The following is a 56,746-nucleotide window of genomic DNA, read 5'->3' on the forward strand; positions in this document are numbered from 1 at the left end:
CAACTTGTGATGAGGTGGCCAAGTACTCGACGTTCAATGGTTATCAATGCCTAAGTTATGCCGCAAACTCTCTCTTTAGTAAGCCTGCTGCTAAGTTTTGTACAGCAATAGCAAAAGCAACTAAAGATTTTGCGACTTATACTTTTAACTGTCTCGAATTAACGGCAGATAAGAATATCAGTGAAGATGAATTGGCCCCGTGTTACGAAGAATTATTAAAAGACGAAGAATTTGGCCCATATAAAGCAAAGGAATGTCTTTTACAGTTTTAGTAAATTGATTGCTCAGAATATGTTGTGAAAAGCTCTAGTGCTTCAATTCCCGCTAAAGAGTTTCCTGTATCATCTAAGCAAGGTGACCAAGTTGAAATAGACATTTCATTTGGGATCACACCAACGATACCACCACCAACTCCTGACTTTGCCGGGATCCCAACTCGGTAAGCAAAGTCCCCTACAGAGTTATAGAGTCCGCATGTCATCATAATGGCATTCATCCTCTTGTTCTGGCTCTTCGTTAATATCTTCTTTCCATTCCAAGGGTTTTGTCCATTTGAACTAAAGAGTCTAAAAGACCTCGCCAAGTCAACGCATGACATTTCGATGGAACAAATTGTTGTATAAACATCAATAACTTTTGAAACTTCATTATTGATATTGCCAAAACTTTTCATAAAGTATGTCAGGGCGTAGTTTCGATTGGCACACTCTAATTCAGAGGCCCTTACAGAATCATTAATAAAAATATTTTCGTTACCACTTAGCTCGCGAACAAATTTTAAAACCTCAGTAACTGGATCATCATAGAGATCAATCAGTGTATCCACGACAACAATGGCACCGGCATTAATAAATGGATTGCGAGGAATTCCCCCTTCATTTTCAAGGAGTACAAGTGAATCGAAGCGGTTTCCAGAAGGTTCAAGGCCCACACGAGACCAAAGCTTTGAGTCGAGCTTCTGATAGGCCAGAACTAATGAAAAGACTTTAGAGATTGATTGAATTGAGAATGCTTTTTGCGCATTACCGATAATATACTCATGCCCATCATTGGTACAAATGGACATACCAAATTGATTAGGCTCAACCTTACTCAGTTCAGGGATATAGTCAGCAACATTTCCTTTGCCAATAATTGGTAGGATTTCAGCGTAAATCCTTTCTAAAATCTGTGTATAATTCTCTTCCATGGGAATAATATAGCTTTAAACTTCTACTTTTTTAATTCTATTTTTGATTTTAATGAAACTCTTACCTACTACTTTTTGACGGCAGAGAAGTCTGGTGTTTTATGATTCCACTTCTTATAGATTTTTTCGAGATCTTTAGACTTAAGAAGTGTGGCCATATTCTTATCAAAGATCTTAATAAGCTCTTGCGACTTCTTGGTGCGAGAGAATCTCACATAGAGAAATTTTGTAATTACTGGCTTTATCTCATAATCTTTAAGGTCTATTTTAAATTCCTTTAATTTAGGCCTAAGAGTATTATTAGAATCGATAAAGAATTTGATGCGACCCTTTTCTAGAAGTTTTAAGCCTTGATTAGTATCTTGAAGCTCTCTCCAATCTAATTTCGTTTTTATATATTCATGGTAATTATAGCCACGAACCCAATAGACCTCTTTTCCCTTGAGACTCTCCACTCCCTGCCAGTCTTTTAAAGTATTCTTTTTATAGATCACAAGAGTATATTCAACATCGATTGGAAAATTTGGATAGATTGATTCTTCATCACTATTATAAGCACCAAGCATCGCATCTTTGTGATTTTCATTCACATACTTAACGGCCCTTGGCCATGGAACAAAGGTATAATTAACTTTGATATTTGAAAGAGAGTAAGCTTTTTTTACCAGTTCAAAATAAAGCCCTGATCCGTCTTTATTCGTAAAACCATCCCATTTAGGAGTCGAGATTTCGATAGTCTTGATTTCACTTGCGAAGCTTGTATTCAGCAAAGCAACGTGAAAAAGAATAAGCGTGAAAAGGTGTTTTATTTTTAGCATAACAGCTAAAAGGCTATATTAACCAAATAGTATTGACAAGAAGGTACACGCCACCTTTTCGTGATATCAGTGTGTTAGACTAGCTTATAGGCCGGCCTGTTTTAAAAACTTTTCGATCTTCTTTAACTTTGCCTTATCTTCACTAATTCTATCTTTGATAATGGCCTTCTTCTTCTCAAGATTATTTTTGAAGTTTTCACAAGGCCTTCCCCTTTTAATAAAAGAGTCCATTCCTCGTTTAATCTCACTTAGAGTAAAACCCAATTCCTTTGCACTAGAGATAAAACGAATCTCTTGCAAATTCGCCTTGGTATAGATCTTATATCCATTAACATCTCTTTGCGGCGAAGATATTAATGAGATCTTTTCATAATATCGAATCGTATCTCTTGTTAAACCGCTAATATTCTCAAGTTCAGAAATATTCATATTTTCCCTTTACTGTGGAGTTACTCCATACCCTATTATAAATTCAAAGGAGCTAATATGTTAATAACTCAAGTACGAAATGCAACAATTTTAATTAGTTACAAAGAAAATCTAATTTTAGTCGACCCAATGCTTGCCAATAAAGGCATGCTACCGCGCCTACGCTTTATAGGCTCAAACGTACGAAACCCTACTGTTGAGCTTCCAGAAACATTTCATCAGCAAAAGGGACAGATCACACATGCCTTAATTACTCATTGTCAGAAGGGTCATTTTGATCACCTTGATAGTGCCGGTAGGAAATTTCTAAGAAGAAAGAATATCGCTACTTTTGCGACTCAAAAAGATGCAAAATACTTAGAGTCAAAAGGAATCAAGTCATGGCCTCTTGAGAAGGAAGATAAATTCTTTGATGGTTCAATTCGCCAAATTCCGGCCCAACACGTAAGAGGCTTTCTCTATCCTTTCCTTGAACACGGAGTTGGATATTTTATCAAATTACCAAATCAACCTTCACTCTACCTTATGGGAGATACTGTTCTTACACCGCGAATTATCGAGTTTATCAAAAAAGAACAACCAGACTATATCGTGGCACCAACAGGAATTGCCCAATTTGATATTGGCTCTCCACTACTTCTTCCTAAAAAAGACATAAAGAAATTAATCGAGATAAGCACAGGAACAATTATTGCCAACCACATGGATGCCCTTGATCATTGCCGATTATCACGAAGAGAATTAAAGGAATTACTAGGTAATGAAGCAAGTAAGAGATTTATCATTCCTGAAGATGGAGAGAGTATCAAACTAAATTAGGGGGCGCGATGCCCCCTACTTATTTATCAGTTCAATTACTTTTAAAGTTGCCTCTTTGGCCGAGGCAGGATTTTGTCCTGTAACCAATCTTTCATCGACGATAACATTTTCACTCCATGCCTTACCATAAATGTGTTTTCCACCTCTTTGAGCAAGCTTTTCTTCTAATAAGAAAGGAATGATATCAAGCTGCTCAATCAATGCCTCTTCTTCTCTTGTGAAAGCAGCGAACTTCTTCCCATCAATAAGATACTTTCCATTTGATAATTTGATATCTGAAAGCGCGGCCGTTCCATGACAAATTGCTGAGACAACTCCCCCCATTTCATAGAGCTCCTTTGAGATGCGATTTACTTCTTTATTATTGGCGAAGTCCCACATTGCTCCTGACCCACCACTATAAATGACGGCGGCATAATCTTTTGGATTAATCTTTGCTAGTGGAATCGTGCGAATAACCTTGGCCATAAGAGTCGCATCTTTTAAGAAGCGATCATTATAACTATCCTTTTCGGCAAAACTATTCATATCAATCGGTGCACTTCCACCTTGTGGACTGGCGATATCAACTTTAATACCGGCCTTAATTAATTCGTAATAAGGGTGTGTTAATTCCGGTAGCCAAAAACCAGTCTTCTTGCCAGTGTTTCCTAATTTATCATGGCTTGTGACAACAATTAGGACCTTTTGATTTGTTTTGGCCTGAGTATTAGTCCCTAGACCTAGAGTAAGTAGTAAAGCTGAAATTTTAAATAACATACGCATATTTTCTCCTTCATCGTTTGTTGATTATGGAGTTAATATAGCGTGGGTATTTTTTGATTTCCTTTACATAGGTTGAAAAGTTGATTTTTTTTAAGAACGAATATCCTTAACTTCCCATAATTCACCTTTCTGGCGCATTTCTTCGTTACGTGCAGGATGCTCAGGGTAGTAGATCTTGTCATTCTTAGGCGCACACTCCCCTGCACAGAGATAGTAGATGAAGTCGTTAGATTTATTGATAAGAGTGTGGGCAACACCTGAGCCGGCCTTAAAATCAATGCCAGTAAATGGTTTAACAACAGATTCCTGGCCATCTAAGTAGACATGAGGCTCACCTTCAAGAACAAAGACAAATTCCTCTTCCACAGAGTGGGCATGAGGCCATGACGTCCTCTTCCCCACAGGAATTCTTTCAAGCCAAATTGCGATATTCTTCATCCCAAATTTTCGGCTTAAGCAAACACCATTTGAGAACGTTTCAGTATCTCCTGGATAAGAAAAGCTATCATTCGTTAGGTTATCAAATCCATTATAGACCTCAATAGAGTCATCTCTTAAGCTCTCATCAAATAGGCCAGGTAATCCATCATGTCCCCCTAGAATTTGCTTGGGCATGTCGTCCCACCACTTATCCCCGCACTCTACTTTCAGGCTTGGATCTAAGTGAAAGTGGTATTGGTTATCGGACCTAGTTCGATCCCCCGAAACAAATAGCTCACAAGGAGAATCATAATTATTGATAAAGCAGTGACCAACACCTGTCCCTGCAGGAAAGCCGATGCAGTCACCTTTGCTCATTTTTTTTATCTTTCCATTTAACCAAAGATCAATTTCGCCAGAGATCACATAGACAAATTCTTCTTCTAAGCTTTCAGCATGAGGCTCAGATGTTCGATACCCCGGTGGAATTTTAAAGTAATGTGCCGCGACTCTTTTTAATCCAAAGTGCTTTGACATATTTGCATTTGTTCCACCAACCTTTAAATCTTCATTAAAGTGATCATCATTGATCTCTCTAATATCAACAAAGTGGCCTATATCTTTAAAATTTATTTCCAAATTTAATTCCTAGTTAAACTAATCTCTCTTAGTATAACCGAAACTTAAATTTTTAGAAATTAATGCAAGAAAACTTTTGTTCAGCAGTCGCCATTATACTTGGTGATTGGAAGTCAATACGATGATGAAACTTAACGTCGTCATGTAGCCTAAAGTTCTCGCCCCCACAAATATCAACGATAGAATTTAGCGCCATTTCAAATGCTTCAAGCTCAGCATTCTTACTTGCTAGTATATTAGCGACTCGTGAATGAGTGTGAAAGTACAGGGACTTTCCCTTAGCAGTGAAAATATCTTGTGCAAAAGTATTTAATGATAAGACCGCACAGGCCATTATAATGATAGATTTCATTCTTCCCTCCATTTTGTTGATCTAATAATGATCAAAACTTATAGATAAGAAAAATAAGCATTAAGTGATTATGTAATAAGATTATTTTATGCCTAACTATCTCTCAAAATAGATGCAGTATCTTAGATTCCCAGTAAAGTTTCGATACTTAGACACGAGATACTCATCAGCTCCTCTATAAACAGTTTTCTTTCCATCGTTGTGAGAGATACTAAGCTCTGAATCAAGATTAAGCTCATTAAATGAATCCTCATACTTGTCTAGAAGCTCAAACCTTGTCATGGAATCGAGGTAGTTTTCATAATTAGAAACTACTGTTAAGAGCTCATATGATTTACTTTTTTTTATATAGAGAATGCTACCTAATTTCTCATTAACTGAATCTGGCTGATAACAGCGGCCATTCCAAACTCTGCCTTGAATCTCATTAAGTATTTGTGGACTGCTCAGGGAACTTCCCTAGCCTATGAATGAAATTATGAGTCCCCAAAGAATAGGTTCTCTGTCTTTAATGTATTCTAGATAATATAAAACGATAAGCAGCGGAATTGTCGGAGCAACTAGAGCGGCATGTATTTTTCCAATAAAAGTTTGCGTATACTTATATTCCATAGACTCCTCTAGATGAGAAAGCGGATAAAGACAATAATTAGAACTATAACAAGTAGCCACAGCTCCCAAATATTGAAAATTAATTCAAACAGTCTAAGTTTCTGAAATCAAAGCATAATCCAAATTCGATCCTAAGCACTCTTGCCCAATCTCTCATTGAGCACTAACATATTACCTAGGTGATTTTTCACGCCTCCCCCCTTCAAAGGGAAAGCACTAGAGTGCAGAATGAATCGATTTTCTACATCTAACCTTTAATAAGGCTAGGACATAAGAAGGGATTGTTTTTACGGCCAAGTTGGAGGTTTCAGATGAAATTATCATCACCTATTTTCGTTTTAAAAAGTCATGCCAAAAAGTTGAAGAAAGAGCAAGGCATTACCATGTCCGAAGCGCTAGACCAAATTGCACACAAAGAAGGCTTCTCTTCTTGGTCACTACTGATGTCCAAGTCCCAAGAACTCTTTCCACAAAAGTATAGCGACGTCTTAGACTACTTAAACAATGGCGACCTTATTCTCATTGGAGCAAGACCGGGCATGGGAAAAACAAGTTTTGCCCTTGGCCTCTTCGTTCAGGCCATCAATGCCAATCGCACTAAAAGCTTCTGCTTTACACTGGCCCACACTCACAAAGAATATGCTGCCCGTATTGGAACTTATGACCAAAGCATTGGCGAAAATAATGATCGCTTTGAACTCAACTACTCCGATGATATCAGCGCCGACTACATCATCAAGAAAACAAAAGAAAAGATCGCTCCTGGCTCACTTATCATAGTGGACTATCTACAACTCCTCGATGAAAAGCGAACCAATCCACCTCTACAAACTCAGGCGGAGAAGCTTAAAACTTATGCAAAAGAAACTGGTGCAATCATAATCTTCATATCGCAAATCGTTCGTGATGTTGAAAACCGAATCGACAAACGCCCAACTGTGGACGATATACGTCTTCCTAACCCACTCGATCTAAGCTTAATAAATAAGATTATTCTTCTTTATCGACTCAAGCGTGATTCAAAAATTGTTGACGTAACTTTCTCTGGAAAGAAGGATCATAGTTTACAAGTTGGATGGGATGGATCTGAAGTTCGTTTTTTTGATTTGTAATTGAGAAGAAGCTGTGTGCTTTAAATTTGCGTTATGCAAAGATAAAGCACATGGAATATATTTACTGGAATTCACAAATATCATACTTGAGTTGAGTGCATGTCTTACCTCTTGCACGCCTAACCCTTTTAATCTTTGTTCTAATTAAGTCTTTATATATTTCGTTTGTCTCTTCTTTATACAAAATATTCAAATAATCTAGCATCGTCATTTTTCTGCCACGTGTGTCTTCAATGATCCAATTAACGTCATAACCTGCATCGAGTAGTGCTTTAATATCGTCATCATGGCCCTTATATAGAACAAAATAAATAAAGGACCTACCATAACAATTGATACTAGTTCCGTATTCACGAAGAAAATAGTAAGAGCTTTTACTTGGAATTTTACTTGAGTACTTCTTTATAAAACCTAAAGTTGTAGCACCACTATTCATATTCATAACAACTTCACATAAAACTTTAGTTTCATCATAGTCTAAAATAGACTCATTATTTGAACTTACATATTCAAAATCAGAGGCAAACACTCTCGTTGAGCAAAGCGTGAGTAGCGATACTAAAATAAAGAAGTAATTTCTCATATGAACTCCTAACAACTTTAATCTAGTCGGCCTCAAAAGCTACAGGCTTAATTACAACTTTTTCAAACCTTGGAACTACTACAGTGTCTAGTAATAGATCTCTAAGTTCATCATTAGTAAAAGCTTCTGCATCACTTCTTACTTCATGAAAACCAGCTACAGAATTCTCTTCTCTGTTTTTAAAGCAGTTAAGATATGTCTTACCTGATTTGCTTAGATCGATTTTCACACTATATTCTAGGATGTTAAATGAGATTACCATTGTTGAAGTCATTGTATCTTTAAAAACTTCATTAAGTTGTTGCGATACCTTATGAATATTTAGCTTACTTCCTGTGCTTATGACTCTATCTGTTTTGTCATTTTTAGTGTAATGCAATCTACAAAATGTTGAGTTATCTCCTGCGATGACCTTTGAGCTTGTTCCCGCTTTTAACGTAATATTACGCTCAAATGTAAATGCCTTTCCAGTTGGTACGACGTTTTTAAGGGGCTTATATGACGTTCTAGCTACATCATTTGTCCCTGCAAATGCTGAAGTAGACATAAGTAACATAGTAGCTAATAACATTTTTTTCATAAGATACTCCCTTTAGATAGTTTGTTTTTCAGTTCATAAATTCATTTTTCTAAATAAAAAGTATCATAATATCTAAATGTGTTTAGGAATAAGCTGAAATACATGAACTATTTATCTGTAAAACATTTAGACAAAAGCTATTAATTTCAGACACTTAGATTAAAAGAGAGATTTAAAAGTGTTATGAAAAGATAAAGCGCATGAAAGCTTATTTAAGGGAGCTTTTTATCGTGGCGTTGATCCAATCCAGATGCCTTGCAAGCGGAACGGCATAGAATGTCTTTAAAACATCATCACACTGAGGTGCGAGAACAAAGTATCCTCTTAGATTACGATAATTTCTCTCGATGAAGTACTTTAAGTTTTCTGTTCCCCCACTAACGAGAGCATGCAATTGATATTCACCAGAAGCAGTAACTGAAAAGATCGGTGCTCCACTATCCCCAGGACAAACTATATTATCCTCAGCTGGAAGATATGAATTCGCCGGGCGATTTTTGAAATTCTTCTTTAATTTTACTTCAGACAAATGCCATGGGGCCACGCCGCCCTGGCCATTTGAAAGTTGAGAAAGAAGCATCAGGGGTGCATTTGATTCATTCGAAATTAAAAATTTCTTATTCAGCTCTAAGGGAGCTTTTTTGAAATAATCAATAGATTCAGAAGGTACACGTTTTAAGAAAACAAGGGCAAGATCATATGTCTTCTTCTTTTTACTATTGTACTTTGGATGAATGACTATATTCTTAACTGGAATCCAGTCAGCAGATAGATTTCTCCCATCATAGAGCTTCATATGAAATAAGAATTCATTTGCTCCACCGACTACACAATGGGCCGCCGTAATTGCAACATCGTCTTCTAATAAAACGGCCTTACAGCCATTTACTGTACCAACTCGCATGAATTGATAATCATAAACCTCTTCTCCACCAAGAGAGGCATATGTGTTTAGGGATAAAAGAACTAGTCCTAACAATAGCTTTTTCATAATATTTTCCAATTATTTGCGATGAGATAGATTTAACACACTAATAATATTCACACGTCAAACAAATATAATCGTGAAAGATTTATATGTTACACGGCCCCTTGTTTCTCCTATGCCAAAGGAACCATTTTGGTGTATTAAGTGAGCTATGAGTTTTACTGATCACCTGGTCCTCGCCCCCATTCGCGGCGTGACCAACTATGTTTATCGCAATGCCTTGGAGCAGACCTTTTCTGGCGCTGACAGTGCCATCGCTCCCTATATTGTGACGAAAGAATCAAACGAACTCAATCAACGTCAGCTTCATGATGTTCTGCCCGAAAAAAACCTTCTACCTACCACTGCTCAAATCCTCACAAAGGAAATTGATCAATTCCTCTATGTGGCCAATATCTATAAAGAATTTGGCGTTAAGAAGGTTAATTTAAATATGGGCTGCCCTTACCCAATGGTGGCCAATAGAAAGAAAGGCTCAGGTCTACTCCTTCATCCCCAAAAAGTAGAAAAGCTTTTAACGGGAATAAAAGAAAAATGTCCCATCGAATTTACGGTTAAGATTCGCCTTGGGCGTGAGGATGTCTCAGAAATTAAAGAGATCATTCCCATGATTAATAAATTAGAAATTAATGATTTCACAATCCATGCTCGCTACGGAAAACAGATTTATGTAGGCGGCGTGGATCTTGATGCTTTTGAAGAGTGCCTACCTCTTTTAAATACACCTCCCTGCTATAATGGTGACATTAATACAGTTGAAGACTTCAAGGCCTACAAGGCAAGATTCCCCCAGATTAATCGCTGGATGGTGGGACGCGCGGGCCTTTCAAATCCAGCGCTCATGGCCCAAATCAAAGGTTCTAAATTTAACGAACAAACCTATCTGGCAAAATTCATTGAAATGCATAAGCTAATGACTGAAGAATACCTTTCGATGGATAATGCTAAATCAGACTACCTACAAAAGATGCGTGGCCATTGGCTTTACTTCAAAGATATCTTTGAAAACGAGCACAAGGTTTACAAGAAAGTGAAGAAAGCAAAATCCATCGAGCACTACAATGATGTCGTTGAATGGATCTTTGAGCAGGATCTTAATCCTGATTTCCTAGATTAGAATAAGCAGCCAATAGAAATTGTACCTGTAACACCGCCTCTCTCAGAATCTTTAATATTAAAAGCATAACCTGCACTATACTCGAAGGTCATCTGATTAAAGAAGACAAATTGATAGCCTAGAATTGCATTAATAGACTCCTTCTTTTCAATCTCAGTCACATCATAGAATGTTGATGAAAAAAAATCGAAGTCTTTTGAATAATTAACATCCCTTCCCCAACGATACCCAACTTCTGAAAACCATGAATCGTGTGAAGCTTTGTCGGCAAAATAATAACGATAACCGACTAAGTAATCTGACTCACTTGAGTCCGAAGCTTGATTGGTTCGAAATACAATACTGTGCTTATCTTTAAATATCCTCATTGCATCGATTGAATAAAGATACCCCTCTCCGGTTGAGAAACCAAAATTACCTAACGTTAAGCGGTTTAGAAAATCATCATCTGAAGCGACGGACGAAAAAGTAAACAAGATAGAAATAAGTAAAATTATACGATCCACAGATGCCCTTTTCACTTTACGTAAGTGCGAAATTAACTCTAAGTATCTGAAATATCGGTAATTTTTAACCTGTTCTTGAAAACAAATTTATATTTGAGATTGGCCATAGAATTGGACTATTAGTATTGAAAATTACAAGCCTATATATGCCTCTTAAAGTAACGTTTTTAAGGTACGCGAATTAAACAGAGTCTCTCCAATCAATAATTTCGAGACCTGAAGTATCGATCGAACCTTTAACAAAGATGTGCGGTATCTTACCCCATGCAGGTGCACTTCTTTCGCCTCTACTTTTCCAATCTTCAAAGAAGCTCAATACTTCAGGAGGTACAATTTTAATTTCTTCATAAGTATCATGGTTAATAATTTCAAAACATGAATCGGGGTCTGTCTCTAGTCCAAATTCATACTCTGGTCTATTCATATCAAAGATTACCAAGTCTAACTCTTTTAAGCTTGAAACTGGAATCTTAAAGAATTTTACCGACTTATTAATATCAGGAAATACTGACTTTAATGCTTGAAATACTAAAGAAGGGTGTATGGATGAACAATGAAGCACCTCTCCTCTGCGACAGTTCAACTTAGGTATATTCTTAAGTGGAAGGTTTTTACGTTTAGGATGATCATCATATTTTTTTATTTCCGATTCATAAACATGCGGCATTTTCTCTTTTAATTCAAAGAGTGGATGCAGCCACTGACCTTCAAAATCCACTGGTACCCCGTGATATATAAATGATGCCATATAACCCCTCTCTTCTAAACTAAACTCTTAACAAGTAATAAACACGGATTATGCTCATCCCATAGAGTTGGAAAAACTTCGAGTTTCTTAAAACCGAGGGCCTCATAGAAGAGCCTCGTCTTCCTATAGTACTCATCTTCACTTAAACTATCGACAGTCTTCACTTGTAGAAACTCAAATTTCTTTTGTGCCATAACTTTTTCAGCTTCGGCGACAAGCAATTGCCCAATCCCCTTGCGATGATAGTTTGAAAGAATTCCCATGACATAAATTTCACAACTAAATTCACCATGTTCTTTGATACTTAAGAAGCCTATTACCTCATCACTTTCATAAGCAACAAGCATGGCCATTTCTTTAGACTTATTTACATAATCAACAATCGCCTCTTCAATTCCAAACCACTTTGGAAGTGAGCGCAGGATTGTGTTGCAGATTTCAGGGTTTCCGCTTTCTAAGAATTTGATTTCCATAAATAGATTATAACTCAAATCCTATAATTGTCACAATTCAGTCTAGCCCCAGGTTACTAGAAACCTGTTTTAAAGTTTATCAGCTATTAACTTAGCTGTTTCATTTAACTTGTCTCTTGATGACTCATCAGGATCAGTGCCTGAAAAGCCCATTCGATGACCGTCGCCAGTGAACCTTGGTGCTATGTGAAGATGAGAGTGTGGAACTTCTTGGCCAGCAATTTCTCCATCAGAAAGAAAAAGGTTCGCCCCCTCGCAAGGTATGTCAGACTTCTCTATGGCCTTGAGTATATTTTGAGCTACTTTAAACATCTCTCCGACCATATCACTATTTACATAAGAAAATCTCTCATGGTGCTCGTTAGGGATAACCAGTACATGACCTTTATTAATCGGATTAAGGTCCATGAATGCCGTGACCTTGTCACTCTTGTAAACAAAGCTGGCATCAGCCTCACCTTTTAGGATTTTACAAAATATACAATTATTCATTACAACTCCGAAAGATTAATTAACAGCAAAGGCTTTTTTTATATATTCAGATAGAATAATTCTTTCCACCATCAAAACTAGCATCCAGACCGCAAGTATTAAGCCAATAACAAATGCCAAGCGACTACGTCTTCTAAAAAACCTCGAAATTAAATATGCTAATCTGAAAAACAAAAAACCGAAAGAGAAAGTATGCTGATAGTGAAAACGTTGATTGAGAAGCTTTATTACACTTGCTGTTTCTTTATTATAATCCTTTTCATTCTCAGCTTTTAAGTATTCGATTATTGCATTTTTCTGCGTTTCAATTAAGTCACCCGACATTTCACGATGCGCCTGACTTAGAAGATCAAAAGCTACCTTTTCCTCAGGTGTGAACTTCTTATCCATGTGTAGAAGCGATCGCGCTAACTCTAATGTAGCGCCTCGATGATAAAAATTATCAATTGTCTTAAATACTGAAAGATAGCTACGCTTAGGATTTGTTATCTCACCTATTAATTCACGTGCTACTTCTTCACTAAAATGAGACTTGATAAACTTTGTTAGAAAGTGAATTTCGTACGGATGAATGTCGTCATCAACGCTTGCTAGACTTAAAAGGACTTTAATTTGTTTTGCTCTTTCTATCTCATTCATAAGAATATTATCGTGCAAATAAAAAATATTTCAACATTTTTAAATGATGCTAAAATAAGTCATGAATAAAAAAATCGCCTTTCTTCTAATTCTATTCGCTTTAGGGTTATATAGTTTTTACTATTGCCCAAATGACTTAGAAATTATCCATTACAATCGAAAATATAATGATGGTAAGACAACTCTTAAAATAGCACACATTTCTGACCTCCATACTAAGAGCCTAGGGACAATTGAAAATAAAGTAATTTCAGTTCTAACAAAAGAAGCACCTGATATAATTGTTCTTACTGGTGACTTAGCGACGCCTGATGGAACATATGAAGGTTACCTAGAAGTACTAAGAGAAATGAAAGCTCCTAAAGGAGTCTATTTTGTCCAAGGTAATTGGGATATATGGGAAGAACTCCCAAAAAAAGAAGAACTATTCCAAAAAGCAGGTATTATCGGCCTCACCAATTCAATGAAACAAATAGACAAAGATTTAAACTTGATTGGATTTGATGACCTAATTGGAAAACCTGCAACTAAATTATTAAAGAGTGTAGATAGTTCTCTACTAAATATCGCTCTCTTTCATACTCCTGATTTCTTCGACACAATTCCCAACTCAATCCCCCTCTCTCTCGCAGGACATTCACATGGAGGACAAGTAAGAGTTCCATTCTACGGCCCTTTATGGACTCCATATGGTACAGATAACTATGTTTCGGGATGGTATAAAAACGAAAACAAAGAACTCTTTGTCAGTCGAGGTATTGGCAATTCAATTTTACCGATAAGGTTTAACTGTCGTCCAGAGTTAGCATTCATTGAAATTCATTATTAAAATATCTCAATAAAAACTGATCTCAGGTGCTAATTCGTTGTCCTTGCGTAAAGAAAAAGCACCTAAAACTATCCTCATTAAGAAAAAATACATGGAACTATATTTATAGAAATTTAATTTTCCATCAACTTTTTTGAGACCTATCAGATGTGGATGAATTTTCAATTAAATCAGCGATTCTTTCAGCAGGTGTCTTACCTACGCTCTCTGCGCGAAAAAGAGACTCCTTATGATAACTACATAAAGAATCCAAAGTTCCAAACAATGAGTAATCAGTTATTCCCATGGCCTCAAGCTCTGCCATAACAAAGTTACGCTCCTTTACAGAAATACAATATTTCTCTAAGTAATTATAACCCTTCGTTTTCTCCAAGCTTTGAATATGTCCCTCAATATCTTCTATATTTGTCCACGTATAAAAAAAGCCTTGTTGTTTAATTTGTCTAGAATTTCCCAATGATTTCGGTTTTACAATTGACACATGTGGATCAACGTGATTTTGATCATATACCTGAGACCAATCATTTAACCAAAGAGAATGATTAAAGATATAGATTGCAACTTCATCTGACTGAGGATTTGAATCATCTACACCTTTAAATGCAAAAAAAGCTGCAACATAAGGAGACAACGTCCAATCTAATAGTGGCGTCGGAAAACCATGATGTTGTAAATATGCCATAAATGCTCCATTTACATTTGGATTTCCCTCGGTATCTATAACCCTATTTTCGAAAGTCCCAACAACATCTGACAAGTGATGTATATAAGAAAAGTAAGATGGGATATCTAAGCCTGATTTTTTTCTATGAAATGATGTAGTAAGCTTCCAGTTTGAATCAGACTGTCCTCGACATAACCGTGTTCCCATTTTTTTTTCAATATGGTTACTAATTCTTTCTTTAAAGCCTCTCCAGTCTATTTTTTCAATATGCATTACGTATACTCCAATTTAATTAACACTAATTAATTTTTCATGGTATTTTCTCTTAATTCAAAAAAGCTATCTTTGAAGAATTGAAATCTTTTCGAGCAAAATTATTCTGTAAATTTACTTAAGAGTTACTAACATGTATTTGAGTCCTGTTTTTTTTGTTGACCGTTCATTAAGAAAAAGCACCCAGACTTGAGCCTTATTTCAAAAACTTTATTAGACAACTAACTAATTAAGTTTTGGTAGAGCTTGAGCCTTTCTATTGATTGTACGTAAAATAGAAGCACCTAGAACCCTATCTTCTCATTAAAAAAACCTTATCTAGTGCTGATTATTCTTTGTATTTTTCGAGTGCATCTTTATACAAATTTTCACTTTCATCTTTAAAGCGAGTTCTTTGTTCATTCAACTCTGTAAATTTTCCATATAATTTATCATAAATAATCTCATGTGCTTTATTGAGAATAACTTTTTCTTCAGGATTATCCATTTCAAACCCCTCTTCAATTCCAACTGAAATAATATTCAAAATATTATTTTTATCGATATCGTGAATTTCCACCCAATTAACTCCATCTACACTAAAGTGGCCTTTTCCATTTTCAATCTTTAAGAACTGCATATCTTTTCCCTCTTTCATTATATGGTTCACTACCTGCCTCTAAGCAGTCCAGCAATACTCTATGATTTTCTGTCTCTTCTCCATTTGAAGTACGTAAAACTTTATCTCCTGGATGACCTGAAAAGATTTTATAAACAGGTTTCGCATCTATCATTACTTTACTTGTATAAACTATATAATCTGGCTGAATCGATGCCCCGACTGTACTATTATGTGTCACCAGAACTACAGGCATAAATGAAGAAATTTCTTTAATTAACTTATTCACTTTATTATACAGAAATATGTTATCGAAAGATGACTCTGGTTCGTCAATTAACAATATATCATAATCATTTGCATCATTTATTTCTTGCAGAAGTCTATACTCCGACCTTTCTCCACCTGAGACAGGAGACCCCGAGGAGTTTAAGATTTCATAACTTATTTTTGCGAATAATTTATAATAGTTAGTTTCTTCAAGGGCCTCTATCTTGCGTAATTCTTTTAAATATGAATAACCATCAGTATTATACTTGCTAAAAGCATCTGAGAACGAAATCTGTCGACCTAAAACTGCACCTATTTCTCTTGCGTATTGGAAGGGATATCTCTTTGCAACCTTTGAAAAACCTTGAATTTCTTGTCTTTTAAACTCTCGTTCAAGCTTTATTGACTCAAACAACTCGTTAAACTTTTCTATCTTTTTTATCTCAAACATTAAATCATATAAGTCAATCTCTGCTATCGGTGTAGCAGCGGTATTCAACTTAAGATCGTTTTTAACATCTTCTACAATGTCATTAACATACGACTTTTTTAGTTCAATTTCTTTTAAACTGTTATATTTTTGTATCAATTCTACAACTAAAGCTTTTAAACTCTCTTTAGTCACATGCTTACTTATAATTTCCTCAAATTCAGAATTATCTATAAGAAGAACAGTGGCACTAATTAACTTCTTCAATGACTCTAAATTGTTTAAGCCAAATACCGATTCGGAAAAAAGTCTAGAATTAGCAAATGAGTCATGCTTATGAGACTCAGCAGCATTCCTAAGCAATGATTCAACGAAATGCTCAAGCTTTCTTTCAGACCTTTCCTTGTCCACATTTTTCATATGCTCAACAACAATAGAAAATTCTTTTAAGTAGGTTTCAGTAATACTAGCTTGGCTAGTTTTCAACCTCTGAGAAAATTCCCTCTCGTCATCTACATCTTTCTGAAGAAGAGAAAATTGTTTAATGTACTTAACTTTCGTATCCTCATTATTATGCTCATCTGCGATAGCATCCAAGGTAAATGATTTTCCCGTAGATCTTTCTCCCAGCATTATATTCAGCCCTGTAGACAAAGTTAAACGATTATTCAAAACGTTAAAAAACTTATGTCCGTCGTCTGAAGTTAAAAAAACTTTTTGCTTATCTTTCAATGCAAGCTTCAAAGAGCTTATATTCATTTCACCAACATCGACATAAGTCTGTCTAGAAGGAGATATTTTGAGACCCTCTTCAGCTCTCATATCACTAAAGTATAGAGGGACAAGAGAGGATTCTTCCTTTAATGTATGAATAAATTTTTTAGGTCCACTAACTTCTCCAGCTGTAATAAGGTCATTAAATTTGGAAATAGTAGAGTCCGAAATTTGTGGATTTTTTTTATAGTGAGGAATCAATAAATATTTTGTCAAATCCGAAAAAATTTCTTCAAGTTTCTCAACTGTGATGTCACTTGTATCATCTGGAATATTCTCGTGTACAACATCACACTTTAATTTGAAGTCCACTAATTCATCATCATCTGAAATCAATAATAAATGCGTTCCTTCTACGTCTATTTCAATTCCAGGGAAAACCTTAATCTCTAGCTCATTGCGAATTTTAAGAAACTGTTCTTTGTCAAAGAGGTTATGATTCGTTATTGCAATTGCATCTAACTCAGCATCCTTTACATATGATTTTAAAGTATCGATAGAAAAAGTAAATTCTCTATCACATACTGTAGAAACTGTATGAATATGAAAGTCTATTTTTTTCAAGGCTACCTCACTAAACTTACAAACTTGTTCTAAGCTCTTTTTTATTAATCTTGTATTAAACAAAAAGCACACTGAACATTGTCTAAAGAAATTATCATTGCCCCCATCGCCATTCCTCACCCAAAACTTAACCCACGCATACCACCAAAAACTCAACAATTCCAACCACATACACACCATCCCAAACCACCCCAATAACAAAATGAACACCTTACAACTCCAACCTAAACCGCACCTAAAGATAAAAAAATCGAAAAAAATTCAAAATAAATTTCGAAAATGTTAAGCTACTCCTCACACAAAAAAGGATTTTCAAAGTGCCAGAATTACCAGAAGTCGAAACCATCAAATCACAAATCTCACACGTTCTCCCAATGGAGATCGAAGACGTCGTCTACTCTGACGTGAGTGATTCGATTGTCAAAGATAAGGACTTCAACCCGCAAGGCATGACTCTTGAACGAGTGGAGCGCCAAGGAAAAGTTCTGCGCTTCTTCTTCACTGACACCCATGGAAATGAGTGGCGTGCAATTTCAGGTTTAGGAATGTCGGGATCGTGGCGAATTGCCACGCAAGAAATTACAGAAAAGCACACTCATATAAAACTCATTGGAACAAATGCCAAAGGCCCGTTGCACTTGGGCTACATCGACCCGAGACGCTTTGGTGTTTTTCATCTCTACTCTCCACCAAATGAAGCGACTTGGTTAACTCGACTAGGACCAGATGTTTCTAAAGCAGAGTTTACACTTGAGTATCTTTTGATGCTAAAAAAAGAACGTCCTAATAAAGTGTTAAAACCGTTTCTTTTAGAGCAGAACTTTTTTTCTGGTGTTGGAAATTACATGGCCAGTGAAATATGCGCGCGTGCGGGAGTGCGCCCGACTCGTCGTATGAAGACACTTACAAAGCTTGAGCTTGAAAAAGTTTATCTGGCCGTAAAGATTGTTCTTGATGATTCCATTAGCACAGGTGGCACGACTTTTTCAGGGGGCTATCAAGATGCGTTTGGAGAAAAAGGTGAAGGCGTAAAAAACCTCGTTGTCTTCTATCAAAAGATTTGTGGACTCTGCAAAGAAACAGAAGTTAAGAAGATCACACTTGCTCAGCGTGGGACTTACTACTGCCCTCACTGCCAGAAATAACTCCTCCTCTATTCAACCACAAGATAGTCTGCAATCTTATAGTGATTCAATTGATTCACAAGATAGAGTCTTCCCTTCTTTGTGATCACACGAAAGAAGTCATTTCCAATTTCAGGGTCACGAAGTTTTTTTCGAAGACGACTAAGGCTCACATCCATGGTGTTCTCACTTGTTGAACCAAAGAGAATGTCTGAAAGCTTTCCCTTTTCTCCGTTTCCCGCGCGATTGATGAGACGAAAGAGTTCCATATCTGTGCGGCTTACGACGTGAAAGAGCTTATAGATCTCCATTAAGTGAAAGCGGCCAAAGAGGGCCTCTATATATTCATCTTCTCCCATACTTTTAAGTACACAGAGATTGCCCCCCAATGGAAGGAAGCGGTTAAGATTGCGCTGAGTGAAGTCATCGACAACATAGACATACTTAAGAGTTGTGTATTTTATTTCTTCGATGAGTTCATCTGGGATAGTATCGAGTTCAACAATAAGAAGTTCGCCTACTCCAGTTTGAGAAGGTATTTCATCGAGATACTCAATAGGAAGTCCGAATGCTTCTTCAATAGCATCTGCATAAAAGAGTTTTCTCTTATCTGTGGTGTAGGCCAAAATTTTCATTTCTACCTCCAAGTAATTTTACTTGAAACGACTAGGTAGGAATCTTAATTTTTTCTAATAAATATTTTGGTATTTCGTAATTTGTTAAACGACTGACTACATAGAGTCTTCCGCTCTTTGTGATAATACGAAAGAAGTCATCGCCGATATTTGGATCGCGCAGCTTCTTTCTTAAACGACTTAGATTTACATCCATCGTACTTTCACTAGTTGAGCCAAAAATAAGTTCACTTAATTTAGACTTCTCTCCATTACCGGCCCTTAGAATAAAGCGAAATAATTCAACATCGGTATGACTAACTAAGTGAAGTATCTTAAACATCTCCATTTGATGAATACGACTTGTGAGAATTTCCATGAAGTCTTCAAATGGTGTGCCCTTAACAGCAAATAAATTTCCACCAATTGGAAGCAAACGATTTAAGTTGTGTTGCTTGAGAGTATCAACCAGCGTCACGAACTTAACTCTTGTATATTGGGCCATATCAATGAACTCATCAGTGATCTCATCGAGGTCTAAAAGCAGAATTTCTCCAGGGCGAAGATCAAATGGTAATTCATCTAAATACTCAAACTTGGCACCATAGAGGGCCTCTATTTCCGACTCCCTAAAGATTTTCTTATGATTAGACGTGTAAGCTTTTAATTTTATTGACATAGTAAACCTTACGTATTTGTAAGTAAATAATATTGCCTAAACATATTATCATCATGTTGTACCAATAACAATAGTTGGTAAATAATAAAACTGGAGGTTATGGATGAAAGAAAGAAGAGTGTTTGAGAACATCGCTGAATTAATTAGAGTCAAAAGACGTTCTTTATCACCTAAGGTGTCACAACAAGGATTGTCGTACCGCCTAGGTTATAAGAACGGACAATTTATAAGTAATATTGAACGCGGACTATGCTCTGTGCCACTACGTTCACTGAATACAGTTTGTAGTGTTTTAAAAGTATCGAAAGAAGAGCTTAAAGAAGTACTTCTAAAAGATTACGAGCAAACGATTGATAATTATTTCGCGGAAGCGGCCCAACAAGAACAGGCCAGCGCGAGTGTTGAAGCGAGGGACGCTTCAGCATCTAGTGACAAGGAACTGAAGGGAAATTTTGAATTTGCCAGCAGTTTAGTCATCTAATATAGGGTGACTCGATTCCCCTCAGGTGTACTCAACAAGCACTTCGATTCAATATAATCTGAGTGCACCTGAGGAACTTTTTCAAATCAAGAAATTTAGGCCATAATGCTCTCACATAAAAGCACACGCATTCGAGGTCTAAATGGAAAGCCAATCCCCATTACAAAAACTAATTAATCATTTTAAAAATAAGCGCGGCCAAATCTATACCGCCTCATTTTTTTCAGTCTTAAATAAAGTATTCGACATTGCTCCTCCCCTATTAATCGGTCTTGCCGTTGATACCGTTGTTAAACAAGAAGACTCATTTCTTGCGGGTATGGGAGTCTCAGATAAAGTCCAGCAAATCTATATCCTAGGTTTTCTAACTTTTATTATTTGGGCGCTTGAGTCCCTCTTTGAATACCTACTTAAACTATGGTGGCGTGGACTGGCCCAAGAAGTTCAACACGATCTTCGCATGGAGGCCTATGACCATCTTCAAAACCTGCATATTTCTTTTTACCAAGATAATAACTCTGGGAATTTAGCGACCATTCTAAACGACGACATCAACCAGCTAGAGCGCTTCTTAGATGTTGGGGCCAATGATATTATCCAAACCCTGACGACAGTTGTTTCAATCGGTGGAATCTTCTTTTACCTTTCGCCGCAAATTGCCCTACTATCACTAACACCAGTGCCATTTATTCTTTGGGGAAGTTTCTACTTTCAAAAGAAGGTACAACCTCGTTATCAAAACGTAAGAAGTGAAGCAGGACTACTTGCAAGTATGCTTGTGAATAATATTGCAGGGATGATGACGATTAAGTCATACGTTGCTCAAAAGTTTGAGTACGATCGCCTAGAGAAGCAATCAAACCAATATGCTAAGGCCAATAAAGATGCCATTCGTGTCTCTTCTTCTTTTAGCCCAATCATTAGAATGGCCGTTCTGTGTGGATTCCTCTTTACTCTCATCATCGGAGGTATCGACGTTCTTGATGGAAAGCTAGAAGTTGGTTCATACTCTGTTCTAATCTTCTTAGTACAAAGACTACTTTGGCCACTAACAAGACTTGGTGAAACTTTTGATCTCTACCAAAGATCGATGGCCTCAACGAGCCGAGTGATGGAGTTAATTGAAACAGAAGTAAAAGTAACTGATGGCGGAAAAGAACTTGAAGAGTTTAAAGGCGCTGTCGAATTTAGTGGCATTAATTTTAAGTACGATGAAGAAGACAATACAGGCCTTAAAGATATCAATCTAAAAATTGAAGAAGGACAAACCATTGCCCTTGTAGGCCCTACAGGTTCTGGAAAGTCCACAATGCTAAAACTTCTTCAGCGCTTCTATGATCCACAAATCGGGAGCGTTAACTTTGATGGCCACAATATTAGAGATCTAAAACAGAACTCACTTCGCTCACATATTGGATTTGTCTCTCAAGAGACTTACCTCTTTCATGGGACGGTCTTAGAAAATATCATTTATGGCTCGCAAGGTGCATCTGAAGTTGATGCCATGAGAGCGGCCAAGCTTGCGGAGGCACATGACTTTATCGAGCTTCTGCCTAATGGTTATCAGACTATTGTTGGTGAGCGAGGACAAAAACTATCAGGTGGTCAAAGGCAACGTATTGCCATTGCTCGTGCCATCTTAAAAGACCCGAAGCTTTTCATTTTTGATGAGGCCACAAGTGCCATCGATAATGAAACAGAAGCGGCCATTCAGCGCTCTCTTAAGACAATCACGAAAGGGCGAACAACAGTCATGGTTGCCCACAGGCTTTCAACGATTATTCATGCCGATCAAATCTGTGTTTTAAATGATGGAAAGATTGAGCAACGTGGAACGCACGAGGAACTAATCGCTCAAGAAGGCTTATATAAAGCCCTTTGGAGTGTTCAGACAGGAACTGCCTAGAAAGCAAACTTTAATGAAGAATAAATGGTGTCGTTAGCTCGATAAGCTGACCAATAAGAATTCTTATTTGGCGATTTAATCAGCTCGGCACCTAAATTTAAACTAGCAGCACCACGCCAGAAAGCATAAGTCGCTTCGGCCTTTAAGATAATATCATCGCGATCAAAGTCATACTTTAAATCCCCCATCACATTGATGAAGTCATTAAAATAGTAACGCCCACGCACACCAAGAGCATTACTCCACTTGGCCGTATCAGAGAAGAAATCATCTGATCCACGCTCATTATTAGTAAGAAGGTTGATATAGTTTAAAGAAAACATATAGTAACCTTGATTGACGTTAAATGAGAGTGAAGCGTAACTTTCTCTTTCGTAGTTAGGTTCGATATTAAAATACTCTGATTCGAATTTCTTATTTTCTTCACGGCTAAAGTCAACAACCTTAAAGTCATTTCCAAAAGTCGCCGTTGGATCACTCATATCAACACCGGCAACCATTTGTACGTCACCTAATTGCTGCTTATATTGAATCCCATAATAAAGATGGTGGTTAACCACTGGAGAAGCATCAACTGCAATAACGTCGCGATCTTGATCAAAGCGAGCATCAGCATTCATCTGCAGACTATTTTGTGGCTTATAGATAAAGAAGGCCGAAAGCTCAGAGCTCTTCTCTTCATTCGTTCCTGAAAGTCTAAATCCAAGAGACTTATTCTTTACAACATCATTATAGATATTAGGCATATCAATTGTGTAATAAAGAGGAAGAACATTACCTTCAAGTACCGTGTACTTTGGAGGAAGCCTTACCCACTCACTCTTACTCGAAACACTTCCATTTTCAATCTCTAGCCCTGGGTTCATCCCTGGAACAAAGAAATATGAGAAGAATACCGAGAAGTTAAGATTCTTATTAAATTTGTGATCGTATTGGATACCGACTAGACCTTCCTTCTTTTCAGAAAGTAGGTAGAAGCCTTGATTAGGATTAAGCGTACTAAGAAGCCAGTAGTCCTCGTTCTCATTCCACCTAAGAAGTTGGCGTCCAACAGAGATGCGATTATCTTCATCTTTGAACTCGATATAAGCTTCTGGCATTGAGAAGTTAAAGGCCGGCTCTTTTGTTACATAGGCCCTAGCAGCGAATTCACCGTAAACCTTACCATTCCACGCTCTCGTTTCGTAATTCCCTTCAATTTGGGCCCAGTCGTCGTACTCTGACTTCTTAGCTGGGTCATTTAATCGTTGGAATTTTTCGTAAGATACACTTCCGTCAAGCTGTGCGTAGACAGCAAGGCCAGATAGCGACACGCATAATAATGTAATTTTCTTGATGAATTTATTCATTAAAGTTAATTAAATCAGAAAAGATTCGTAAATAGAAGCTTTTAACTCGGATTTGGTAGCTATTACCGTGGGTGTTAACACTTTTGACAGTATACCGTTATGAATTGTGTACACTTTTAACGCAGCTCGTAAAAACATTTCAAAATATTCGGTTATTCCTTTTCATTTAACTAGAAATTTTCTAGAATTTGGGTGAGGGAATTATGATTAAACACACTAAGTTATTGAAATTACGAGATTTCATTGCCTACCTCCTGGTAGCACTACTAGTTTCGTCTTGTGGTTTCGTCAATGATGACCCTGTCGAAGGTGCAGACATCGCTGAGTACGACGGAATTTCAGCTAGTTGCAAAATTGACACGGATCGTATCAAAAAATTATTTGAAGTTAATATCGAAAAGGACCTTAATTGCGTCCAAGATACTCTGAATAAATTCAAATATGTTGAGTCCAGAGATAATCGTTTCTTCTTCCGTGAAGATATCGTGAAATTTGCTCGCAAGTATATGGATAGCCCAGCTGGTTCGGCCGACGATATCATTGAAGGCCTTGATCTTCTTTTCAAGCTGAACACTCTCCTTCAAAGAGATATCCCAGGACAGATGTCTCGTACAAAGATTGATTCTTTCTTTCAAATCCTAAAAGAATTTAACCGCTCAGCTGTTAAGATGGTAGCGACTGTAAAAGAGCTACAGGATGTAAAATCAAAAGAAGATTACTATAAGACCTCTGCTATTTTAAGAGCACAGGCCGATGCCTTTTCTTCAAACCTTAATGAAATCCTTCAACAAATTCCAGGCCCAGCACAGGCCATCGATATTCAAAGTCTAATCCTCGACATTACAAGAGACCTTAAAGACTTCAAACTTGGTAAGGAACTTCTAAACTCACTACTATTTGCTAAGAAGCTATTTCTTGGTGGTTCACGTATCTACGTTGACTCTGATGAGTTTGCCCAACTTTTTACTTTCTTCCCAGTTTTCCTACAAAACACAATTGATATCTTCTTCCTTAAAAAGGAATACTTTGAAGATGGTTCTGAATACTTCAATAAGCTTGCAAATAACCTAGAAGAGCTAAAGCTCTTTGTTTACGAGCACCAGAAAGAAGAAAATATCATTACGATTGCCGATATCAACAATATCATCGATGAATTCTTTAACGAAGATGATGACTTTATCTCAACAATTCTTGGAACAAATAAAGATACTAACGTTAAGCTTAAGTCACTTATTCGTTATGCAAAGAGAGACCTGATTCGTGGAAATCCAGAAGTCTTCTCTTATGCAGATGTTGAGCTTTCACTTGGTGTTGTTAACGTTGCTTTAAGATCTTTTGAGTCAGTAAATATCCTAAATGATCTTGTTAAAGAGATCGAAGATAAGGACTTTAATAGAAAGGTCGAAATCAAGAAGCAATTCCGTGCAGAAGTTGGACGCCTAAGTGAGAATGCGAAGAAGCTTTTAGACGAAGATATCTCAATTCCTCGTAACCACGAGATGAATGTTCTGAAATTCGCTAATGACACAATTAAGCTTTACGATATTGATCTTATCGAAGACGTTGTTAAGTCTTTTATGGCCCTAAAAGTTGTAACGACTGGTGGTAGCCGTGAAACACTTCTTTTCCCAGAGCTAATGACACTTCTATCAAAGACAGATCCTCTTGCGGCCCTATTCTTTGACCTGAAGTACCTTGCTAAGGAATACCTAGAAAAGACTCCACTAGAGAAGAATAATTTCTTCCTAGCTCAAGTTAGATCTGTTCAAGACCTTATTCTAAGTGAGCTTGAAAATGACCAAGTTATTACTGTTACAGATATTAATAAGCTGATTGAACAATTCTTTAATAAGCCAGAAGACCTTGATAAAGGGATTGCTATTAAGAATCTTGTTCTTAACTATAAAGATAATATTCTAAGACTTCCGCCAGAAGTTGATTATCTTTCATTTAAGCAATTTAAGTCGACTGTAAATGTTGTTGCCATCGTTTATCGCTACCTAGCATTCCTTGATATGCATATTGAGAATGTGAAGCTTTTTAAAGATGACGGCTCAAAGACAGCGAGAAAAGTTATCTCAAAAAAGGAATATGTTAACCAATTCCTATCGATTAAGACTGAGTTAGCAAATTACCTTATTGATAAGGACTTCGTTAACCAAGATGGACTTATTAAATCACTTATCGCTCGTCTAAAAGAGTCAGGCGGTATGTTTAAGGAACCATTTAATTGGAAGCTTTACTCAGAGGCCATGGCCCTTAAGGGACTTGTTCTTGGTGGAAATAACCTTATTCTTAATCGTGATGATCTTTACTACTTAACTGAAAAGTCACAAACGCTTGCAGAAGTTCTCTACGATGCATTCTTCACAGACTTCTCAGATGAGACTCAGTCAGTACAGAATACGGCGAAGGTTCTTGAGCTTCTACGTAAGACTCGCTCAATCTTCCACCCTATTACAGAAAAGAAGAATTACTTTACAGCAAAAGAGATTCTTTCATTTGGTGATGAGCTAATTAAAGAACTTAATCGCAGGTCAGATAATCCTAAGGATGAGAGTGAACTACTTAAGCTTTCAAACTTTAAGCGTACATTAATTGACTTCACTCAGCGTATTTTTGATCCAATTCCACGCTCGGAGCTAATGTATCCAATTCCATGTAAACCAAATCCAGCTTACGATGCTGATAAGCAAGGTAGTTCTAAGTGGATTTGTTCGGAGCTAGATCCTCCGGGAAGTGAAAACTTTGATCTTATGATTACAAGTGATGCAGTTAATCGCATCCTTGATATTGCAGATAGTGCGTTTGAGACTCTTCTCTTCTCAGACTCGACTTTCCAATTCTTCAACGAGAGAATGAATACGCCTAAGCCGCTATATATTGATCGTCGTGAGTACCCAACGGAAAGAGAAGTTCCTGAGTACAAACTAATCACGAAGAAATCATATGTGGTTCTTATTGAAGAGTTTACGAAAGTTGCTCGCGACTACCGTTACTTTAGAAATAAAGACGGTTTCCCAACTTACCAAGCGGATATCGTAAGAAACAAGACTGGTTTCAACTCTATCATGCTCTTTAGAAATGTGCTTCCACATATGCTTGAGGGTTATAAGACTGAAGGCGATACAACTCCTCCAAGACAATCGAAAGGTTTATCAGATAACCAACTTAATAATGCTCTAGTTGGACTGAAGGCCGCTCTTGAAGAGATGGGACTGTGGACAGAGGACTTTAAGACTTTTGGTGAAAATATTCTTCTTCTATCAGATCTTTTCCAAGCGACTTCTGGTGGAGACCTTTTCATCAACCTAGATGAAGTGAGTGAGTTCATTGAACTAATCTTTACTGCTGCAAAGATTACAACTCTGATCGAAGAGAACCTCTATGAGGAAAAAGAGTGCGATACTAGAATTGATGAAGCAGGCTTCTCAGTTATGGACTCAAAGTGTATTCGTACAAAATTCTTTGATAAGTTATTTGGTGAGGAAGAGCTAAATCTTTCTAAGTACTTCCCTCGTCTAAAAGAATACGTAAATAATAACAGCAGAGGTCACGTTGTTGAATTCATCAAAGGTGTCGAGATCTTCTCAAGAAGTGTTGAAGATGTTGATAAGATTTGGTGGAGAAAGAAAGACTTCACACTTGTTATTGGAGCAATGTTAAATATCGAATCGACTTATATTCGTTTTGATAGAAACGCAGATAATAAATTGGACCGTGGTGAATTAGATCGCGGTTACAAGGATGCATATAAGAACGCAATCATTAGTATTGCTAAACTAAAAGGTAAATTAAAGACCTTTGGACGTACAGCATTTTTCTACCTATTAAAGTACCACAAGGACCCAGGTGTGGTTAATATCGCTTGGACTCACGTGTGGTTTAAGAAATACTTCAATGATTTTGAGGCCAAGCGTCTTGATATCAGTGAGCTACTAAGATTCTTAGTAGACAAGCGTAAGCCAGAGGATCCTTCAATTATGTTTAAGGAAGAATTGGCAGCTTGTGCTCTAGGTAGATCTGATGTTGATGAAGATGAGCTAAACGAGATTTTCAAGGGAATGAGCATTGAAATGATCGAAGCACAAATCAAGCAATGTCACGCTGACTACGTTCAATCAAACGGAAGTGAAGCATTTTATGGAAATTTTCATTAATCAAACTGTTGCCATCCTAATCGATGGCAACAATATCGAAAGAAGTATTCACAGCGTAACAAATAACTCAAATACGATGGTTAATTTTGATACGCTCATCCCAAAACTCCTAGATAATCGAGGGCTAAACCGCCTGATCTATTTTAGAGAAGGAAAGAATATCTCTTCTAAACTTACTGAGCGATTACACAATCACTACTACGGTTCGGTTATCCCGTGCCACAAGAGTGCCGATATCCCTCTGACAATTAAAGCGACACAACTTGCCTCGAAGGTTGATACAATTATCATCCTTTCTGGGGACTCTGATTATATCGAGCTTGTTCGCCACTTAAGAGCAGAAGGTGTTCGTGTTGAAATCGCCTCGATCCCTGAAACGACTTCTAGCCTACTTGTGGAAGAAGCGGATTACTATCATGAAATTGATGAAAGTGATTGGTTTGAACTACAAGGTCAATCGAGACAGACTAGGCCTAAGAGGTATAGTAAGAACAAGCGCAACTAATTTAAGACTGTAGAAGGTATCGACTTAAACAAAGCTCAGATAAAGAGTGATCGATTTCCTTTAGCTTCTCTTGGAGATCAGCGACAGGAACAAGTTCTAATTCGATATCTTCGTCTTCATCAAAGTTTTGCTTTCCGTCTGGACGACAATTCTTAGCAAGGTAGAAGTGAGCAGTGTTGCTCATAAAAGCAGGGTTTACACTTACTGGACTTAGACTCTCCCACTCATCGCTGATATAGCCAGTCTCTTCTTCTAGCTCTCTCTTCGCCGCAGCAAGTGGATCTTCACCGCGCTCAACTGCGCCGGCCGGAGTTTCAATTGTGATGACGTCTTTACCAAAGCGGTACTGCTTAACAAGAACGACTTTATTATCTTCGGTAATGGCAACGATATTCACCCAGTCCGCAAGACGGATAATATCATAGGGGCCTGCGCCAATTGGTTTCGTTGGATGAGTTGCAACAATGGTTTCATATAAAAAGATATTGCCGCGATAAACGTTCTTTCTCTCTTTAATAATCCACTTTTCCATCTTGCCTCCTAGAATTCCATCAGCATGGCGGCATCATTTGGTTTTGTTGCCTCTAGAATCTTCTCATTTGTGCGATCTCTTAATTCAAGATACTTGATAAAAGCATCCTTTCCGATCTTTTCTAAAAGAAGATCATCATATTTCTTTTGAATTTCGCGATCAAAGGCCATCTCTTCTTCAGTTGGATTATAAGTATAGTTTTCACCGTACTTCTCTTCTAACTGCTCATGCATTTCTTCAAAGGCCGAGACCTTATCATTAAAGAGACCTTCTCTCATATTCAAATAGTCTTTGTATTCTTTCTCAGTAAGCCCTAGTTCAGAAATGAAGAGCTCTTTTACATTTGTCAGCCACTCTTCTTCAAGACGATCAAATTCTTCTTCTTTGGCCTCTAGTCTTCTTTCAAGATCCTCATCGTCCACAACGTCGAGTTCTAATTTAGTCCCATCACCACTTGCTTCAACGGCCTCAGCACTATCATCATTTCCAGCGGCAATCTTATTAGCTGGCGTATCCTCAAACTCCACGACTTGAACTTGAGAAGTCATAACATCCTTGGCCTCATTGCCATTAGCTGTTTTTGATTGTTGAGATGTAAAAAAGTAGAAACCACCGGCAGCGATGGCAAGTATGATTATAGCAATTACGATTTTTTTCATAAATTAACTCAAGGTTTAATATTTTCAAATATAATATTAGCACCTAAACGCTTAGCTGTCCTCATTTGTTCTTTAGTTCTTACTGTCCAAAAGACAATATTATTAAAAGTAAAATGCTTGATGATACTAAGCTGTACCTTTGAGTATGTGTCGATATCTAGGCCAATATAATCTGGCCTGATCACAGGAATGAAAGTCATATTCTCTAAGAGCTTTTGCTTGAGAGGATTAAGAGTCGTGTCACTAAAGTCTCTTGTCACAAGAAGGCCAAGAATCACGGCCGGGTAGTGCTTGCGAAACCACTTAAGGGTAAATGGATTAAAGGATTGAATTGTATAATCCCCTTCATAGCCTTGAAGGATCTTCATCACTTCAGACTCAAGCTCACCAGTGTGCTCATAAACCTTAAGTTCGATAATGAGTGGAACTTGTCCGTCTACCAACTCCAGAACTTCCTTAAGGGTTGGAATCTTCTCTTTTGTTTCTTTGATATAGAGTTGTTTTAGGCTATCAAGAGTGTATTGGGAAACCTTTCCGTTGCTGCCAGTAAGACGCTCAAGAGTCTCATCGTGAAAGACCACCACATGGCCATCACTTGATAAGTGGACATCTAACTCAATAGCGTAATTATGTTTAATGGCCGCCTTGAAAGCGGCCATTGTATTTTCAGGTTTTTTGTCGTCGTGTAAACCACGATGGGCAATATAAGTATCGAGATAGAATGCCATTATAATGTTCTTAAGAACATACGAAGATCTGATTTGTCCTCTTCACTAAGTAGTTCGTTCCCCTCTTTATCCGTAAAGATTCGATTATAGTGACCTGCATTTGAAAGTCCAGGTAACTTTGTATTGTAATATGCTTCTCTAATTCGTCTCTCCTCAGGAATATCCATTCCCACAGGAAAACCATTACAATCAAAATCAAAGTCTAGCATCGGATCAACTGCCGGGATCTGATAGAATTCCTTCACTCGTTTTGATGGTGGAGTCATAAGCTCACAAAGGTTTGGAATTGAGTTATTATGCATATATGGCCAACGGGCCCAGATTCCATTAAGTGGAGGTGGAACATACCCTTTTTGTGGCTCAACCACTGTCTTCATCCACTTAGAGATCGCAAGTTCATTTAAAGCATCAGCAAAGTAGGCCGTCCCTTGATAGCGAAGTGGGTCAGTTCCAACATCCTTAACAGGAGTCTTCTCGTGATAGATAAGCTTTCTTGTTTTAATCTGATCACTCTTAGACATCAGCCCAGAAAATGGAAGGTCCCAATTCTTTTGATACTCTCCGTGACATTTTTGACAACGGTTTTCAAAATGCTTCTGTCCTCTTTTTGCAGCATCAATATCAATTCGTGAAACATCAAAGAAGTCATCAATGCGAGGCGCTTTTGTCGAGAAGGCCGCAGCAGTAAGTTCCTTAATAATTTCAGGATTATCTTGTAGCCATTTTTCTAGCTCATATAAATCAGTTCCACGCCCAAGCTCATTCCATAAGAAATTTGTAAAGATTGGGTTTCCTGCAACGATTGAACCATCTGATAGCCAACGAGTTTTATACTTAAGTGTCCACCAAGGCATTGGCTTTGAATCAGCAACAGTTGACTTTAGTGGGTTAAATCTTGGAAAGACTTCGTTTAGTCTCGACTTCGTTGCATACGCATCTTGCTTTCTGTGGGCAAGCGAAAGTGCAACCTGTGGAAGAGATGTATCAAGTCCTAAAACCATTGGTGAACTAGCACCAACAGAATGAATATTCTTCTTTGTTCTCTTAAGCATTGCTACTTCATCATCTGTAGCATTCGTAACTTTTTGAAAAGTCTTAGTTGGAATAAATGGAAGTAGCTTCTTCGCTTTTACAAAAAGCTCATTGGCCTTAACTGTTTTATTTGTAAGCCCCATTACAGATGTGCCAAAGAGACTTGCAGAGTGGCAAGTGGCACAACTAAAAGTCAGCCCTTTCCCCCACTTCGTATCAACAATACTGGCACCCATATAGTAATCTGGTTTATAACCATCAGGGTAAGGAATACGATAGATCCCGGCCGCATCTTCGTCGTTATACGGGTTAAGGCCAAGCCACTGATAGAAAGACTCAACACTATTAACACCAAATTTCTTTTCACCAAGAGTTGTTAAAACAAAGTTAACAAATTTTTCATCACGAAGTTCAAAGAAATTATTAAAAGCTTCATATGGAATAAGAAGTCCTGTGACACTTACTGGCCAAACCAGTGCATGCTTAAGTCCATCTTGCGTGACTTGCTCATACTCTTCTTGAGAAAGTTGGTAGAGGTTTTCTCGATTCTCACCCTTTTCGATTTTAGCATCACGTCCCCAATTAGGTGCGTATGAAAAGGCCTGTAAACTAATTAACAGTAAAAGTAGTGATCTCATCCTCTCTCCCTCTAAAATTTAAAATAAGATTAGCTTCTTGCGAGTATAATCTTCCATCGCATACGCGATCCCCTCACGGCCAAGTCCAGAATCTTTAATCCCTCCATAAGGCATGGCATCCATGCGAAATCCAGGGACGTTATTGAAGATAATTCCTCCAACATCAATTCGTTGACTTGCTTCCTTCATATTTACTAAGCTGTTCGTAAAAACACCAGCTTGGAGTCCATATTTTGAATCATTTACAAGCTCAATGGCCTCCGAAAATGAGTCATAAGGCTCTAGAATCACGACAGGACCAAAGATCTCCTCTGAAACCACCTTCATATCCAAGTCAGTATTCGTTAGAACCGTTGGTGCATAGATATGATGGTCCTCATCGATAATATGGCCACCACATAGAAGTTCGGCCCCATTTGAGATGGCCTCTTGCACCCACTGATGAATTCTCTCAAGTGCCCCCTCATTAATCACAGGGCCATTAATGACACTCTCATCTTTTGGGTCACCTGAACTAATGGTTTCAACTTGCTCAAGAAATTGCTCCACGAATTCGTCAAAGATCTCACTGGCAATGAAAACTCTTTGAGTCGAGATACAAATTTGTCCTGAGTATAGAAATGAGCCCGTAGCAATTTGAGATGTCACGGCCTCCATGTCTTCAACGTCATTAACAATAACAGCTGCATTCCCACCAAGCTCTAGAAGACACTTCTTCTTTCCACTTAAGGCCTTAAGGGCCCAACCAACTTTTGCACTTCCCGTAAATGAGAAGACATTGATTCTCTCATCTTCTAAGAATCTTTGTGCTAGCTCGTCTTCACAAATCACAATATTCACAACACCTTTTGGAAAGCCAACTCGTGAAAGTAGTTTTGCAAAGGCCAGTAAAGTTATTGGCGTTTGTGGTGAAGGCTTAACGATAATGCTACAGCCGACTGCCAGAGCTGGTGCAATTTTATGAAGAGCGAGATTTAGAGGAAAGTTAAATGGTGAGATACCAAAAATGATTCCCTCTGGTTCGTGTCGAACCATGGCCATCTTATCTGCTCCCGCTCCGTAAGAAAGATCAGGAGTTTCACTACTGTGATGACGTGCCTTCTCTGCTGCAAGTCTAATAGTTTCCACACAACGAGCAATCTCGCCCTTTGCATAGCTAATTGGCTTTCCGGCCTCCAGACAAATTAGATGAGAAAAGAAAGAAACCTCTTCTTCTAAGAAGTCAGCAAGCTTAAAAAGTAATTTACTTCTTTGTGCGCTATCGAAATTTTGAAACTCCTCAAATGCATTAAGTGAAGACTGAATAACTTTTTCATATTGATAAGAAGCTAAGAGATCCACTTCATTTAAAATACTTTGATCGTATTTATTTAAGACTTCTATTGAGTTCTCACCATAAAGAAATTCATCGTCCACAAATGAGGAACGAAATTGTGAAAAATTTTGCATAAAAAAACCACCTTGCTTAAGGTGGTATTGTATCTATTGTGAAAATAATGGGTCAATTAATATTGCTTAAAAATCGAATTCACTACCTGCATGCTGGGTGGTCAATTCATAATTCAAGGATGGATTATCTTTTAAGAAAAGCTCTTCGCCTCCCATAAATAATTTGATGGAACATAAGTAACAAAGTTTAATTTTAACTTCTCTACCATTGAAGCTTGAGTACAATCTTGCTTTAATCATCTTGCTTCTGCGAGGTCCGTTGGCCAATGACCAGTTACGCCCTGCAGCTGAACACGCATCACACATCGCTACCACCCCTTGTTATTTCAAATAGATAAATTGTGTTTAACAACAGTTTCTATAGATTTTATCGTCATTCTAAAATAAAACTTAATAAATTTATAGTTACTGTATTTTCAGATATTTACGTTTTACGGATTCGGCCCAAAGTGCCAAACTATTTGGTCAGTAAATATTCTCTGGCCAGAAAAAATTCCCTCGTGATACCTTTTATAAGTTATTGAAAATCAACGAATTCGGAGAAGTTAATGACTGCAACTATCAGCCCATTAAAAGTAAAAAATCATCTTGCATCGGCACCGACGACGGCCCCAATTTATGCAACTAAAATTCATAACTTAGCGGGAGAAGAAATCACTCTTGCTGACCCAAAAGCGACAAGAGCTCTTGTTGCCCTAATGAATCAACACGCAGTTATTGGTGGAGCAGCTTGCCACTGGGGAGGCCCTGCGGCTTTCGCTGAGATGATGAGTGCCCTACACTCAATTATGTTCTCACAAGGACCAAATTGGTTTGAGAAATTTAACTTTGTAAACGATGCTGGTCACGCAGAAAACGGAATCTATGCTCTTCGTGCAAATCTAGGTTTTGATGGCCTAACATTCGAAAGCCTAAGAGGTTTCCGTTCAATAACTTCTAAACTGACAGGTCACGGTGAAGCTCACTTAAACCCAGAAGGTGTTTTCATTTCTAACGGTCCTCTAGGTTCAGGACTTCCTCAAGCTCAAGGTCTTGCTCTTGCAGATAGAGCAATTGGAAACGATCGTGTAACTGTTTGTACAATCTCAGATGGTGGTTGTATGGAAGGTGAAGCACGTGAGGCCATGGCAGCGATTCCAGGACTTGCACAGAAAGGAAAGATGAATCCATTTGTTATGATCATCAGTGATAATAATACAAAACTTGGTGGACGTATTACTGAAGACAGCTTTGACATGAAAGGAAGCTTTCTAGCTCTAAGAGAAATGGGTTGGGATGTTGTTAGAGTTGAAGAAGGACACGACCTAGAAAGAGTTTATCAAGCAATCGAAGAAAATATTGCAAAAGCAAAATCAAATGAGCTTAAGCCAGTTGCTCTTGTTATCAAGACAATCAAAGGTTACGGCGTGAAGGCAACTGAAGAAGCGAAGTCTGGTGGACACGGTTACCCACTTGGAGCTTACGACGAAAAACTTATTTCTTTCCTTGAAGAAATTTATAGCGGTGAAACTTGTCCAGAAGAATTCAAAAATTGGGCAAATGAGATCCTTGCTTCAAAGCCAGCTCCTAAAGAAGGAGCAAAGAGTTCAGCACCTTCTGACAAAGTTCAGCCAGGTCTTGCCAACGCAATGATTAAAGCAACAAAAGAAGGACTTCCAGTATTTTCTGTAACGTCTGACCTTGCAGGCTCAACTGGTGTAGCAGGATTCCACAAAGAGTTCCCAGGCCACTATGTTGATATTGGAATTGCAGAATCGAATATGGTTTCAACTGCAGTAGGAATGGCAAAACAAGGATTCATTCCAGTTGTTGATACATTTGCACAATTTGGTGTCACAAAAGGAAATCTTCCTTTAATTATGTCTCAACTTTCACAAGGTGCTGTGATTTGTTTATTCTCACACACAGGCTTCCAAGATGCTGCTGACGGTGCTTCACACCAAGCAACAACTTACTTCTCTGCTGTTGCAGGTATTCCAAATACAACAGTAATTGCTCTTTCAACTAAAGAAGAAGCTGAAAGCCTAATGTATCAAGCGATTAAGAGATACGAAGAAGCAGTTAACAAAGGTGAAACACCTGAAACAACAGTATTCTTCTTTGGCCGTGAAAAGCACCCAGTATCATATACTGAGGGTGGAAGCTACGGTTGGGCAAAAGCTCAAGTTCTAAGACAAGGAACAGATGGAATCATCGTAACTCACGGTCCACTTGTTCAACAGGCACTTAAAGCTGCAACTGAACTAGAAGCAAAAGGAAAAAATATTACTGTTATCAATAACCCATTCATTAACAAGATTGATGTTGAAACATTTAAAGATCAACTAGCAAAGAATGGAAATGAAATTGTTACTGTTGAAGATCACCAACTAACAGCTGGTGCTGGTGCGATGTTATGTCACGCACTTAAACAAGAAGGACTTGAATTTAATATGAAGTCCCTTGGAAATGATGGCCACTTCGGTCAGTCTTCATACACTGCACTTGAGCTATACAAGAAATTTGGCTTTGATGCAGATGCAATGATCAATCAATTCTAATAAAACGAAGGGCCTCAGTAATGAGGCCTTTTTTATTACCTTTCTTAGGCCCATAATAACCGACCAAAAGCCGATATCCCCTTTAAGAAATTTTAATAAATAATAAGGAGGAATCGTGTTTCATACCAAGAAAGTATTCTATCTCATTGTCCCCATTCTAATTCTAAGTTCTCTATTAAGTTGTACCCGTGGTTCAAGGTACTCATTTTCAAATGATTCTAAACCGGCTTCTAGATACACTCTTGATGCTCACAAGGCGGTTGCACAAGAGTTAAACTTTGATGATGATCGTGACTTTAAAGACTCTCAAAAAGGCTTTATAGCCAAACTTGAAGGGCCAATTAAATCGAAAAATGGAATGAAAGAAATTTTTGATCCGGCCAAATTCCCTTCACTAACTCAAGGGAAACCACCTGAAACAGTCAATCCGAGCCTCTGGCGTCAATCACAATTAACATCAATTAATGGGCTCTTTCGCGTCTCAGATCATATCTACCAAGTAAGAGGAATTGACCTTGCTAATGTTTCCTTTATTCGAGGAAAGAAAGGTTGGATAATTATTGATCCCCTCATGACAACAGAGACGGCCAAAACAGCACTAGATCTTGTGAGAAAGAATGTTGAAAATCTACCTGTCACCGCAATAATTTTCACCCACTCTCATATCGATCACTTTGGTGGCGTCTATGGAATGGCAAGTAAGCGAGAGTTAGAAAGTGGAAAGATTCAAGTGATTGCACCAAAAGACTTTGTCTATGAATCAGTAAGTGAAAATGTCATTGCTGGTACGGCCATGAGTCGCCGTGCTGAGTATATGTATGCACGAACTTTAGATTTTGGCCCACAAGGCTCAGTTGGAACAGGGCTTGGAAGCTACACTCCTAACGGTGAGTATGCTATTGCAAAGCCTACAACAACCATTGATAAAGACAGAAGCTTGCTAGTGGACGGTGTGACCATCGACTTTATGTTCACTCCAGGTGCCGAGGCCCCGACAGAGATGATGGCCTACTTTCCAAGAGACAATGCCCTTTGCGGTGCTGAGATCCTAGGCCATACGATGCATAATATTCAAACATTAAGAGGTGCTCAAGTTAGAGATAGCCTCATGTGGTCTAAGCATATCCAAAGAGCACTTGAAAAATATAGCAAGGCCGACATTCTCTTTGGCTCACACCATTGGCCAACTTTTGGAAATGATCGAGTCGTCTCTCACATGGCCTCGCAAAGAGATTTGTATAAATTCATTCACGACCAGTCTGTAAATCGTCTAAACAAGGGACTCTCAGGCACTGAGCTTGCAGATAGTATTGAGCTCAATAAGAACCTTGCAAGAAACTTTGCCAATCGTGGCTACTACGGAAGTCTTAGTCATAACACACGAGCGGTCTATGATAAGTATCTAGGCTTCTTTGATGGAAACCCGGCACACCTTAACCCACTTCCCGATGTTGAGTCAGCAAAGAAGACCATTGCCTATATGGGCGGAGCTGGAGATGTTCTGGAGATGGCCATTAAGGATTATAAGGCCGGAGAATATCGCTTTGTTGCTGAAGTTTTAAATAAGCTCGTCTTCGCTCAACCAAAGAATGTAAAGGCCAAGCAATTGCTTGCTGACACTTATGAGCAACTGGCCTATCAATCTGAAAATGCCACTTGGAGAAACTTCTACGTGCAAGGGGCCCAAGAGCTACGCTATGGAGTTGGGATGCCAGCACCACCAACAGCATCCCCTGCAATTCTCTCTCAAATGGATTCTGAATTATTACTCGATTATCTATCTGTAAGAGTTAACTCAGAAAAGGCCAACGGTGCAGACCTAACACTTGAATTAAATATTACAGACAGAAATGAAAAGTATTACTTAACTTTGAGAAATAGTGTTCTTAATTATTCGATGAAAAAACCGCAAGAACAAAATCGTCAACTGGCCTCTGATGACAATGCATCCATCTCATTAAAGCATGGCCAATTTGTTAAGCTTGCCATGGGAGCAGTTTCTTTTGCAGAACTTGACGAAAAAAATATTAACTATAGTGGAGACAAGAAAGTATTTGATGATCTCAATGAAACTCTTGATACCTTCCCTAATACCTTTAATATTGTGACACCTTAAAAAAAGCCTCTGTACTACAGAGGCTTTTTATATTCAACGACCATTTTTTCTTCTAGATCTTTATAACAGAAATTTTCCGGTGGAATCGAAGGAAGAATAACGACTCTAATCTTTCTACGTTTTAGAAAATTCCAGCGAATACCTTTAAAGACACCTTTTCCAGAAAACGAATAGAAACTTCCCCAAAGCCCTTTAATAACAATCGGAACAACTTGCGCGTTAGTTTGCTCAACGACTTTTTTAATTCCCGGCTGATATCTTCTTGGCTCACCATCACGAGTGATCCATCCCTCTGGAAAGAAGCCCACACAACGCTCTTCATTTAGTGTCATATTCAATTTTGAATATGCTTCATCAAGTACTCTAGGGTCTTCTTTTCTCGTTGCAATTGGAATTAAGTGTCCTTGCATAAAGAATTGTTTAAGCCCCGGAATATTATAATAGCGATGATCAATTACCCAGCGAATAGGTCTTGGAGAAAGGCTCATCACAACACCCCAATCAACAAAAGAAGTATGGTTGGCAGCGATCACAAGTCTTCCCTCTTTAGGAATATTCTCTTCACCTTCGATCTGAATATCGTAAAGGAAAGTTGTAAAAAGCTGCACAAGAAAACGCCACATTTCTTCATGAAAGAAGTAGTAGCTAATCCCTGCATAGATAAGATTTAGTCCACCAAGAATAAGTAGATTATCAAGAGCAGTTGAGCCCATCTTATTAAGGACAATAATTGAGACGGCCGCAACAACCATAAAAATAGCATTCCAAATATTATTGGCCGCAATAGTTCTTGCTAGCTTTTCAAGAGGAGCACTATGCTGCATAAAAGTTAATTGTGAAATATAGAAGTTCCCACCAAAGATTGTAATAAGTAGAAGATCAACAATAGCTCTTAGAGCAAGTGGTTGTGCAAAGAACTCGGCAGGAGGCATCAGTGCTCCCGTTACAGACATTGGCCACTGAGTTGAGATATAGTAAAGATCAAAGACAGCAAGAGACATCCCCACTGCTGCAACAGGAACCATCCCTACTTCAATTCTCTTCCCCGATAGCTTTGAACAAATCCAAGACCCTAGTCCCATCCCTACCGTGAATGTTGCCATAAAAATATTCGTTACCATCTCACTACCGTAGAAAACATTTTTAATAATTGCAGGCATAACTGAAAGAACAAATGATCCTAGAAACCAAAACCAAGAAACTCCCATCATGGCACGAAACGAATTCTTCTCTTTCATCGAGTCTCTAAGAAGTTTAAAAGTTGGCTTTACAAAAGTGTAATCGATTTTAACGTCTTCATTGATATCATTAATCTTATTTTGAAAACGCGCTGAAATGATTCCTAAGACAGCAAAGGCCAAGATAGCAAATGCCGCCGTACTAGTTGCATCAGGAGCAGCAGCTGCAAGTCCACCAATAATTGTCCCAATAAGAATCGCAACGAAAGTTCCCCCACCAATTAGTGCTGTTCCCGTCGTTAGCTCATCATCTTTTAAAATTGTTCGAAGCGATGAGAACTTTACTGGAGAAAAGAATGAGGACTGACCACCCATGAGAAATAGTGTCAGCATTAAGACGCCGTAACTTTCTAATAAGAGTCCAATTGCACCAATGATCATGAATGCAAGTTCTGTATATTTCGTAACTTTAATTACCTGCGCTTTGTCATAGTGGTCAGATATTTGACCAGATGTTGCAGAGAACAAAACATATGGAAGAATGAACGCTCCACCAGCAAAGGCAACTAATGATTCTGCACCTAGTCCAAATAATGAGACATTCTTATATGTAATTAAGATAATTAAAGCATTTTTAAATACGTTATCGTTTGCGGCACCTAGGAACATCGTCCAAAATAGAGGCCAAAATTTTCTTTCTTTATAGAGCATTGCTAATGACATTGTTTTTCCTTAAATAATTCTTAACAATATTGTACTATTATTTACTGATACGTAATGACGCATAAACCCGAAAGGAATCTATATGAAACTTTATCACTATATCCACTGTCCATTCTGTGTAAGAGTTCGCATGGCACTTGGTTTTTTTGGAATCGAATATGAATCAGTTGTTCTAGATTACAACGATGAGAAGACACCTGTCGAGCTTACTGGAACAAAGATGTTACCAATAATGGAAATTGATGGCGAGATCATGAACGAGTCTCTTGATATCATTAAGGCGCTTGCAAATCACAGCGATAAGGATCTAAATCTTTCAAAGCTTCATAGCGAGAGCTATAAAATTCTTAGTGACTATCTTGATCAACTTGGAAAAGACGTTCATAACTTATGTATGCCTTATTGGGCGTGGTCAAAAGAATTCACTCCTGAAGCGAGAGAATACTTTATCAATAAGAAGTCGGCCAAGCGTGGGCCATTTCACTTACTTGCACAAAATAAAGCAGAGTACTTACACGGCCTTGACCAAACGCTTTCTCAGCTTCCAGCAAAGCTATTACCATTTTATGAAAGTGATAAGTTTACGATCTTAGATATTCTATTAGCTTCTCATATATGGGGAATGTATATCTTTCCAGAGTATCAATTCCCACCACAAATTCACATCTACCTTCAGAAAGTGAAAGAGCTAACGAATTTTAATTATCACGAAGATTTCTGGCGCAACTAGTGCTAGGACTTCTTGCCAAGAAAAACCCAAATCGGTCCAATAAGAAGGAATTGAAGATCTTCAAAGAATGAAGGCTTCTTTCCTTCAATCTTATGTCCTATAAACTGCCCTATCCAGGCGACAACAAAGATAACAATCCAAGTAATAAGAAAGTACTCTGCGAGAAGTTGCACGAAGAAGAATTGAGTTAAGAGCATGAAGGGAATAACCAGCCCTAGAGCAATGCTGATGGCCTTTAAATTTTTTAGTGAAAGATAAAAGATACTTGCAACAATAACAAAGGCCCAGGCCCAATTAAAATAACCAAAGAAAGCAGGCCTTGGAATACACCAAAGCATTCCTAAGAGAGACCAAGTGATGAGAGGAACACATACTTCATGAATACGTTGATTGGTTTTATTCTGGTGAGATTCACCATACATCTCAAGCCACGTGTCTAATGATTTCATTTGATCGCTCCAAAATAACAAAGGGAGACCATATGGCCTCCCCTCATTATAACATAATCATTTTTTAAAAATTATGAAGCTGCTTCTTCTTTCTTCTCTGCCGCTTCAGCGTCAGCGTGAGTTTCAACAACCATTTCAGTTTCTTCAACTTCTGGCTCAACAACTACTTTTGGTAGGTGACAAGAAACAACTGATGCAGTTGGCTCATGTGCCCAAGTAAGACCTGTTGGTAGAGTGAAGTGCTCTAGAGACCAGTGTCCATCAAGCTCAAGACCAGTGATATCGAATTCTAGTGATTCTGGCATATCTTTTGGTAGACCTTCTACTTCAACTTCATGCATATTGAAGTTAACTAGACCACCAGCTTTTGTTCCAACTGCTTCACCAACAAAGTGGATTGGAAGAGAAATAACAACTTTCTCTTTTGCTGATACTTTGTGGAATGAGCAATGAACAAAGTCCGTTCCTAGGTGCCCTCTTTGTACATCTGCTAGAGTTACAAGGTGTTTCTTACCTTCGAACTCTACTTCAAATACTTTTCCTGAAGTGTGTAGAAACTTTGAAAGCCCTTGCTTTGGAACCATGAATTGAGCTCCTGCAAAACCTTTGCCGTAGATAGTTCCTGGAATATATCCGTCTTTTCTCATTTGAGTTGTTGATCTTCCCGGTTTTCTTGTTTCAACTTTTAAAATACTAGTTGTTGACACATTTTCCTCCTGTGTTCCGTGGATTCAATAGATAGTATTCTATCGACCGTTCATAAAAAAAATTTAGATAAAACTTGAATAAAAACACACAATCACATATTTTTTCCCTATGAAAACCGACTTAAAAACACAGCTACTCGACTCATTCTATCTACCCGCAAGTGATATCACTCCAACGAGTTCACAAAAGGTTATGATTATCCTTCACGGCCTAGGTGATAGCCTAGAATCGTATAAAGTATTTACTCAAGAAATTAATGTCACAGGCCTTAGCTACCTACTACTTAATGCTCCAAAGAAGTATTATTTTGGTTACAGTTGGTACGATATTCCACCTAATAATCCAGTTCCAGGAATAGAAAATAGTGTCAGAGTTTTAACAAAGATCATTGATGAGATCGTGGCCAATAATGAGCATATTGATTATAGCGATATATTTATCGGAGGCTTCTCACAAGGTGGTTGTGTTAGCCTTGAAACGGCCTACCAGCTTGATCACAAGCTTGGGGGAATTATTCTCATGTCACCAAGAATCTACCCAGAAAGACGCCCAAGAGAGCTGTCAACTTGCCTAAGAGATACAGATATTTTCTGTGCCCACGGAAGTCTTGATCCCGTTATTGATATTAATCAAACGAAAGCAGGAATTGAGCATCTGGTGGCCCTGGGAGCTAATGCGCAATTCCATGCCTATGAAATGGAGCATGAAATTGATATCGATGAAGTGATTCAGCTGCGTAACTGGTTGAATGAGCGTCTTTAATTTCCGACACTTACCCTAAGCTATTTCCAAAACTGCCATTATTAGGTAAGATAGAAGAAATTGAAACTCAGGAAATAAAGGAATCAATATGAGCGATAATCCATTCAACATTCTTGGTAAAGAATCAACTCCTATTAATCAAGGAGAAGCAGTTTCTGGTGCTGATAAGTCACAAGAACTAAATATTCAAATCGAAACACTAATTAAGTCAGCTGATCTTTTCTTATTCATGAAAGGAACTCCTGATATGCCAATGTGTGGTTTTTCTGCAAATACAATTGCAATGTTAAACTCTGTAGGTAAACCATATAAGACATTTAATATTTTAGAAGATATGGATATTAGAGAAGGTCTAAAAGCTTACTCTAACTGGCCAACTTACCCACAACTTTATTTCAAGGGTGAGCTTGTAGGTGGTAACGATATTATCACTGAAATGTTCCAATCAGGACAATTACAAGAAGTTCTAAATAGCTAATTAGTTTTTTAAGAATCGACGCTAGGCCTTACAACGTTTTGGCCTAGCGATATTGAGAACGTTGTAAATTCAAAGTCTTTTTCAAAATCAAGAATCATATTATTTTCAAGCGCTAATTTTTTCGAAATACTTAAACCGAGCCCAGTTCCCTCGCCCACATCTTTTGTTGTAAAGAAAGGCGTAAAAATATCCTTAACGTCTTTATCCTTGATTCCATCACCACCATCTTGAATATAAATGGTATAGTGATCAAGCATTGACTCTTCTACCCAAATTTTAATCCAACATTTTTCGAGACTATCGAATTTATGAACTGCCTGATACGAATTTGTGAGAAGACTTAGAACTACTTGATAGAATTCATTCTTCTTACACGCAACCTCAAGTTCACTAAATGGATTTTTAAAATCGATATATATCTCACGCCCAGTTTGCGCCTGGAAAAGTCCTAAAGAATCTTGAATTAGTTTATCAAGATTATGAACTTCTTTTGAGATGGAGTTTGACGAGCGAGAATAGATTTTTAAACTATTTGCTATATTCTCAATGCGATCGACTTGCTTAATAATACTTTCTAATTTCTTTAGGTAGCCAGGATCAGAATCTTTGATCTTACCTGCATAGCGATCTTTTAGCTGTTCGGCCTGAATGCGAATAATACATAATGGATTATTTATTTCATGAGCAATACCAGCAGACATTTGTCCAAGAGAGCGCCATCTTTCAAATTCTTCAAATTGCTTTTCTTGCATCTTTAGGGTGACACGATTGGTATGTTCTTGATGAACATCACGAATCTGAACCATATAACGGCCAACACCTTGAATAACAATATAGGTAACACTAATGCGACAAAAGCGCTTCTTTGAACGACGCTTTCGATAAATAGGATGAGTTACTTTAAGAGCAACACCATCAAGACGTTTTGCCTGTTCAAAAGTATTTAAAAAGAAGAGATATTCTTCATCATCAAAAATAACTTCAGAAAATTTGGCACCCACAAGGCCTTGCTTTGTCACCTTATTAATATCTAAGATAACAAGCTGATTATTTAAAATAAATAAGTCATCATCAGTTGCGGTATAGAAATTTTTAAATAAAGTAGAGATGAAATTCTCAGGGCCAGCATTTGTATTTCTACTATAAACCTCAATATAAGAGGGTTCGCTACCCGTTGCAGAGTAACCTGGCTGAAGCCAAATTTCCCACAGGTCTCTCTCCCCTAGTAAATTTATGCACTCAGAAAAGAAGTGGCATGCTTCTCCTTTCTTTGCTTTTTCAACTTGCTTAAGGAAGAACTCCATTTTGTCGTCAGGAGTATACTTAAAGAGGTTGGTTCCAATATTTAGGCCATAACCAAGATAGAGATCATTGACGTAAGTACACACCCCATCAAAATCGATGTGACAATAATGGATATTCGAATTTAATAGCTCCTTATTGAAGCTACTATTCGGTTTATTCACTTGGCGTCTCGTCTCAATCATATTGACTATAATTGGTTTAAATCAACTTCTTCTAAATATAAAATCGCCTCTATTAGTGGTAGAGGCGATTTATAATATTAAAAATTATAATGAATTTTCTGATACTGAGTTTTCACTATCTTTACTACTAGATGAAACATTTGATTCATCTGTACTTGCAGCTTTTTCATACGTATCAGGAATGAGTGACCACTTACCGCCACCTTCTGAACGAATAATATAACCATAGTCATGTAGTTTTCTTCTTAGGTTATATAAGTGAACATCGACAGTTTTTGGGTGAACAGTTGTGTCGCCCCAAACATTATCTAAGATATCATCGCGACTTACGATGCGATGTGGAGAATTAATAAATAATCCCAGAAGTTGTTTTTGCTTACTAGTTAAGTGCTCAACTTCTTTTCCATCAAGAAGCATCGACTTGTGAGCAATTGGTTGTACCATTCTTCTTGGGCTACCATTAAATACATTCTCGATCTTAACGATTAATTCATTTTTCTTAAATGGTTTCGTTAAGTAATCAAGTGCACCTTCCATAAAACAGAATCTCAGAGCATCGATATCATCAATACTAGAAACAATGATAAATGGAATTACCATTAAGCGACGATCTTTTGAGTGATTTAGGTACGTCATAAAGTTACCATCATCAAGCATAAGATCTGCAATTATTAGTGCAGGATTCTTTTCTGTATTAGAAAGAGCCTTTTGAAACTCTTCAATTGAAGTAAAAAATCTTAAGTTGTTGTAGCGGTGAACGAGAGTTTGTTCGTAAACAAAACGACATCCCTCATCATCCTCTAAAATCCAAATTTCCTTGTCCGTTGCCATTGTCATAATTCAAACCTCACCGATAAATTGTTGTCCCCATCAAGAATTTCGTAATCCTTTCCCTTCCCTAAGAAGTTATGAATTCCGATATATCTTCTTAATGATTTTTCGTTTTCGTCACCTAAGTTTAAGATGGAATCTAACTCTTGTCTTAAGTATTTGTTTAATTCTGACTTAATAAAAATTAATTTTCTTAACTCGTCTTTAATTTCTAAGGTGATATGAAATGTTTCGCGACCTTCTTTTTTTGCTAAAGTCGAAAATAAGTGGGCAAAAGAGAACAAGATCTCACATAAATCATTGGCCTCACAACCTTTTACGGTTGAGTCGTTTTCAATATTCCATGTTAAATCTGCATAATGTTTCTTTAAGTAGATACGTGCTTGACCGAAGGCCCTTGCAGCAATTTTACTTAAAGGAACTTCTTCATCTAAGAAATATGGCGTCGATTGCTTAAGAAGATTTAGATCATTCTCAAAGCGTTCAAGACCTTGGTTTAATTTTTTCACAAAAGGGTTTTCTTGATCCTGATCCTGCATTAACTCATCAATACAAAATCTAATCAAATGCATATGCCCCGAGTAATCATGGGATAAAACTCTTAGCGTTTCGTTAAAAGCTTCCCCTCTATCCAATTCGTTATTCATAGAACCTGCGCTGTTATTTCAATATATATTTTGTTTACATACCAATAAATATTGCTTATTCAAAGGAAAAAATCACGCATATCAGTAAACTATTGAAATTAAAGAGGAAAGAAGGAGTATTTTTTATACTAGATTGGACAATATCCAAAAGATATTCTAGTTTCGCCACATGGAAAATAAATTTTTAAACGCTGGTAAAGACCAAGTCTTTGCAAAGAAAATTGAAAAAATCTCAGATTTTGAATTCAATCAAGATGTGGCCTCAGTATTTGACGACATGGTGTCACGTAGTATTCCAAATTATCACGAGATTCATAAAATTATCATCGACCTGACAAGACGCTTTTACGAATCAGGTACTGTCTATGACTTTGGTTGTTCAACAGGAACAACAATGCTTTTAATGGCCGACTACTTTCGCCAAAATGATAAAGAGCTACCTCAATTTGTTGGAATTGATACTTCAAGGCCAATGCTTGAAAAAGCAGCACAAAAGCTTAAGTCTCACGGACTACAGGAAAATGTTAAGTTACTAGAAGAGTCGATTACTGATGTAAAGATTGAAAAGGCTGGTATGGCCATCATGAACTATACGCTTCAATTCCTACCTGTCGAAGAACGCCTAGATGTTCTTAAAAATATCTACAATGGCCTAAATGATAATGGCTGCTTTATCTTAGCAGAAAAGATCATCTGCCAAGACGAGCAAATTGATAACCTACTCATTGATCTTTATTACGATTTTAAACGTAGAAATGGTTATAGTGAGATGGAAATTGCTCAAAAGCGAGAGGCCCTCGAAAATGTTCTTAGACCTCTTACTCCACAACAACAACTTAAAATGCTTGATGAAGCAGGATTTAAGAAATCTGAAATGATTTTTAGATGGTATAATTTTGCTTGTTACCTATGTATCAAATAGGAAGAGAATGGATAATTTAGAATACTTAGAAAAATTTGGTAATCGAGTTGATATTGAGTCTTTAAAACAGCTTAAGGCCGAAAAGATTCAAATGTTTCGTACAAAGTACCAAAAAGAATACAAAGAGATTTTTGATATCATTCCTTCTCTTGAAGAGGATTCAAAAGAAACTCTAGAGACTGCAACGAAACTTATTCCTTGGCGAAAGGGACCTTTTCAAGTTGGCGAGCTCGATATCGATGCGGAATGGCGCTCTGATAAGAAGTGGCAAAGATTAAAAGAATCTCTACCAAACTTGAAAGATAAGGTTGTCTTAGATGTAGGCTGTAATAACGGCTACTATATGTTTGAGATGGCCAAGCAAGATCCAAAGCTAGTGCTTGGAATTGATCCTGTGCTACACAATCAGGCCCAGTTTGAATTTATCAATCACTTTAAAAAATACGATAATTTAAAATTTGAATTATTTGGAATTGAAGACCTTCCAAATTTTAGATCATTCTTTGATGTCGTCTTCTCAATGGGAGTTCTCTACCATCACCGTCATCCTCTTGAGCAGCTAATCTCAATTAGAGAGTCTCTTGTTCCTGGCGGAGAAATGATTATGGAGACAATTGGTATTCCTGGAGAAGAAACGATCTGTCTCTTCCCTGAAGACCGTTATTCAAAGATGAGAAATGTATGGTTTCTACCAACTCTTAGTTGTCTAAAGAATTGGATTAATCGTACTGGCTTTATTGATATGGAAGTTGTTTCTGTTTCAACGACTAATTTTGAAGAACAGAGACAAACAAAGTGGTGTCCACCTCCACATCAATCACTTGAAGACTTCTTAGACCCTGATGATAAAACGAAAACAGTTGAAGGCTATCCTGCTCCGGTAAGGTTTTGTATTAGAGCAAAGAAAAAGCCTAATTCACCAATAAAGACTTTTTAATGATCAATAAGAGCAGAAAGGCCATTTACCTAAGCTTTGGAATTGCATTTGTGATTCTTGCCTTTATTGGTATCTTTCTTCCTCTTATTCCAACAACTCCTTTTCTCCTGCTAAGTGCATACTTCTTTTCTCAAAGTAATGAGAAGTACTACCAGTGGCTCCTTGACCACAAGATTTTTGGGCCAATAATCACAGATTGGAATAAGTATGGTGTCGTCAGTGTGAAGTCAAAAATCATTGCCATCTCAATGATCGTGGCCCTCTTTTCGTACACACTGATTTACGTAGAAGTTGATCCAACGATAAAAGTTATCGTTTCATTAATAGGAATTGGGGTTATTGTTTTCTTACTGACAAGACCGAGTAAGAGAAAGCTATAATTTATACTTCTGACCTTTTTCAAAAATATAACACTCTCCGTGAACAACAATTTCTTCATCAGTAACTACAAGTCCACTACCATCGGGACATGCATAAATTGGATAGCGAGATAGAATCGAATGTCTCTTCAATTCGTCATCGTAACGCTTTGATTTGCGATAATGTGGAAAGAATTCAAAGTCGATAATATTCATGGCCTCAAAATCAGTTACATTATCTTCATTATCATCGCGATCCCAAGGCGGGAAAGATGCCGTTAAAATATTAGGAGTTGTGATAATAGCGCCAGCAGAGAGTCCTGTTAGAATTCCTCCTCGCCCTACATACTCAATCAATTCCTCAAACATCCCACTTTCTTTGAGATGCTTTAAAAAGTAAAAGGTATTCCCTCCCCCAAGATGAATCACATCACTTTGAAGGGCCTCTTCTTTTAGTGTTCGATCAAACTCATGATCAACAGGAAGATGAATAAACCTTTTAAAGCCTATTTTCTTATAGGCCATGATTAGGTCAATGAATTCTAATTCAGATTCATAAGAACCTGCAGGTATATAAGTTATGCTTGGTGAATCGCTCTTACAAAGCTCAAGGATATGCTCGTCAATTTCGACATTGTCACAAAAGTCGCCACCACCATATAGTCCAATTTTCATTTGCTAGATGCCTTCTCTGTAATCTCTTACAATTTTTAGAAGCTCTTTTACGATAGGCTTTAGATGCTTCTTCTCATTCGCAACTCGCTCACTCTTCGGACTGATATTATCGGGGTCGAATGTTTGATGTTCCCTAAAGTCATGAACCACATTGAAAATCGTTTGTGGATCAAACTTCTTATACTTCTTCATCATTGATTCAACGATGCGTGCGATACTATCCCCTGTTACTCTTTCATACTTATTAATGATTGAAGAGCGCATAACAACTTCTAATAACACTTCATCAAATTTCTTCTTTGATTTCTTTGAAACCAAGTGAAGTAACTTAATATAAGAATCTTGAAAAGAATCAATTTTATTCGCACGATATGAATTGATCTCTAAGTCGGCCTTACTTGCATAACTAGATTTAGCGATATTAATAAACTCCTCACGAGTAATCCACTCTCCTCGACTCAATATCATTTGGGGGTACTCTCGGAGAATATCGCGCATACTAAAGATTGCATCCCAACAAATTCCATCACTAACTTCATAGAGGCCAAAGCTTGATTTCGCTTTTTCGAAATAATAGAAGGATCTTTGTAGCTCTTCAATTTCTTGAGATTTTTTTTGAATTAACCAATCATGATATTTCGGAGAAATCCCTATTTTTGAAATGAGATTATATTTCTTTTGAGTCTCAAAAATTTCATCAAATTGTTCGAGATACTCACTTGCCGCAAATTCAGCGATAGGTTTCTTTTCTTTCGTTTCTAAAAAATCCACAATCTGTACAAAGGATTGAACAATATACTTGGCCTTATCCTTTTGTTCTTTAATTGTTGTGGAATAGCGTTGAACATCGTCAAAGCGATACTCATGGTGGTAGAGCCCGAACTGCCTAATTGAGCCATAGTCGATAATTCCCCCATTCATAAGGATATTATCTCCATCCCAATCCAGCCAACAAAAGATATAGTCATCTTCAAAATTTGCCGCAAGCTTTGCAAAGACCTCAACTTGCTTCTTTAAGAAGTAGCGGTATCTCGCCTTAGTTGTCTTAGGTACCTTCTGCCAATCATGATTCATTTTTTGGCGATCAATATAATAATTAACGATATCTTTTAAGGCATTATAATTGGCCTGCTTTAGATGATTGAACATATGTGAAGGCCTAATTAAGTTACTATTGGCCCTAACATTGATTGAGATATTGTCTTTAAACTTAATAATGGCAAGACACCTCTCCGTCTCATAGTTATTCTTTTGCATAACTTCTGAAAACATAAGAGTTGCAAGTCCTTCATCAAACTCAGAGTAGCCACAACCGTATGAAATCGAAGGGTCTCCAGTTTTAAAGTACTTATTTTGTATATGAGTTGCAGGTGAAAGTTTCGTTGCCCCAGTTCCCTGACTTGAGATATCCCAAGTAAGGCCATTGTGATTGACTGTTCCGTTCCAAATAGAACGCCCATCACCAGAGGTCTTCCCCTGCTTATTCGGGTGTTGTAGCTGAAGATAGCGTGTTGCCATATAGCGATTTGGTAAGATTTCATCTTTTGGGTATTCAACACCATTTTCAATATCATATTCATTAATGATCACGATAGAGAATGTATCGAGGATTTTTTGAGCAAGATCTTTAGTAAGGGTATTTTCATGCTCTTCAGGGATTAGTCCCATCTCCTTTGCTAGCTCAAAGTTAAAGTAAGCAACACTTCCCCCATGCCTCTTTCGTACCTGGTATGTAATAAAAGAATCTTGGCAGCTATCCTGGAGCGGATGTTTGCCATTAATTTGACTAAATTTAGAATAACTTAAATTCGATTTACTAGATAATTTATTATTTGTTTTGCTACTTATCTTTAATGAGCCCATACTCAGATTATATCTTAACTAAAATAGCAAATTCTTCCGTACGAAGAATTTGCTATTTGTGAGCTATATACTTGAGTGTTTCTGTAAAGTTTCAGAATTAAGGAAGGACGTAAACCTTCTTAATTTCGATATTTGATACCGGAAGATTTTGAAATGGGCCATTTCTTCCAGTTTTTGATTTTTTGATTCGATTAACAACGGCCATGCCACTAATAACTTTTCCGAATACAGCATAACCATATTGAGATGGCGTTGGCCCTGAATGATCGAGAAAAGTATTATCTTTTACGTTCACAAAGAATTGTGACGTTGCTGAATTAATAACAGAAGTTCTTGCCATCGCAATTGTTCCAAGAACATTACTTAGGCCATTTGTCGCCTCGTTCTTAATTGGCTTTTCTGTTTTCTTCTTCTTAAGGCTTGTATCGTATCCCCCACCTTGAATCATGAATCCATCAATTACACGGTGAAAAATAGTTCCATTATAGAAACCAGAGTTAACATAGCTTAAAAAGTTTTTTACTGTCTCAGGTGCCTTTTTATCATAAAGTTTAATTGTGATGTCACCATAATTAGTTTTCATCATTACCTTAGTGTTTGCATGTACGCTAAGACCAATTAATAGAATAAAAAGTAGTTTTAATTTCAATTTCATTTTTCTTCCTCGAAGAATTTTTTAAAGTTAATAAATTCTTCGTGTTCATTATAATCTAAAAATTTATTTTTTGCGAGAAAGTCAATATTGTGATTGCCCCAATAAAAATCATCGTCAACTTCAAATGTTGGAACTCCGAAGACTCCTTTATCAAAGGCACGATTAATATCAAGCTTTAACTCTTTCTTTAAATTACGATCACTATCTAAACGTTCGTACTCCTCTGGTGTCAAACATTTTTTCGTAATAAACTCTTTAAACTGATTATAGTCATTAAAATCGTGACCATACTTCCAACCATAATGAAATGTTTCAAGAATAAATGCTGCTTGCTTCAATTTATCATTCTTAAGACCGAGGGCCATTCTTAAGTAAGGTAAAGAATTAAAAGGAAGCATCTTTGGTGAAGTTAGTTTTACTCCCAAGTGCTCAGCACTTCTCAAGGCTTCTTTAAATAAGTACAAGGCCTTGTTCTTTACTTGCGCAGGTGCGCTCATTTCATTCAAGGCAAAAAGCCTTCCCACCATCACTGGGCAATAATTAATCTCATACTTCTCGGCCAGAAGCCCTGCGTCTATTTGCATCATACTTAGGTATGAATAAGGAGACGTGAAGTCAAAATAGAAATTCAAGTTTTTTTTCATCTATCTACACAATTGTTATTTAAAGTTTGTTTAATTAAAATTATACTTTCTTAGTGATTAATTTTATTTTTCGATTCTTATTATTACTTCTTCTTTTCATTCCAGCAAAAGAAATTCTCGCAACGCAGACAATTGTACAGATTAATAATAAGACTTTCAAAGATCAAAATCATAATATTTCAAGGTATGTCGAATACAAGCTTACTGATGAGAAGCACTACACACCAGACGGCTTTAAAAGCAACGGCAAGACTGTTGTAAATCTTGATTATACAAATAAAAATATTTACCTACGTTTTAACTTTAGAAATACATTAGACCACTCTGTTCACAAAGAGCTTTATTTTAATACCCATACTTTTAAATTACATGAAGTCTATCTTGTGGATTTAGCATCACAAAAGGTCTCTGAATTTCCTGTCGAAAAAATAAATGCAAATACAATTCTGCACAAGTCATTGAGGATAGACCTAGGGCCGGGAGAGCAACAAACGATTGTTCTAAAAACTCATAGTCTACACAAATTTGATACTAAGGCCTTACTGGCAGACACTAAGTATATTCAAAAAGAGGAACAGACTAGAATCATAAGCCTTTCTATTTATCTAGGCTTTATGTGTACTCTTCTCATCTATAACCTAATTCTTGGCCTCATTAATAGAGCGTCGATCTATATCGTCTACTCAGTCTTTATTTTCTTTATGGTTAACTCTGTTCTGGCCTTATCTGGTTACACACAGGGTATCCTTTCCTTAAGTAATCATGTGAAATATCTAGGTGTCTTTGCGATGATCTCGTGTAACTACCTATATAAGTTTACCAAGGACCTCTTGAGTATCGACTTCTTTGAGAGTCCAGTTATAAAGAGACTAGAAAAGATTTATGCAGTCGTATCAATTGCTCTAATCATCTCAATTGTCGTCCCATTCTTTGATTCGTTTAATTTTATCATAGGGCCACTCGTCGATATTTATATCTTAAGTCTAGTTATCTTTATCATTTATATTTCAATCTATACGAACGTAAAACAGCCGACGATTGAATCAAAAGTCTATCTACTTTCATGGCTTATCATGAACATTGGTATATTCGCCTATTTTGCGACAATCTACGGCCACTTTACAGACAATGACTTTACACAAAACTCGATTCTCTTAGGAAATATGGTAGAGTCATTCACCCTATCAATTGCCCTAAGTCTAAAGATCAATAGACTTCAAAAAGAAAATGAAATTAACTTCATTAAAAACCTGGATCAGCAAAAGTATATTCGCCTCCTAAGAGTACTCTCTCATGATATTGCAAACTCTCTCTTTGTTATTGTCGGTTACTCAAGTCGCTATCTTCGTCGAGGGTATGTTGAAGAAACGAAGGCATGGCCTAAGGTTTACTCGGCCTGTATGCATATCAAAGACATCTTAGATAATGTTAAGGCAGAACAAGAGTTAATCAATAATGAGCCGCACCTCGAATATGTGAAGGTTAAAAGCTTACTTGATAATATTGTAACGATCTTCTCTCCTCAGTGTGAAAGAAAGAAAATAGAAATTGAAATCCCTCAGACTTCTGAGGACTTACAGGTCTACTCTAACCTTGCAATCCTCACTCACCAGATTCTGGGTAATATCATCTCAAACTCAATAAAATTTACTCCAAACCAAGGACTAATCAAGATCTCTTGCACACAGGTGGATCAAGCGCTTAAGCTCGAAGTTTATGATAATGGTATTGGGATTACGAAAAAGAAGTTAGAACAAATCTATAATAAGATCGATACAGGAATCAGCTTTGGTACCTTAGGAGAAAAAGGTTCCGGTTTTGGCTATTTTATTATTCGCTCTTATTGCGAATTACTTAAGATAAAGTTCACAATTGAGCGAAAACCCGTTGGAACTCTTGTGGCACTTTATATTCCTCTCAATAAACATAAATAGTGTTAAGTCTCTATAGTTGTGTAAATTCTAAATTCACCATAAAATTAAATTAATAGACTTTATTATTAGTTTTAATGAATTAGGATTTATGGATTACTACCCTCTAAGAATCACAACAATTGAAGCAGAAAGCGTCATAACGTTTGATTTATATATTTACTTTAAAGAGACCTATCTTAAGTATCAAGAGGCAGGCAGTGCAATCTCACATGAGAAACTTGAAAAGCTAAATAAGCAACAAGTTGCTAAGTTCTATATTCTTGAAGCAGATGTTGAAAAATATCAGCAATATATTAAAGACCTTCTTGATTCAAAACTTCAGGATATTGACATACCAATTGAAGAAAAGATTGAAGTCGTTGATGGTGCGTGTAAGACGGCAATCGAACAAACACTGAAGGCTCCAGATAAAGAAGAAAATTATCAAATGACAGAGCTTGCTGCCGCTCAGTTAAAAAAAGTTCTCTCTTCAGGGCCAGATGCCTTAAAACAATTCTTTGATAAAAAAACTGTCGATACAAATTTAATTATTGAACACTCAATGAATGTTGCAACCCTTGCTACTAGGCTTGCTATCAGAGCAGGTTGTAATGATACCGAGATTTCAAATATTGCGACTGCAAGTCTACTCCACGATGTTGGAATCACGCGCTTAAATAGCCAAGATCAAGAGCTCTTTAAAAAGAATAAAGAAGAGTTGAGTGAAGATGAGAAAAGAGTTTATGGCCTTCACGTTAAAGATGCCGTCAGTGCTCTTAAAGATAAACCATGGGTAACAAAGGAAGTTCTTGAACTCATCGTCAACCATGAAGAAGTCAAAGGTGGCGCTGGCCCAAATCGTTTAAAGGAATTAAGCCTCCCCATAATGATTATCTCTCTTGTAAATACTTACGATAAAATGGTTACTGTCCACAAGATGAATGCAAGGGATGCGCTAACTGAATTAACAATGAATCAACTTGATCACTACGAGCATGATGTCATTAACAAGTTTAAGGATATATTAATCGATGAAAATATTGTCTAGCTTAGCAGTTTTAATTTTTCTACTCTCTTCATGCAATACAAAGATAGTGGATGAAAATACATGTGATATAGAATCAATGAAGTGCTATCGAGGCTATCCTCATTCTTGTGATTTTATTAAGCAATGTAGTGGGATCAAGCATAAATTTACAAAGCAAGTGTGTTCAAATGCCTTTAATGAGCTTTTTAGAGGAGCTAACTCGAAAGATGTAATCGAGAAGTACTCCCCTAAAATTCTTCACTGTTTTAATGAAAAAGAATTTCATAATTTTAATATCGACAAGAATTTAAGACCTAAAGATTGAATCTCTTAGTCTCTTAAACAAAGAGCGCTGTGTTCTTATGCGATTCTTTGACTTAAGCATATTCTTAGACGAATCTAAGTCGATAAACTCTTTCTCACGATTTTCAATATATTGATTAATTTCTAATTCTTTCTGTGCACTAGTAAAATTCTTTCTTAGCTCTTTTGCATGAAGCTCATTCTTAGCAGAAATCTCTCTTGCTCTTTTTACGGCCTGATTTGCCACAGAACTCTTTTGGGCCTGAAACTTTCCTTCCCATGGCCTTTGTTGCTTCTCCATAACTTCTTCAGGAGTCGCAACAACAACCTCTTCAACAGCAACGACAGCTGGGGCAACCTCAACCTTCTTGGCCTGTTTCTTAGCTGTTAAATCATTTAAACCAATGGCCATAATTAAAACCTATTACTCAAATTTCCAAAATTAGCTTGCCCTAGGCCTCCAAAAACTCGTGCCTGATGTCCGGGAAGTTGATTTTGTTCTGATTTTCTTATGTGATAATTAGAGATCGCCTGATGGATTTGTTTAAATAACTCAACAGTGTCTTTTGCAATGGGCTTTCCAGCTGCATGTTCTGCAATTGAAAGATTAAGCGCCATCGCCTCTTCAGCACTTACTGATTCTTTAATACCAACAGTCGTACAACCAGTAACATTCTGATAGTACCAATTTAAGATATCGTTACTTAACTTCTTATTTGTTGAATACTTTGTTGGTACAAAGATTGATTCAAAATCTAGTCTCATCTCATCTTTAAATTCTTTTAGGAAGTGAGAGAAAACTCTGAAGTTTCTAAAGTTATTAATCTTACACTCGAGAGGTGAAATTAGTGCATCACTTGCCACAAGAGCATTAGTCGTTAGCTTATTCCAATTTGGAGAGCAGTCCATGATCACAAGATCAAAGTGCTCTTTAAGTGGATCAATCACTCTTTCTTTTAACCAAAACTCACGTCGGTTAATATTATTTAATGAGTCATTAAGAGCAACAAGCTCAGGTGTCTCTGGAATAATAAATAAATTAGGTATTCCTAGTTGAACGATCACTTCATCAAGAGTTGCCTCCCCAGAGAAGTAATCACATAGGCCCTTTGTCTGATCTAGTTTTTGAATAAGCTCATCAAGGCTTCCGCTGTCATCAGACTCAGTATCATAACCAAGTGACGTTGTTACATCTCCTTGGATATCAAGTCCAACAACACATACTCGCTGTCCATGAAGTGCAGCTGTGCGCGCAAGGTT

At 37.3% G+C, this 56,746-nt stretch carries 60 protein-coding genes (2 of these 60 only partly in view); 21 read left to right on the forward strand and 39 right to left on the reverse strand.

From position 1 onward, the window contains the following. Positions 1-272: the end of a hypothetical protein gene (locus ABMA78_RS02395; protein WP_392856681.1), read on the forward strand. Its footprint begins 361 nt before the window's first position; 272 of the gene's 633 nt are visible here — the last part of the coding sequence; the start codon falls outside the window, past its left edge; its stop codon occupies positions 270-272. Here the strand turns inward: ABMA78_RS02395 and ABMA78_RS02400 are convergent. The 3 genes from ABMA78_RS02400 to ABMA78_RS02410 form a co-directional block, all read right to left on the reverse strand. After that, positions 269-1,189 (reverse strand): glutaminase, encoded by a 921-nt coding sequence (locus tag ABMA78_RS02400; protein WP_392856683.1) that lies wholly within the window; start codon positions 1,187-1,189, stop codon positions 269-271. The genes ABMA78_RS02395 and ABMA78_RS02400 overlap by 4 nt on opposite strands. A 68-nt stretch (positions 1,190-1,257) precedes the next feature. Further along, positions 1,258-1,959: a substrate-binding periplasmic protein gene (locus ABMA78_RS02405; protein ID WP_392856686.1), complete on the reverse strand. Its 702-nt coding sequence runs from the start codon at positions 1,957-1,959 to the stop codon at positions 1,258-1,260. Positions 1,960-2,091: 132 nt separating this feature from the next. Further along, positions 2,092-2,436, reverse strand: coding sequence for a MerR family transcriptional regulator (locus ABMA78_RS02410; RefSeq protein WP_392856688.1), 345 nt, complete (start codon positions 2,434-2,436; stop codon positions 2,092-2,094). Positions 2,437-2,493: 57 nt separating this feature from the next. Here ABMA78_RS02410 and ABMA78_RS02415 point away from each other — a divergent pair, with 57 nt between their 5' ends. Continuing rightward, positions 2,494-3,255, forward strand: coding sequence for an MBL fold metallo-hydrolase (locus tag ABMA78_RS02415; protein WP_392856689.1), 762 nt, complete (start codon positions 2,494-2,496; stop codon positions 3,253-3,255). Between the two features lie 15 nt (positions 3,256-3,270). On the opposite strand, the gene ABMA78_RS02420 is transcribed toward ABMA78_RS02415, so the two are convergent. The 4 genes from ABMA78_RS02420 to ABMA78_RS02435 form a co-directional block, all read right to left on the reverse strand. After that, the gene (locus ABMA78_RS02420) at positions 3,271-4,020 is read right to left on the reverse strand and encodes a type 1 glutamine amidotransferase domain-containing protein (protein ID WP_392856690.1); all 750 of its coding nucleotides are present in this window, start codon (positions 4,018-4,020) and stop codon (positions 3,271-3,273) included. A 90-nt stretch (positions 4,021-4,110) separates the two neighbouring features. Further along, complete coding sequence (locus ABMA78_RS02425) at positions 4,111-5,079, reverse strand: cupin domain-containing protein (protein ID WP_392856692.1); 969 nt, start codon at positions 5,077-5,079, stop codon at positions 4,111-4,113. A gap of 52 nt (positions 5,080-5,131) precedes the next feature. Continuing rightward, positions 5,132-5,431, reverse strand: coding sequence for a hypothetical protein (locus ABMA78_RS02430; protein WP_392856694.1), 300 nt, complete (start codon positions 5,429-5,431; stop codon positions 5,132-5,134). 96 nt (positions 5,432-5,527) lie between these two features. Then, positions 5,528-5,713, reverse strand: coding sequence for a hypothetical protein (locus ABMA78_RS02435; RefSeq protein ID WP_392856696.1), 186 nt, complete (start codon positions 5,711-5,713; stop codon positions 5,528-5,530). Between the two features lie 641 nt (positions 5,714-6,354). On the opposite strand from ABMA78_RS02435, the gene ABMA78_RS02440 reads away from it, so the two are divergent. Next, positions 6,355-7,155 carry a DNA helicase gene (locus ABMA78_RS02440; RefSeq protein ID WP_392856698.1) on the forward strand — a complete coding sequence of 267 codons (801 nt, stop codon included), beginning with the start codon at positions 6,355-6,357 and terminating at the stop codon, positions 7,153-7,155. A gap of 61 nt (positions 7,156-7,216) precedes the next feature. Here the strand turns inward: ABMA78_RS02440 and ABMA78_RS02445 are convergent, their stop codons facing one another. The 3 genes from ABMA78_RS02445 to ABMA78_RS02455 all read right to left on the reverse strand — a co-directional run bounded on the left by ABMA78_RS02445 (position 7,217) and on the right by ABMA78_RS02455 (position 9,309). Next, entirely contained in the window at positions 7,217-7,738 is a 522-nt protein-coding gene (locus tag ABMA78_RS02445; protein ID WP_392856701.1) for a hypothetical protein, read from the reverse strand. Between the two features lie 22 nt (positions 7,739-7,760). Continuing rightward, positions 7,761-8,318 (reverse strand): hypothetical protein, encoded by a 558-nt coding sequence (locus tag ABMA78_RS02450; RefSeq protein WP_392856703.1) that lies wholly within the window; start codon positions 8,316-8,318, stop codon positions 7,761-7,763. Between the two features lie 208 nt (positions 8,319-8,526). Then, positions 8,527-9,309: a trypsin-like serine protease gene (locus tag ABMA78_RS02455; RefSeq protein WP_392856704.1), complete on the reverse strand. Its 783-nt coding sequence runs from the start codon at positions 9,307-9,309 to the stop codon at positions 8,527-8,529. A 148-nt stretch (positions 9,310-9,457) separates the two neighbouring features. On the opposite strand from ABMA78_RS02455, the gene ABMA78_RS02460 reads away from it, so the two are divergent. Continuing rightward, positions 9,458-10,423 (forward strand): tRNA-dihydrouridine synthase, encoded by a 966-nt coding sequence (locus ABMA78_RS02460; protein ID WP_392856706.1) that lies wholly within the window; start codon positions 9,458-9,460, stop codon positions 10,421-10,423. On the opposite strand, the gene ABMA78_RS02465 is transcribed toward ABMA78_RS02460, so the two are convergent. From ABMA78_RS02465 to ABMA78_RS02485, 5 genes are all read right to left on the reverse strand, one after another. Next, positions 10,420-10,929 carry a hypothetical protein gene (locus tag ABMA78_RS02465; RefSeq protein WP_392856709.1) on the reverse strand — a complete coding sequence of 170 codons (510 nt, stop codon included), beginning with the start codon at positions 10,927-10,929 and terminating at the stop codon, positions 10,420-10,422. The two genes, ABMA78_RS02460 and ABMA78_RS02465, sit on opposite strands and share 4 nt — an antisense overlap. Positions 10,930-11,110: 181 nt before the next feature. Next, a complete protein-coding gene (locus ABMA78_RS02470) occupies positions 11,111-11,677 on the reverse strand; it encodes a hypothetical protein (protein ID WP_392856711.1) in 567 nt (188 codons plus the stop codon). Positions 11,678-11,691: 14 nt separating this feature from the next. After that, on the reverse strand, positions 11,692-12,150 hold the full coding sequence (locus tag ABMA78_RS02475; RefSeq protein ID WP_392856713.1) for a GNAT family N-acetyltransferase: 459 nt from the start codon (positions 12,148-12,150) through the stop codon (positions 11,692-11,694). A gap of 69 nt (positions 12,151-12,219) precedes the next feature. Beyond that, on the reverse strand, positions 12,220-12,642 hold the full coding sequence (locus ABMA78_RS02480) for an HIT family protein (protein ID WP_392856715.1): 423 nt from the start codon (positions 12,640-12,642) through the stop codon (positions 12,220-12,222). A gap of 15 nt (positions 12,643-12,657) precedes the next feature. Next, the gene (locus ABMA78_RS02485) at positions 12,658-13,281 is read right to left on the reverse strand and encodes a hypothetical protein (RefSeq protein WP_392856718.1); all 624 of its coding nucleotides are present in this window, start codon (positions 13,279-13,281) and stop codon (positions 12,658-12,660) included. A 61-nt stretch (positions 13,282-13,342) separates the two neighbouring features. On the opposite strand from ABMA78_RS02485, the gene ABMA78_RS02490 reads away from it, so the two are divergent. After that, entirely contained in the window at positions 13,343-14,110 is a 768-nt protein-coding gene (locus ABMA78_RS02490; RefSeq protein WP_392856719.1) for a metallophosphoesterase, read from the forward strand. A 124-nt stretch (positions 14,111-14,234) separates the two neighbouring features. Here ABMA78_RS02490 and ABMA78_RS02495 read toward each other — a convergent pair whose 3' ends face one another. The 3 genes from ABMA78_RS02495 to ABMA78_RS02505 form a co-directional block, all read right to left on the reverse strand. Next, positions 14,235-15,047, reverse strand: coding sequence for an FRG domain-containing protein (locus ABMA78_RS02495; RefSeq protein ID WP_392856721.1), 813 nt, complete (start codon positions 15,045-15,047; stop codon positions 14,235-14,237). 328 nt (positions 15,048-15,375) lie between these two features. Beyond that, positions 15,376-15,666, reverse strand: a complete 291-nt coding sequence (locus tag ABMA78_RS02500) for a hypothetical protein (RefSeq protein ID WP_392856722.1) — start codon at positions 15,664-15,666, stop codon at positions 15,376-15,378. Next, the gene (locus ABMA78_RS02505; protein WP_392856725.1) at positions 15,647-17,854 is read right to left on the reverse strand and encodes a PHP domain-containing protein; all 2,208 of its coding nucleotides are present in this window, start codon (positions 17,852-17,854) and stop codon (positions 15,647-15,649) included. The genes ABMA78_RS02500 and ABMA78_RS02505 overlap by 20 nt, the downstream gene beginning before the upstream one ends. Positions 17,855-18,000: 146 nt before the next feature. Between ABMA78_RS02505 and ABMA78_RS02510 the strand changes: the two genes are divergently transcribed. After that, a complete protein-coding gene (locus ABMA78_RS02510; RefSeq protein ID WP_392856726.1) occupies positions 18,001-18,828 on the forward strand; it encodes an Fpg/Nei family DNA glycosylase in 828 nt (275 codons plus the stop codon). A gap of 8 nt (positions 18,829-18,836) precedes the next feature. On the opposite strand, the gene ABMA78_RS02515 is transcribed toward ABMA78_RS02510, so the two are convergent. Further along, on the reverse strand, positions 18,837-19,442 hold the full coding sequence (locus ABMA78_RS02515; RefSeq protein WP_392856728.1) for a hypothetical protein: 606 nt from the start codon (positions 19,440-19,442) through the stop codon (positions 18,837-18,839). Between the two features lie 31 nt (positions 19,443-19,473). Then, positions 19,474-20,100 (reverse strand): hypothetical protein, encoded by a 627-nt coding sequence (locus tag ABMA78_RS02520; RefSeq protein WP_392856730.1) that lies wholly within the window; start codon positions 20,098-20,100, stop codon positions 19,474-19,476. A gap of 103 nt (positions 20,101-20,203) precedes the next feature. Here ABMA78_RS02520 and ABMA78_RS02525 point away from each other — a divergent pair, with 103 nt between their 5' ends. Further along, positions 20,204-20,581, forward strand: coding sequence for a hypothetical protein (locus ABMA78_RS02525; protein ID WP_392856732.1), 378 nt, complete (start codon positions 20,204-20,206; stop codon positions 20,579-20,581). Positions 20,582-20,723: 142 nt separating this feature from the next. After that, positions 20,724-22,487: an ABC transporter ATP-binding protein gene (locus ABMA78_RS02530; RefSeq protein WP_392856734.1), complete on the forward strand. Its 1,764-nt coding sequence runs from the start codon at positions 20,724-20,726 to the stop codon at positions 22,485-22,487. Here ABMA78_RS02530 and ABMA78_RS02535 read toward each other — a convergent pair. Further along, the gene (locus ABMA78_RS02535; RefSeq protein ID WP_392856736.1) at positions 22,484-23,836 is read right to left on the reverse strand and encodes a hypothetical protein; all 1,353 of its coding nucleotides are present in this window, start codon (positions 23,834-23,836) and stop codon (positions 22,484-22,486) included. The genes ABMA78_RS02530 and ABMA78_RS02535 overlap by 4 nt on opposite strands. A 203-nt stretch (positions 23,837-24,039) precedes the next feature. Between ABMA78_RS02535 and ABMA78_RS02540 the strand changes: the two genes are divergently transcribed. Then, a complete protein-coding gene (locus ABMA78_RS02540) occupies positions 24,040-27,996 on the forward strand; it encodes a hypothetical protein (protein ID WP_392856739.1) in 3,957 nt (1,318 codons plus the stop codon). Then, positions 27,980-28,501: an NYN domain-containing protein gene (locus tag ABMA78_RS02545; protein WP_392856741.1), complete on the forward strand. Its 522-nt coding sequence runs from the start codon at positions 27,980-27,982 to the stop codon at positions 28,499-28,501. Before ABMA78_RS02540 ends, ABMA78_RS02545 begins: the two co-directional genes overlap by 17 nt. A 1-nt stretch (position 28,502) precedes the next feature. Here the strand turns inward: ABMA78_RS02545 and ABMA78_RS02550 are convergent, their stop codons facing one another. The 6 genes from ABMA78_RS02550 to ABMA78_RS02575 form a co-directional block, all read right to left on the reverse strand. Beyond that, entirely contained in the window at positions 28,503-29,033 is a 531-nt protein-coding gene (locus ABMA78_RS02550) for an NUDIX hydrolase (protein ID WP_392856743.1), read from the reverse strand. Positions 29,034-29,041: 8 nt separating this feature from the next. Further along, a complete protein-coding gene (locus ABMA78_RS02555) occupies positions 29,042-29,692 on the reverse strand; it encodes a hypothetical protein (RefSeq protein ID WP_392856744.1) in 651 nt (216 codons plus the stop codon). Between the two features lie 8 nt (positions 29,693-29,700). After that, positions 29,701-30,420: a glycerophosphodiester phosphodiesterase family protein gene (locus ABMA78_RS02560; RefSeq protein WP_392856747.1), complete on the reverse strand. Its 720-nt coding sequence runs from the start codon at positions 30,418-30,420 to the stop codon at positions 29,701-29,703. Then, positions 30,420-32,090 carry a hypothetical protein gene (locus ABMA78_RS02565; protein ID WP_392856750.1) on the reverse strand — a complete coding sequence of 557 codons (1,671 nt, stop codon included), beginning with the start codon at positions 32,088-32,090 and terminating at the stop codon, positions 30,420-30,422. The genes ABMA78_RS02560 and ABMA78_RS02565 overlap by 1 nt, the downstream gene beginning before the upstream one ends. Before the next feature lie 18 nt (positions 32,091-32,108). After that, entirely contained in the window at positions 32,109-33,539 is a 1,431-nt protein-coding gene (locus ABMA78_RS02570; RefSeq protein WP_392856751.1) for an aldehyde dehydrogenase family protein, read from the reverse strand. A 66-nt stretch (positions 33,540-33,605) separates the two neighbouring features. After that, the gene (locus ABMA78_RS02575; RefSeq protein ID WP_392856753.1) at positions 33,606-33,845 is read right to left on the reverse strand and encodes a hypothetical protein; all 240 of its coding nucleotides are present in this window, start codon (positions 33,843-33,845) and stop codon (positions 33,606-33,608) included. A gap of 242 nt (positions 33,846-34,087) precedes the next feature. On the opposite strand from ABMA78_RS02575, the gene ABMA78_RS02580 reads away from it, so the two are divergent. Beyond that, positions 34,088-36,079 carry a transketolase C-terminal domain-containing protein gene (locus tag ABMA78_RS02580; RefSeq protein WP_392856755.1) on the forward strand — a complete coding sequence of 664 codons (1,992 nt, stop codon included), beginning with the start codon at positions 34,088-34,090 and terminating at the stop codon, positions 36,077-36,079. A 115-nt stretch (positions 36,080-36,194) separates the two neighbouring features. Then, positions 36,195-38,195 (forward strand): alkyl/aryl-sulfatase, encoded by a 2,001-nt coding sequence (locus tag ABMA78_RS02585; protein ID WP_392856758.1) that lies wholly within the window; start codon positions 36,195-36,197, stop codon positions 38,193-38,195. A gap of 14 nt (positions 38,196-38,209) precedes the next feature. On the opposite strand, the gene ABMA78_RS02590 is transcribed toward ABMA78_RS02585, so the two are convergent. Next, the gene (locus ABMA78_RS02590) at positions 38,210-40,096 is read right to left on the reverse strand and encodes an MFS transporter (protein ID WP_392856760.1); all 1,887 of its coding nucleotides are present in this window, start codon (positions 40,094-40,096) and stop codon (positions 38,210-38,212) included. Between the two features lie 82 nt (positions 40,097-40,178). Here ABMA78_RS02590 and grxB point away from each other — a divergent pair, with 82 nt between their 5' ends. After that, a complete protein-coding gene (gene grxB / locus ABMA78_RS02595; RefSeq protein ID WP_392856761.1) occupies positions 40,179-40,826 on the forward strand; it encodes a glutaredoxin 2 in 648 nt (215 codons plus the stop codon). A gap of 2 nt (positions 40,827-40,828) precedes the next feature. Here the strand turns inward: grxB and ABMA78_RS02600 are convergent, their stop codons facing one another. Both ABMA78_RS02600 and ABMA78_RS02605 read right to left on the reverse strand, forming a co-directional pair. Further along, positions 40,829-41,275, reverse strand: coding sequence for a DUF962 domain-containing protein (locus tag ABMA78_RS02600; RefSeq protein WP_392856763.1), 447 nt, complete (start codon positions 41,273-41,275; stop codon positions 40,829-40,831). Positions 41,276-41,346: 71 nt separating this feature from the next. Beyond that, complete coding sequence (locus ABMA78_RS02605; RefSeq protein ID WP_392856764.1) at positions 41,347-41,982, reverse strand: 50S ribosomal protein L25; 636 nt, start codon at positions 41,980-41,982, stop codon at positions 41,347-41,349. A 109-nt stretch (positions 41,983-42,091) separates the two neighbouring features. On the opposite strand from ABMA78_RS02605, the gene ABMA78_RS02610 reads away from it, so the two are divergent. Then, the gene (locus tag ABMA78_RS02610; protein ID WP_392856766.1) at positions 42,092-42,745 is read left to right on the forward strand and encodes an alpha/beta hydrolase; all 654 of its coding nucleotides are present in this window, start codon (positions 42,092-42,094) and stop codon (positions 42,743-42,745) included. Between the two features lie 88 nt (positions 42,746-42,833). Further along, complete coding sequence (gene grxD, locus ABMA78_RS02615) at positions 42,834-43,223, forward strand: Grx4 family monothiol glutaredoxin (protein WP_392856768.1); 390 nt, start codon at positions 42,834-42,836, stop codon at positions 43,221-43,223. A gap of 8 nt (positions 43,224-43,231) precedes the next feature. Here the strand turns inward: grxD and ABMA78_RS02620 are convergent, their stop codons facing one another. The 3 genes from ABMA78_RS02620 to ABMA78_RS02630 form a co-directional block, all read right to left on the reverse strand. Beyond that, positions 43,232-44,689 carry a nitrogen regulation protein NR(II) gene (locus ABMA78_RS02620; RefSeq protein WP_392856769.1) on the reverse strand — a complete coding sequence of 486 codons (1,458 nt, stop codon included), beginning with the start codon at positions 44,687-44,689 and terminating at the stop codon, positions 43,232-43,234. 105 nt (positions 44,690-44,794) lie between these two features. Further along, complete coding sequence (locus tag ABMA78_RS02625; protein WP_392856771.1) at positions 44,795-45,547, reverse strand: response regulator transcription factor; 753 nt, start codon at positions 45,545-45,547, stop codon at positions 44,795-44,797. Then, a complete protein-coding gene (locus ABMA78_RS02630; RefSeq protein ID WP_392856773.1) occupies positions 45,544-46,188 on the reverse strand; it encodes a hypothetical protein in 645 nt (214 codons plus the stop codon). The genes ABMA78_RS02625 and ABMA78_RS02630 overlap by 4 nt, the downstream gene beginning before the upstream one ends. Positions 46,189-46,357: 169 nt before the next feature. Between ABMA78_RS02630 and cmoA the strand changes: the two genes are divergently transcribed. The 3 genes from cmoA to ABMA78_RS02645 are packed head-to-tail and all read left to right on the forward strand — an operon-like array spanning position 46,358 to position 48,427. Then, on the forward strand, positions 46,358-47,110 hold the full coding sequence (gene cmoA, locus ABMA78_RS02635; RefSeq protein WP_392856775.1) for a carboxy-S-adenosyl-L-methionine synthase CmoA: 753 nt from the start codon (positions 46,358-46,360) through the stop codon (positions 47,108-47,110). A gap of 7 nt (positions 47,111-47,117) precedes the next feature. Beyond that, positions 47,118-48,047: a tRNA 5-methoxyuridine(34)/uridine 5-oxyacetic acid(34) synthase CmoB gene (gene cmoB / locus ABMA78_RS02640; RefSeq protein WP_392856778.1), complete on the forward strand. Its 930-nt coding sequence runs from the start codon at positions 47,118-47,120 to the stop codon at positions 48,045-48,047. After that, positions 48,047-48,427 (forward strand): YbaN family protein, encoded by a 381-nt coding sequence (locus tag ABMA78_RS02645; RefSeq protein WP_392856779.1) that lies wholly within the window; start codon positions 48,047-48,049, stop codon positions 48,425-48,427. Before cmoB ends, ABMA78_RS02645 begins: the two co-directional genes overlap by 1 nt. Here the strand turns inward: ABMA78_RS02645 and ABMA78_RS02650 are convergent. The 4 genes from ABMA78_RS02650 to ABMA78_RS02665 all read right to left on the reverse strand — a co-directional run bounded on the left by ABMA78_RS02650 (position 48,422) and on the right by ABMA78_RS02665 (position 52,243). Then, positions 48,422-49,081: a Type 1 glutamine amidotransferase-like domain-containing protein gene (locus tag ABMA78_RS02650; RefSeq protein ID WP_392856782.1), complete on the reverse strand. Its 660-nt coding sequence runs from the start codon at positions 49,079-49,081 to the stop codon at positions 48,422-48,424. The two genes, ABMA78_RS02645 and ABMA78_RS02650, sit on opposite strands and share 6 nt — an antisense overlap. A gap of 3 nt (positions 49,082-49,084) precedes the next feature. Further along, positions 49,085-50,944, reverse strand: a complete 1,860-nt coding sequence (locus tag ABMA78_RS02655; RefSeq protein ID WP_392856784.1) for a hypothetical protein — start codon at positions 50,942-50,944, stop codon at positions 49,085-49,087. Between the two features lie 97 nt (positions 50,945-51,041). Further along, entirely contained in the window at positions 51,042-51,599 is a 558-nt protein-coding gene (locus ABMA78_RS02660) for a peptidylprolyl isomerase (protein WP_392856785.1), read from the reverse strand. Next, positions 51,596-52,243, reverse strand: a complete 648-nt coding sequence (locus ABMA78_RS02665) for a 2-hydroxychromene-2-carboxylate isomerase (RefSeq protein WP_392856788.1) — start codon at positions 52,241-52,243, stop codon at positions 51,596-51,598. The genes ABMA78_RS02660 and ABMA78_RS02665 overlap by 4 nt, the downstream gene beginning before the upstream one ends. A 53-nt stretch (positions 52,244-52,296) precedes the next feature. Between ABMA78_RS02665 and ABMA78_RS02670 the strand changes: the two genes are divergently transcribed. The 3 genes from ABMA78_RS02670 to ABMA78_RS02680 all read left to right on the forward strand — a co-directional run bounded on the left by ABMA78_RS02670 (position 52,297) and on the right by ABMA78_RS02680 (position 55,508). Beyond that, positions 52,297-54,177 (forward strand): 7TM diverse intracellular signaling domain-containing protein, encoded by a 1,881-nt coding sequence (locus tag ABMA78_RS02670; protein ID WP_392856790.1) that lies wholly within the window; start codon positions 52,297-52,299, stop codon positions 54,175-54,177. 88 nt (positions 54,178-54,265) lie between these two features. Beyond that, on the forward strand, positions 54,266-55,204 hold the full coding sequence (locus ABMA78_RS02675) for an HD-GYP domain-containing protein (RefSeq protein WP_392856792.1): 939 nt from the start codon (positions 54,266-54,268) through the stop codon (positions 55,202-55,204). After that, positions 55,188-55,508 (forward strand): hypothetical protein, encoded by a 321-nt coding sequence (locus ABMA78_RS02680; protein ID WP_392856794.1) that lies wholly within the window; start codon positions 55,188-55,190, stop codon positions 55,506-55,508. The genes ABMA78_RS02675 and ABMA78_RS02680 overlap by 17 nt, the downstream gene beginning before the upstream one ends. Here the strand turns inward: ABMA78_RS02680 and ABMA78_RS02685 are convergent. Next, positions 55,491-55,898, reverse strand: a complete 408-nt coding sequence (locus tag ABMA78_RS02685; protein ID WP_392856797.1) for a hypothetical protein — start codon at positions 55,896-55,898, stop codon at positions 55,491-55,493. The genes ABMA78_RS02680 and ABMA78_RS02685 overlap by 18 nt on opposite strands. A 2-nt stretch (positions 55,899-55,900) precedes the next feature. Beyond that, positions 55,901-56,746, reverse strand: the 3' portion of a protein-coding gene (locus ABMA78_RS02690; protein WP_392856799.1) for a ParA family protein. 264 nt of this gene lie beyond the right edge of the window; 846 of the gene's 1,110 nt are visible here — the last part of the coding sequence; its start codon lies off the right edge, out of view; the stop codon is at positions 55,901-55,903.

It is taken from the genome of Halobacteriovorax sp. RZ-2 (assembly GCF_043196685.1).
GTDB lineage: Bacteria > Bdellovibrionota > Bacteriovoracia > Bacteriovoracales > Bacteriovoracaceae > Halobacteriovorax_A.

What these genes read in the sequence shown, in the direction of transcription:
- ABMA78_RS02400 (WP_392856683.1), bottom strand. Translation starts at nt 1,189, where the DNA reads ATGGAAGAGAATTATACACAGATTTTAGAAAGGATTTACGCTGAAATC.
- ABMA78_RS02410 (WP_392856688.1), bottom strand. Translation starts at nt 2,436, where the DNA reads ATGAATATTTCTGAACTTGAGAATATTAGCGGTTTAACAAGAGATACG.
- ABMA78_RS02415 (WP_392856689.1), top strand. Translation starts at nt 2,494, where the DNA reads ATGTTAATAACTCAAGTACGAAATGCAACAATTTTAATTAGTTACAAA.
- ABMA78_RS02420 (WP_392856690.1), bottom strand. Translation starts at nt 4,020, where the DNA reads ATGCGTATGTTATTTAAAATTTCAGCTTTACTACTTACTCTAGGTCTA.
- ABMA78_RS02430 (WP_392856694.1), bottom strand. Translation starts at nt 5,431, where the DNA reads ATGAAATCTATCATTATAATGGCCTGTGCGGTCTTATCATTAAATACT.
- ABMA78_RS02435 (WP_392856696.1), bottom strand. Translation starts at nt 5,713, where the DNA reads ATGACAAGGTTTGAGCTTCTAGACAAGTATGAGGATTCATTTAATGAG.
- ABMA78_RS02440 (WP_392856698.1), top strand. Translation starts at nt 6,355, where the DNA reads ATGAAATTATCATCACCTATTTTCGTTTTAAAAAGTCATGCCAAAAAG.
- ABMA78_RS02445 (WP_392856701.1), bottom strand. Translation starts at nt 7,738, where the DNA reads ATGAGAAATTACTTCTTTATTTTAGTATCGCTACTCACGCTTTGCTCA.
- ABMA78_RS02450 (WP_392856703.1), bottom strand. Translation starts at nt 8,318, where the DNA reads ATGAAAAAAATGTTATTAGCTACTATGTTACTTATGTCTACTTCAGCA.
- ABMA78_RS02455 (WP_392856704.1), bottom strand. Translation starts at nt 9,309, where the DNA reads ATGAAAAAGCTATTGTTAGGACTAGTTCTTTTATCCCTAAACACATAT.
- ABMA78_RS02460 (WP_392856706.1), top strand. Translation starts at nt 9,458, where the DNA reads ATGAGTTTTACTGATCACCTGGTCCTCGCCCCCATTCGCGGCGTGACC.
- ABMA78_RS02470 (WP_392856711.1), bottom strand. Translation starts at nt 11,677, where the DNA reads ATGGCATCATTTATATATCACGGGGTACCAGTGGATTTTGAAGGTCAG.
- ABMA78_RS02475 (WP_392856713.1), bottom strand. Translation starts at nt 12,150, where the DNA reads ATGGAAATCAAATTCTTAGAAAGCGGAAACCCTGAAATCTGCAACACA.
- ABMA78_RS02480 (WP_392856715.1), bottom strand. Translation starts at nt 12,642, where the DNA reads ATGAATAATTGTATATTTTGTAAAATCCTAAAAGGTGAGGCTGATGCC.
- ABMA78_RS02485 (WP_392856718.1), bottom strand. Translation starts at nt 13,281, where the DNA reads ATGAATGAGATAGAAAGAGCAAAACAAATTAAAGTCCTTTTAAGTCTA.
- ABMA78_RS02490 (WP_392856719.1), top strand. Translation starts at nt 13,343, where the DNA reads ATGAATAAAAAAATCGCCTTTCTTCTAATTCTATTCGCTTTAGGGTTA.
- ABMA78_RS02495 (WP_392856721.1), bottom strand. Translation starts at nt 15,047, where the DNA reads ATGCATATTGAAAAAATAGACTGGAGAGGCTTTAAAGAAAGAATTAGT.
- ABMA78_RS02500 (WP_392856722.1), bottom strand. Translation starts at nt 15,666, where the DNA reads ATGCAGTTCTTAAAGATTGAAAATGGAAAAGGCCACTTTAGTGTAGAT.
- ABMA78_RS02505 (WP_392856725.1), bottom strand. Translation starts at nt 17,854, where the DNA reads ATGTGGTTGGAATTGTTGAGTTTTTGGTGGTATGCGTGGGTTAAGTTT.
- ABMA78_RS02515 (WP_392856728.1), bottom strand. Translation starts at nt 19,442, where the DNA reads ATGAAAATTTTGGCCTACACCACAGATAAGAGAAAACTCTTTTATGCA.
- ABMA78_RS02520 (WP_392856730.1), bottom strand. Translation starts at nt 20,100, where the DNA reads ATGTCAATAAAATTAAAAGCTTACACGTCTAATCATAAGAAAATCTTT.
- ABMA78_RS02525 (WP_392856732.1), top strand. Translation starts at nt 20,204, where the DNA reads ATGAAAGAAAGAAGAGTGTTTGAGAACATCGCTGAATTAATTAGAGTC.
- ABMA78_RS02530 (WP_392856734.1), top strand. Translation starts at nt 20,724, where the DNA reads ATGGAAAGCCAATCCCCATTACAAAAACTAATTAATCATTTTAAAAAT.
- ABMA78_RS02535 (WP_392856736.1), bottom strand. Translation starts at nt 23,836, where the DNA reads ATGAATAAATTCATCAAGAAAATTACATTATTATGCGTGTCGCTATCT.
- ABMA78_RS02540 (WP_392856739.1), top strand. Translation starts at nt 24,040, where the DNA reads ATGATTAAACACACTAAGTTATTGAAATTACGAGATTTCATTGCCTAC.
- ABMA78_RS02545 (WP_392856741.1), top strand. Translation starts at nt 27,980, where the DNA reads ATGGAAATTTTCATTAATCAAACTGTTGCCATCCTAATCGATGGCAAC.
- ABMA78_RS02550 (WP_392856743.1), bottom strand. Translation starts at nt 29,033, where the DNA reads ATGGAAAAGTGGATTATTAAAGAGAGAAAGAACGTTTATCGCGGCAAT.
- ABMA78_RS02555 (WP_392856744.1), bottom strand. Translation starts at nt 29,692, where the DNA reads ATGAAAAAAATCGTAATTGCTATAATCATACTTGCCATCGCTGCCGGT.
- ABMA78_RS02560 (WP_392856747.1), bottom strand. Translation starts at nt 30,420, where the DNA reads ATGGCATTCTATCTCGATACTTATATTGCCCATCGTGGTTTACACGAC.
- ABMA78_RS02565 (WP_392856750.1), bottom strand. Translation starts at nt 32,090, where the DNA reads ATGAGATCACTACTTTTACTGTTAATTAGTTTACAGGCCTTTTCATAC.
- ABMA78_RS02570 (WP_392856751.1), bottom strand. Translation starts at nt 33,539, where the DNA reads ATGCAAAATTTTTCACAATTTCGTTCCTCATTTGTGGACGATGAATTT.
- ABMA78_RS02575 (WP_392856753.1), bottom strand. Translation starts at nt 33,845, where the DNA reads ATGTGTGATGCGTGTTCAGCTGCAGGGCGTAACTGGTCATTGGCCAAC.
- ABMA78_RS02580 (WP_392856755.1), top strand. Translation starts at nt 34,088, where the DNA reads ATGACTGCAACTATCAGCCCATTAAAAGTAAAAAATCATCTTGCATCG.
- ABMA78_RS02590 (WP_392856760.1), bottom strand. Translation starts at nt 40,096, where the DNA reads ATGTCATTAGCAATGCTCTATAAAGAAAGAAAATTTTGGCCTCTATTT.
- grxB (WP_392856761.1), top strand. Translation starts at nt 40,179, where the DNA reads ATGAAACTTTATCACTATATCCACTGTCCATTCTGTGTAAGAGTTCGC.
- ABMA78_RS02600 (WP_392856763.1), bottom strand. Translation starts at nt 41,275, where the DNA reads ATGAAATCATTAGACACGTGGCTTGAGATGTATGGTGAATCTCACCAG.
- ABMA78_RS02610 (WP_392856766.1), top strand. Translation starts at nt 42,092, where the DNA reads ATGAAAACCGACTTAAAAACACAGCTACTCGACTCATTCTATCTACCC.
- grxD (WP_392856768.1), top strand. Translation starts at nt 42,834, where the DNA reads ATGAGCGATAATCCATTCAACATTCTTGGTAAAGAATCAACTCCTATT.
- ABMA78_RS02625 (WP_392856771.1), bottom strand. Translation starts at nt 45,547, where the DNA reads ATGACAATGGCAACGGACAAGGAAATTTGGATTTTAGAGGATGATGAG.
- ABMA78_RS02630 (WP_392856773.1), bottom strand. Translation starts at nt 46,188, where the DNA reads ATGAATAACGAATTGGATAGAGGGGAAGCTTTTAACGAAACGCTAAGA.
- cmoA (WP_392856775.1), top strand. Translation starts at nt 46,358, where the DNA reads ATGGAAAATAAATTTTTAAACGCTGGTAAAGACCAAGTCTTTGCAAAG.
- cmoB (WP_392856778.1), top strand. Translation starts at nt 47,118, where the DNA reads ATGGATAATTTAGAATACTTAGAAAAATTTGGTAATCGAGTTGATATT.
- ABMA78_RS02645 (WP_392856779.1), top strand. Translation starts at nt 48,047, where the DNA reads ATGATCAATAAGAGCAGAAAGGCCATTTACCTAAGCTTTGGAATTGCA.
- ABMA78_RS02650 (WP_392856782.1), bottom strand. Translation starts at nt 49,081, where the DNA reads ATGAAAATTGGACTATATGGTGGTGGCGACTTTTGTGACAATGTCGAA.
- ABMA78_RS02655 (WP_392856784.1), bottom strand. Translation starts at nt 50,944, where the DNA reads ATGGGCTCATTAAAGATAAGTAGCAAAACAAATAATAAATTATCTAGT.
- ABMA78_RS02660 (WP_392856785.1), bottom strand. Translation starts at nt 51,599, where the DNA reads ATGAAATTGAAATTAAAACTACTTTTTATTCTATTAATTGGTCTTAGC.
- ABMA78_RS02665 (WP_392856788.1), bottom strand. Translation starts at nt 52,243, where the DNA reads ATGAAAAAAAACTTGAATTTCTATTTTGACTTCACGTCTCCTTATTCA.
- ABMA78_RS02675 (WP_392856792.1), top strand. Translation starts at nt 54,266, where the DNA reads ATGGATTACTACCCTCTAAGAATCACAACAATTGAAGCAGAAAGCGTC.
- ABMA78_RS02680 (WP_392856794.1), top strand. Translation starts at nt 55,188, where the DNA reads ATGAAAATATTGTCTAGCTTAGCAGTTTTAATTTTTCTACTCTCTTCA.
- ABMA78_RS02685 (WP_392856797.1), bottom strand. Translation starts at nt 55,898, where the DNA reads ATGGCCATTGGTTTAAATGATTTAACAGCTAAGAAACAGGCCAAGAAG.